Annotated in this window: 52 protein-coding genes and 1 pseudogene (2 of these 53 only partly in view); 30 read left to right on the top strand and 23 right to left on the bottom strand. The window is 59.6% G+C overall.

Annotated features, from left to right (window positions below):
* Positions 1-55, top strand: partial view of a substrate-binding domain-containing protein gene (locus QRN38_RS13920; RefSeq protein WP_054091005.1) — the 3' end only. 866 nt of this gene lie to the left of the window's left edge; only the last 55 of its 921 coding nucleotides appear in the window; the start codon falls outside the window, past its left edge; the stop codon is at positions 53-55.
* A 392-nt stretch (positions 56-447) separates the two neighbouring features.
* Here QRN38_RS13920 and QRN38_RS13915 read toward each other — a convergent pair whose 3' ends face one another.
* Complete coding sequence (locus QRN38_RS13915) at positions 448-1,398, bottom strand: DNA/RNA non-specific endonuclease (protein WP_024666681.1); 951 nt, start codon at positions 1,396-1,398, stop codon at positions 448-450.
* 151 nt (positions 1,399-1,549) lie between these two features.
* Here QRN38_RS13915 and QRN38_RS13910 point away from each other — a divergent pair, with 151 nt between their 5' ends.
* Together QRN38_RS13910 and QRN38_RS13905 are read left to right on the top strand one after the other, a co-directional pair.
* Positions 1,550-3,346, top strand: coding sequence for a methyl-accepting chemotaxis protein (locus QRN38_RS13910; protein ID WP_057419232.1), 1,797 nt, complete (start codon positions 1,550-1,552; stop codon positions 3,344-3,346).
* Between the two features lie 108 nt (positions 3,347-3,454).
* Positions 3,455-3,766, top strand: coding sequence for a DUF6482 family protein (locus tag QRN38_RS13905; RefSeq protein WP_057419231.1), 312 nt, complete (start codon positions 3,455-3,457; stop codon positions 3,764-3,766).
* Between the two features lie 8 nt (positions 3,767-3,774).
* Here the strand turns inward: QRN38_RS13905 and QRN38_RS13900 are convergent, their stop codons facing one another.
* From QRN38_RS13900 to QRN38_RS13890, 3 genes are all read right to left on the bottom strand, one after another.
* Positions 3,775-4,173, bottom strand: a complete 399-nt coding sequence (locus QRN38_RS13900; protein WP_003381829.1) for a RidA family protein — start codon at positions 4,171-4,173, stop codon at positions 3,775-3,777.
* 65 nt (positions 4,174-4,238) lie between these two features.
* Positions 4,239-6,227 (bottom strand): DNA topoisomerase III, encoded by a 1,989-nt coding sequence (locus QRN38_RS13895; protein WP_057419230.1) that lies wholly within the window; start codon positions 6,225-6,227, stop codon positions 4,239-4,241.
* Between the two features lie 176 nt (positions 6,228-6,403).
* Entirely contained in the window at positions 6,404-7,231 is an 828-nt protein-coding gene (locus QRN38_RS13890; protein WP_057419229.1) for an HDOD domain-containing protein, read from the bottom strand.
* Positions 7,232-7,511: 280 nt separating this feature from the next.
* Between QRN38_RS13890 and QRN38_RS28290 the strand changes: the two are divergent.
* The 6 genes and pseudogenes from QRN38_RS28290 to QRN38_RS13865 all read left to right on the top strand — a co-directional run.
* Positions 7,512-8,543: pseudogene (locus tag QRN38_RS28290) on the top strand (HAMP domain-containing protein); the annotation flags it as partial.
* A gap of 93 nt (positions 8,544-8,636) precedes the next feature.
* Positions 8,637-9,401: a methyl-accepting chemotaxis protein gene (locus QRN38_RS28285; protein ID WP_370464045.1), complete on the top strand. Its 765-nt coding sequence runs from the start codon at positions 8,637-8,639 to the stop codon at positions 9,399-9,401.
* 277 nt (positions 9,402-9,678) lie between these two features.
* The gene (locus QRN38_RS13880; RefSeq protein WP_057419228.1) at positions 9,679-10,491 is read left to right on the top strand and encodes an energy transducer TonB; all 813 of its coding nucleotides are present in this window, start codon (positions 9,679-9,681) and stop codon (positions 10,489-10,491) included.
* 134 nt (positions 10,492-10,625) lie between these two features.
* Entirely contained in the window at positions 10,626-11,354 is a 729-nt protein-coding gene (locus QRN38_RS13875; protein ID WP_010203861.1) for a MotA/TolQ/ExbB proton channel family protein, read from the top strand.
* A gap of 1 nt (position 11,355) precedes the next feature.
* Positions 11,356-11,757 (top strand): ExbD/TolR family protein, encoded by a 402-nt coding sequence (locus tag QRN38_RS13870; RefSeq protein ID WP_007246691.1) that lies wholly within the window; start codon positions 11,356-11,358, stop codon positions 11,755-11,757.
* Between the two features lie 282 nt (positions 11,758-12,039).
* Positions 12,040-14,442 carry a TonB-dependent receptor plug domain-containing protein gene (locus tag QRN38_RS13865; RefSeq protein ID WP_057419227.1) on the top strand — a complete coding sequence of 801 codons (2,403 nt, stop codon included), beginning with the start codon at positions 12,040-12,042 and terminating at the stop codon, positions 14,440-14,442.
* A 158-nt stretch (positions 14,443-14,600) separates the two neighbouring features.
* On the opposite strand, the gene QRN38_RS13860 is transcribed toward QRN38_RS13865, so the two are convergent.
* Positions 14,601-15,638, bottom strand: coding sequence for an ABC transporter substrate-binding protein (locus tag QRN38_RS13860; protein WP_122223128.1), 1,038 nt, complete (start codon positions 15,636-15,638; stop codon positions 14,601-14,603).
* A 232-nt stretch (positions 15,639-15,870) separates the two neighbouring features.
* On the opposite strand from QRN38_RS13860, the gene QRN38_RS13855 reads away from it, so the two are divergent.
* From QRN38_RS13855 to QRN38_RS13825, 7 genes are all read left to right on the top strand, one after another.
* Complete coding sequence (locus QRN38_RS13855) at positions 15,871-16,686, top strand: class II aldolase/adducin family protein (RefSeq protein ID WP_007246688.1); 816 nt, start codon at positions 15,871-15,873, stop codon at positions 16,684-16,686.
* 70 nt (positions 16,687-16,756) lie between these two features.
* The gene (gene glsB, locus QRN38_RS13850; RefSeq protein ID WP_003381839.1) at positions 16,757-17,665 is read left to right on the top strand and encodes a glutaminase B; all 909 of its coding nucleotides are present in this window, start codon (positions 16,757-16,759) and stop codon (positions 17,663-17,665) included.
* Between the two features lie 103 nt (positions 17,666-17,768).
* On the top strand, positions 17,769-18,845 hold the full coding sequence (locus tag QRN38_RS13845; protein ID WP_057418817.1) for a DUF1615 domain-containing protein: 1,077 nt from the start codon (positions 17,769-17,771) through the stop codon (positions 18,843-18,845).
* 141 nt (positions 18,846-18,986) lie between these two features.
* Entirely contained in the window at positions 18,987-20,798 is a 1,812-nt protein-coding gene (locus tag QRN38_RS13840) for an ABC transporter ATP-binding protein (protein ID WP_007246686.1), read from the top strand.
* Between the two features lie 87 nt (positions 20,799-20,885).
* Positions 20,886-21,923 carry an NADP(H)-dependent aldo-keto reductase gene (locus QRN38_RS13835; RefSeq protein ID WP_011104034.1) on the top strand — a complete coding sequence of 346 codons (1,038 nt, stop codon included), beginning with the start codon at positions 20,886-20,888 and terminating at the stop codon, positions 21,921-21,923.
* Between the two features lie 83 nt (positions 21,924-22,006).
* Complete coding sequence (locus QRN38_RS13830; RefSeq protein ID WP_054091009.1) at positions 22,007-22,807, top strand: SDR family oxidoreductase; 801 nt, start codon at positions 22,007-22,009, stop codon at positions 22,805-22,807.
* The gene (locus QRN38_RS13825) at positions 22,800-24,626 is read left to right on the top strand and encodes a glycoside hydrolase family 15 protein (RefSeq protein WP_011104036.1); all 1,827 of its coding nucleotides are present in this window, start codon (positions 22,800-22,802) and stop codon (positions 24,624-24,626) included. Before QRN38_RS13830 ends, QRN38_RS13825 begins: the two co-directional genes overlap by 8 nt.
* A gap of 44 nt (positions 24,627-24,670) precedes the next feature.
* Here the strand turns inward: QRN38_RS13825 and QRN38_RS13820 are convergent, their stop codons facing one another.
* Complete coding sequence (locus QRN38_RS13820) at positions 24,671-25,579, bottom strand: LysR family transcriptional regulator (RefSeq protein ID WP_011104037.1); 909 nt, start codon at positions 25,577-25,579, stop codon at positions 24,671-24,673.
* 302 nt (positions 25,580-25,881) lie between these two features.
* Between QRN38_RS13820 and QRN38_RS13815 the strand changes: the two genes are divergently transcribed.
* Both QRN38_RS13815 and QRN38_RS13810 read left to right on the top strand, forming a co-directional pair.
* Entirely contained in the window at positions 25,882-26,763 is an 882-nt protein-coding gene (locus QRN38_RS13815; protein ID WP_057416721.1) for an alpha/beta fold hydrolase, read from the top strand.
* A 382-nt stretch (positions 26,764-27,145) separates the two neighbouring features.
* Positions 27,146-27,370 (top strand): DUF6555 family protein, encoded by a 225-nt coding sequence (locus tag QRN38_RS13810; protein WP_003381855.1) that lies wholly within the window; start codon positions 27,146-27,148, stop codon positions 27,368-27,370.
* 30 nt (positions 27,371-27,400) lie between these two features.
* Here QRN38_RS13810 and QRN38_RS13805 read toward each other — a convergent pair whose 3' ends face one another.
* A complete protein-coding gene (locus QRN38_RS13805) occupies positions 27,401-28,819 on the bottom strand; it encodes an MFS transporter (protein WP_007246679.1) in 1,419 nt (472 codons plus the stop codon).
* A gap of 404 nt (positions 28,820-29,223) precedes the next feature.
* On the opposite strand from QRN38_RS13805, the gene QRN38_RS13800 reads away from it, so the two are divergent.
* Positions 29,224-30,531, top strand: a complete 1,308-nt coding sequence (locus tag QRN38_RS13800; protein ID WP_161952766.1) for an Nramp family divalent metal transporter — start codon at positions 29,224-29,226, stop codon at positions 30,529-30,531.
* Between the two features lie 61 nt (positions 30,532-30,592).
* The gene (locus QRN38_RS13795; protein WP_057418818.1) at positions 30,593-32,044 is read left to right on the top strand and encodes an MFS transporter; all 1,452 of its coding nucleotides are present in this window, start codon (positions 30,593-30,595) and stop codon (positions 32,042-32,044) included.
* 4 nt (positions 32,045-32,048) lie between these two features.
* On the opposite strand, the gene QRN38_RS13790 is transcribed toward QRN38_RS13795, so the two are convergent.
* From QRN38_RS13790 to QRN38_RS13780, 3 genes are all read right to left on the bottom strand, one after another.
* Positions 32,049-32,249: a hypothetical protein gene (locus tag QRN38_RS13790; protein WP_010205561.1), complete on the bottom strand. Its 201-nt coding sequence runs from the start codon at positions 32,247-32,249 to the stop codon at positions 32,049-32,051.
* Between the two features lie 136 nt (positions 32,250-32,385).
* Positions 32,386-32,589, bottom strand: coding sequence for a hypothetical protein (locus tag QRN38_RS13785; RefSeq protein ID WP_005617589.1), 204 nt, complete (start codon positions 32,587-32,589; stop codon positions 32,386-32,388).
* Between the two features lie 63 nt (positions 32,590-32,652).
* Entirely contained in the window at positions 32,653-33,141 is a 489-nt protein-coding gene (locus QRN38_RS13780; RefSeq protein ID WP_010205558.1) for a DUF3828 domain-containing protein, read from the bottom strand.
* A gap of 210 nt (positions 33,142-33,351) precedes the next feature.
* On the opposite strand from QRN38_RS13780, the gene QRN38_RS13775 reads away from it, so the two are divergent.
* A complete protein-coding gene (locus QRN38_RS13775) occupies positions 33,352-33,936 on the top strand; it encodes a LysE family translocator (RefSeq protein WP_010205556.1) in 585 nt (194 codons plus the stop codon).
* Positions 33,937-33,945: 9 nt separating this feature from the next.
* Here QRN38_RS13775 and QRN38_RS13770 read toward each other — a convergent pair whose 3' ends face one another.
* The 3 genes from QRN38_RS13770 to QRN38_RS13760 form a co-directional block, all read right to left on the bottom strand.
* Positions 33,946-34,779: an AraC family transcriptional regulator gene (locus tag QRN38_RS13770; RefSeq protein ID WP_057418819.1), complete on the bottom strand. Its 834-nt coding sequence runs from the start codon at positions 34,777-34,779 to the stop codon at positions 33,946-33,948.
* A gap of 111 nt (positions 34,780-34,890) precedes the next feature.
* A complete protein-coding gene (locus QRN38_RS13765; protein WP_081025468.1) occupies positions 34,891-35,199 on the bottom strand; it encodes an RcnB family protein in 309 nt (102 codons plus the stop codon).
* Positions 35,200-35,291: 92 nt separating this feature from the next.
* Entirely contained in the window at positions 35,292-36,149 is an 858-nt protein-coding gene (locus tag QRN38_RS13760; RefSeq protein ID WP_057418821.1) for an SDR family oxidoreductase, read from the bottom strand.
* A gap of 87 nt (positions 36,150-36,236) precedes the next feature.
* On the opposite strand from QRN38_RS13760, the gene QRN38_RS13755 reads away from it, so the two are divergent.
* The 7 genes from QRN38_RS13755 (at position 36,237) to QRN38_RS13725 (ending at position 45,114) form a co-directional block, all read left to right on the top strand.
* Positions 36,237-36,665, top strand: coding sequence for a winged helix-turn-helix transcriptional regulator (locus QRN38_RS13755; RefSeq protein WP_057418822.1), 429 nt, complete (start codon positions 36,237-36,239; stop codon positions 36,663-36,665).
* A gap of 138 nt (positions 36,666-36,803) precedes the next feature.
* Entirely contained in the window at positions 36,804-38,693 is a 1,890-nt protein-coding gene (gene mrdA / locus QRN38_RS13750; protein WP_007246667.1) for a penicillin-binding protein 2, read from the top strand.
* 164 nt (positions 38,694-38,857) lie between these two features.
* Complete coding sequence (gene poxB, locus QRN38_RS13745) at positions 38,858-40,576, top strand: ubiquinone-dependent pyruvate dehydrogenase (protein ID WP_011104047.1); 1,719 nt, start codon at positions 38,858-38,860, stop codon at positions 40,574-40,576.
* A gap of 304 nt (positions 40,577-40,880) precedes the next feature.
* Positions 40,881-42,797 (top strand): methyl-accepting chemotaxis protein, encoded by a 1,917-nt coding sequence (locus QRN38_RS13740; RefSeq protein WP_010205538.1) that lies wholly within the window; start codon positions 40,881-40,883, stop codon positions 42,795-42,797.
* 705 nt (positions 42,798-43,502) lie between these two features.
* A complete protein-coding gene (locus QRN38_RS13735) occupies positions 43,503-43,823 on the top strand; it encodes a hypothetical protein (protein WP_057418823.1) in 321 nt (106 codons plus the stop codon).
* A 221-nt stretch (positions 43,824-44,044) separates the two neighbouring features.
* Positions 44,045-44,563, top strand: coding sequence for a chalcone isomerase family protein (locus QRN38_RS13730; RefSeq protein WP_057418824.1), 519 nt, complete (start codon positions 44,045-44,047; stop codon positions 44,561-44,563).
* 17 nt (positions 44,564-44,580) lie between these two features.
* The gene (locus tag QRN38_RS13725) at positions 44,581-45,114 is read left to right on the top strand and encodes a DUF3833 domain-containing protein (RefSeq protein ID WP_007246661.1); all 534 of its coding nucleotides are present in this window, start codon (positions 44,581-44,583) and stop codon (positions 45,112-45,114) included.
* Positions 45,115-45,140: 26 nt separating this feature from the next.
* Here QRN38_RS13725 and moaA read toward each other — a convergent pair whose 3' ends face one another.
* The 9 genes from moaA to QRN38_RS13680 form a co-directional block, all read right to left on the bottom strand.
* Positions 45,141-46,139 carry a GTP 3',8-cyclase MoaA gene (gene moaA, locus QRN38_RS13720; RefSeq protein WP_007246660.1) on the bottom strand — a complete coding sequence of 333 codons (999 nt, stop codon included), beginning with the start codon at positions 46,137-46,139 and terminating at the stop codon, positions 45,141-45,143.
* 262 nt (positions 46,140-46,401) lie between these two features.
* Positions 46,402-47,751 (bottom strand): cation:proton antiporter, encoded by a 1,350-nt coding sequence (locus tag QRN38_RS13715; RefSeq protein WP_057418825.1) that lies wholly within the window; start codon positions 47,749-47,751, stop codon positions 46,402-46,404.
* Positions 47,752-47,863: 112 nt separating this feature from the next.
* Entirely contained in the window at positions 47,864-48,916 is a 1,053-nt protein-coding gene (locus QRN38_RS13710) for an ABC transporter substrate-binding protein (protein ID WP_057418826.1), read from the bottom strand.
* Positions 48,913-50,097 carry an NAD(P)/FAD-dependent oxidoreductase gene (locus QRN38_RS13705; protein WP_057418827.1) on the bottom strand — a complete coding sequence of 395 codons (1,185 nt, stop codon included), beginning with the start codon at positions 50,095-50,097 and terminating at the stop codon, positions 48,913-48,915. Before QRN38_RS13705 ends, QRN38_RS13710 begins: the two co-directional genes overlap by 4 nt.
* The gene (locus QRN38_RS13700; RefSeq protein WP_057418828.1) at positions 50,094-51,485 is read right to left on the bottom strand and encodes an FAD/NAD(P)-dependent oxidoreductase; all 1,392 of its coding nucleotides are present in this window, start codon (positions 51,483-51,485) and stop codon (positions 50,094-50,096) included. Before QRN38_RS13700 ends, QRN38_RS13705 begins: the two co-directional genes overlap by 4 nt.
* Complete coding sequence (locus tag QRN38_RS13695) at positions 51,482-51,772, bottom strand: (2Fe-2S)-binding protein (RefSeq protein ID WP_007246655.1); 291 nt, start codon at positions 51,770-51,772, stop codon at positions 51,482-51,484. The genes QRN38_RS13700 and QRN38_RS13695 overlap by 4 nt, the downstream gene beginning before the upstream one ends.
* A 14-nt stretch (positions 51,773-51,786) precedes the next feature.
* Complete coding sequence (locus tag QRN38_RS13690) at positions 51,787-52,581, bottom strand: ABC transporter permease (RefSeq protein WP_003383453.1); 795 nt, start codon at positions 52,579-52,581, stop codon at positions 51,787-51,789.
* A gap of 3 nt (positions 52,582-52,584) precedes the next feature.
* Entirely contained in the window at positions 52,585-53,457 is an 873-nt protein-coding gene (locus QRN38_RS13685; RefSeq protein ID WP_057418829.1) for an ABC transporter permease, read from the bottom strand.
* Positions 53,454-54,482, bottom strand: coding sequence for an ABC transporter ATP-binding protein (locus QRN38_RS13680; RefSeq protein ID WP_024668359.1), 1,029 nt, complete (start codon positions 54,480-54,482; stop codon positions 53,454-53,456). Before QRN38_RS13680 ends, QRN38_RS13685 begins: the two co-directional genes overlap by 4 nt.
* Positions 54,483-54,723: 241 nt before the next feature.
* Here QRN38_RS13680 and QRN38_RS13675 point away from each other — a divergent pair, with 241 nt between their 5' ends.
* The gene (locus QRN38_RS13675) at positions 54,724-55,563 is read left to right on the top strand and encodes an IclR family transcriptional regulator (protein ID WP_054080284.1); all 840 of its coding nucleotides are present in this window, start codon (positions 54,724-54,726) and stop codon (positions 55,561-55,563) included.
* A 203-nt stretch (positions 55,564-55,766) separates the two neighbouring features.
* Positions 55,767-57,386, top strand: coding sequence for a methyl-accepting chemotaxis protein (locus tag QRN38_RS13670; RefSeq protein ID WP_054091138.1), 1,620 nt, complete (start codon positions 55,767-55,769; stop codon positions 57,384-57,386).
* Positions 57,387-57,454: 68 nt separating this feature from the next.
* Here the strand turns inward: QRN38_RS13670 and QRN38_RS13665 are convergent, their stop codons facing one another.
* On the bottom strand, positions 57,455-57,671 hold the 3' portion of the coding sequence (locus QRN38_RS13665; protein ID WP_057418830.1) for a class I SAM-dependent methyltransferase. 746 nt of this gene lie beyond the right edge of the window; only the last 217 of its 963 coding nucleotides appear in the window; its start codon lies off the right edge, out of view — the gene reads right to left on this strand; the stop codon is at positions 57,455-57,457.

The raw sequence follows: 57,671 nt of genomic DNA, 5'->3' as shown, positions 1-57,671 counted from the left end.
GATTTGGGTGCCGTTCAGACTCATTACCCCGGAGAACCGGCAGGAATTCGAGTAAGGTTGAGTGGAAGACGTTTCTGGCTTGTGACTGTTGCACAATGCCATGCCTTGCTTGTATTCACCGGATGTAAAAGCGCTTTTTAGATCAGTGTTTGTTGAAGCGGACGGGCGACGCTTCGCTTGTCCGCGAACTGCCGGGAACCGGCAGCAAAAACGGCCGTCTCGGTTTACCAGACACAGCCGAGGTGGCATGTTCCAGGGCCGCTTCGCAACCCATCGCGGGCAAGCGAATAGGTCTGTACATTCACAAATGCTCTACCGCCCGAAACATAGCCTTCGCGAACAAGCGAAGCGTCGCCCGGTACGCTCCCACGCCCTCCGGGCAGAAGCACGTTATTTGGCGCTTCGACAAAAGCCCCGCTCTTCGGGCTCGTCGGCGTAGGCAGTGCCCTAGACGCGAATATCCTGCGGCCCGCGTATCCGTGCTTCGATTCGCGTGCCGGTCAGGCGTTCTTCGTTGGAGAAACCGTCGTAGCCAGCCAGCGCTCCGAAATGTATGCCGGTGAGCTGCTCGATCTGCAAGACGCTGCGTTGCCAGGTTTTGAGCTGGCCGAACATGATGTCCAACTGACCCAGCTCGCGGCTCTGGTCGATCATGTAGGCGCTGGCCGAAGGCTTACCGTCGTCGCCGACAAACGCCACGACCTTCCAGAATGCCGAGGGCACCCTGATGTTCCGGTAACTGCGGTCGTCGTCGCGCAGCACCGGCCCGCTGAACACCGTTACCCGGGATTTCCAGCGACGGGTGTTGTCGAGAATGTAATCCTCAAGCTCCAGCCAGGTTTTTTGATTGAACGCCGCCATCTGCGGCGAACAGTTGGTGAAATGAAACGTGTCGCTGTTGGCCACTTCGGCTTCCTTGCCCCAGTTGGGGTCTTGGCGCCTGACCAGATGGCCGCGATCCAGCAAGTTGTCGGCGTAGACGCTTTCACCGATTTGCGCCTCGGCGGGCAATCTACCGTCGAAAGACCACGCATCCTTGCCCCGCTTGACCTCAACACTGCTGGCGCCATCGATATTGACGCCGACGTACAGCGCCAGGCGTCGACTGCGCGACATGGTGATGGAAAAGTGCGTGTAATCAAGGCGATTGCCGGTGTTGTCCAGCGGATAGACATCGGCTGCCAGCTCGGCGTCGACCGCAGGCCAGGGCACCACGAAATCGCCGAGGAAGTTTTCGGCGTAACCCTGACGCTTTTTCAGTTCGCTCGCAGGGGTGGTACGTGGTGCAGCCAGTGTCTGTGGTTGCTGCGCAAGCAATGCGGCCGGCACGTTTAAAGGCTTGAGGTCGGCGAGGCGGGGGCGGTAGGCAAGGTCGATTTTGAGTTTCTTGTCAGGCACGGTGATTGCTCCTGCAGTGGGCGTGAGTTTTGTTACAGTTGACCATAGACGCGTTACAGGTCGACGTCAGGCCAGACACATGCGCTAAAGCTTTGGCCTCGACGGGCGTTAACCATCGCAAGGGAACAACCTTCCACCCCAGGAGCGCTGCATGCAAACGTTAAAGGCCTTATACGAGTCAGTCGAAAAGCAGTTCTTCGACACACTGACCAAAAAGCTCTCAAGCCTTTTTCTGCTGGTGCTGGTCAGCGCTCTGCTTTACTGGGTGGCCTTGAACATTCGCGCCGACATCATGCTGCAATTACACGGCTCATCACTGGACGCCGCCGCGCTGGGCCAGATTCAGGGCCGGCTTGATGTCCTCAGCAACGCCATCCTGCTAAGCACGCTGTTTACGCTGGCCATGGTCAGCTTCATGGTCTGGTATTTCCGCCATCTGATCGTGCGCCCTGTCATGTTCATGACGCGTGCTCTCGAAGAGGTCGCCAGTGGCGAGGGCGATCTGTCCCGAGACCTGCCCTTGCTGACCCACGACGAAATTCGCGTGCTGGCCAGCACCTGCAATCGCTTTCTGGCCAAGCAGCGCGAGGTCATCAGCAGTATTCAGGGGCTGACTGTGCAGATCGCAGTCGAATCGGCACGCTCGCTGAAAAACATCAGTGATTCCAGTGACAGCGCCACCGATCAGGCGCGTTTTGCCAGGGAAGTCATGGACCAGAGCAACATGGCCGTGGGCAGCATCGAAGATGTTTCGCAACAGACTCAGGGTATCTCCAGCACCACTGCGCAGAACCTGAGCATGGCACGCGACTCGTACGCCGAACTGCTGGAAGTGACCGGTAACATCAGTCAGATATCCAGCAACCTCAATGAGTTCGGTACGCTGGTGTCGGGGTTGAACGAGCGTTCATCGAGCATCAAATCCATCGTCGGGCTGATCCAGCAGATTTCTTCGCAAACCAACCTGCTGGCGCTCAATGCCGCCATCGAAGCGGCGCGAGCCGGGGAGAGCGGGCGCGGGTTTGCCGTAGTGGCGGACGAGGTGCGCACCCTGGCGCAGAACGTCAGTAAAGCGACTGACGATATTTCCCGGAACATCGATGCGATGCTTCAGGAAGTCAGTTCCACTCACGAACAGACCATCCAGATCAGCCACAGCGCTCGGGAAACCCAACGGGTGGTAGAGCGTGCATCCGGCCATTTCGAGAGCATGATCGGTGATTTCGAGTCGACCAATGACAAGCTGGCCGACATTGCCACGCATATCCAGCAATTTGCGATGACCAACACCGGCATCAACGAGCGGGTAACGCGCATCTACTCCGACAGCCAGGCGATCGATCAGCGCATGCAGCACTCCGCGACCGCAACCCGTGACCTGTCCGGTGTCGCCGAGCAGGTTCAGGCCCTGCTGGGGCGTTTCGTGCTTGGGCATGGCGAACTGGACGCTGCGATCACTCGCGCCAGCCAGTGCCGGGATATTTTGCAGGTACGCCTGGCGGAACTGCACAAACAAGGCGTCAACCTGTTCGATCAGAGCTACAAGCTGATTCCCGGCACCGACCCCAAACAATACACGACCAGCTACACCGACCGTTTCGCGCAGATCTGCCAGGAAGAATGCGACAAGCTGACCAAAGGCACGCGGGGCGGCAAGGTCACGTTTATCGTCGACAGCAAAGGTTATTGCCCGGTCAACAACAGTTGGGTGTCACTGAAGCCGACCGGCGACCGCGCCATCGACCTGCCCGTGTGCCGCAACAAACGGATGTTCTCCGACCCCATAGGTTTGCGTGCCGCCAGTAACAAACAACGCTTCCTGCTACAGACCTACTTGCGTGACACCGGCGAGATCATGACCGAAATCGACGTGCCGTTTTTCTTTGAAGGACGCCACTGGGGCAACTTGCGGATGGGTTTCGATGCGGCGCTGCTGTTGGGCAAATAGTACGAACGTTGGTTGAGCCAGAACGCAGGCTTGTAATACGAAGGAACGTTCGGCCATCTCAAGGCTCAACTTCTACAAGGCGCTGACTTCCAGAACGCCCACGGAGGTGTGACTTTGAACATTCAAGACCTGACAAAACACGTAAAGGACAAGAAGGTTGATGAACTCGATCTGATCTCCATGGAAGGCGGTTCCTACGTGCTCCACGCACTGGTGGAAGGCAAGTTTGTGCCGGTACAGGGTTCGACCGGCGAGCCCCTGCACGTTGCTTCGCTGGAAGAGGCGCGCAAGGTGCTTTCGGCGGTGCCTGACGTAAAACTGTTCATGACCCAGGCGGTGGCGCATGACGAGATGGTTGGCCTCGACAGTGTTCAGCCTGAATCATCACGCCATGAAATACCGCTGCGCTCCAGCCTTTGATCGCGGTGTCAGGCGTTGCGCCTGACCGCGATGCATTTGATTTCAAGCAACAGGCCGGGGTGTGCCAGCTCCGCAACGCCGATGCAGGTCCAGGCACACTGACCGCGCGGGAAGATGCGATTCTTCACGTCGCGGAACACCGGCATATGTTCGCTCATGGCAACGTGATAGGTGGTCATGTCAACGATATCGTCGAACGTGCAGCCGCCTTCGGCCAGCACCGTGCGCAGGTTCTCCCAACAGGCAATGAACTGTGCCTCCGGGTTGAGGATGACTTCCATGTCCCGGGTGCGTCCTACCTGGCCGGCACAGTACAGCGTGTCACCCACCCTGACTGCCGGTGCGTAACCGGCGCGGTCCATGATTGACTGCAGGGTAGGTGGGACGATGATTTCGCGATCTGACATGTGTAACACCTGTTTGTAACGTCTGAATGTGTAGAGCTCAAGCTGATTGGGAATCATCCTGCCGCTCAGCCCTTGACCGTCGGTTTGGCGGCGCGCCGAGGCTTTTTCGCTGCGGTGCCTGTGGCAGCGTTCGCTGCCTTGGTCGAGGTCGCAGCCCCGCGCTTGGCGGTCTTGCGTTTTTTCTTCCACGGCGGCGCAACGCCTGCCGGGCTGGCCGGGCCGCTGATGGTCATGCGCATGCCGACACAGCGGCTGACCTGCTTGCTCATCCACGCTGCCTGCTTGGCGACGAACTCTTCAAGGCTCATTTCGCCGCTCTGGACCATGTCCAGTGCCTGCTCCCATATGGCCGTGGTGCCGGGGTCGGCAATAGCGCGCGGGACGGCGTCGATCAGGCTGAAGGCTGCCGGCGTGGCGCACAACGCCTTGCCTTGTTTGGTCAGATAGCCGCGGTCCAGCAGCCCCTGAATGATCCCCGCTCGAGTGGCTTCGGTGCCGATGCCGGTGGTGTCCTTGAGTTTTTGCTTGAGCAGCGGGTCTTCTACCAGCTTGGCGACGTTTTTCATGGCCTTGATCAGGTCGCCTTCGGTGAAGGGCTTGGATGGCTGGGTCCAGAGATCTTTGAGGATGACGTCGGCGACGGCGCATTCGCAGCCCTGAAACAACGCAGGCAAGGGCTGCGGCGCAGGCGCTTCGCGACCTTTGGCCGGGGCCAGGGCTTCGGGCATGGCGCGTTTCCAGCCGGGCTCGACGATCTGTTTGCCCACCGCTCGCAGCGCCTGGCCTGCGCAGTCGAAGTCAGCCTGGGTGCGGTCATATTCGTGGTTGGGCAGAAACTGCGCCAGATAGCGCGCCCTGATCAGGGTGTAGACCGCGCGCGGCTTGCCGATCAGGCGCTCGACGCCGCGCACCGCCGCGGTGGGGATAATGCCGTGGTGAGCAGTGACTTTTGCGTCGTTCCAGGCGCGGGAGCGGCGTTGCGGATCTAGGTGCGGCAGCAGGCCGGCCAGCGCGGGATCGGCCTTGCCCAGCGCAGTGATGATACCCGCCGCTTCGCCATGCTGACTGTTCGGCAGGTAGCCGCAATCGCTGCGCGGATACGTGATGACCTTGTGGGTTTCATACAGCGACTGGGCGATATCAAGGGTTTCCTGCGCGCCGAGGCCGAGTTTTTTCGAGCATATTTCCTGCAGGGTGCCGAGGTCGAAAGGCAAGGGGGCGGCTTCGCGCATCCGCTCGGTGCGCAGCTTGACCAGCCGTGCGCTGGCAGCATGGCGCATGTCGTCGGCAGCCTGTTGCGCAAGTGGCTGATTCAGGCAGCGATCCTGATCGTCACAGGCGTCCGACGGAGCGCGCCATTGAGCGATGAACGCCTGATTGTCGTGCCGCAGTTTGACGTCGATGGCCCAGAAGGGCGCGGGCACGAAATCTGCGATGCTGCGATCCCGGTCCACTACCAGGCGCAGGGTCGGGGTTTGCACGCGGCCGACTGGCAATACGCCCTGGTAGCCCGATTGGCGACCCAACAACGTGAACAGACGACTCATGTTCATGCCGATCAGCCAGTCTGCGCGGGACCGGCCCAATGCCGAGTGATACAGGCTGAAGGTGTCGGCGCCGGGCTTGAGCGCTGCCAGCGCCTTGCGAATGGAGGCGTCATCCAGCGCCGACAGCCACAAACGCTGAATCGGTCCGCGATAGCGGCAATGCTCGACCAGTTCGCGGGCGATCATTTCGCCTTCACGGTCAGCGTCGGTGGCGATTACCAGCTCGTTCGCTTCGCCCAGCAACCGCTTGACGGCCTTGAACTGGCTGGCCGTTCTGGGTTTGACCAGCATCTTCCACTTCTCGGGCACGATGGGCAGGTCTTCCAGCACCCAGCGTTTGTAGCGCGCATCGTAGGCATCGGGCGGAGCGGTTTCGAGCAAATGGCCGATGCACCAGGTGACGGTTGCGCTGGCACCGACCCAGCAGCCATCGCCACGGCGGGTTGCGCCAAGCGCAGCCGCAATGTCCTTGGCCTGGGAAGGTTTTTCGCAAAGAAACAGCCGCATGACTACCGTCGTCGATTACCGGTGTGAGGCGGCAAGGATGGACGTTGAACGAACGAGGGGCAAGTTTTATCTGTATGGATATACAGATAAAGGCGTTTTGGCGCTGTCATGCCGGTGGTTCCGAACAGTGCAGCGCCGTTGTTTGAAGAGAGCGTTTACGAGCCAGTGACGTGGGTTCAGCTCAGCAGTTCCGAAAACGCCTTGTCGGCTTCCAGCACGGCGGGCAGCCCGGCAAACAGTGCGTTCAGGTCGATGCCTTCCATCAGCGGGCCGTCTGAAGCTTTTTGCGCGTCGGGCGTGGCACCGCCATTAGTTTCCAGCGCATCCGAGATGATCACGGCCTGCGCCACGATACGCGGCAACGGTGCGTCGTCTGGCGCCTCCAGCGGCTTGGCCTGATAGGCGATGGCTTGCTGGATTACCTGCGGCAAATGCCAGCGGTGGGCCAACTCGGCACCCACTTGCGGGTAGCCGAAACCCAGTTGCAGCGTTTCATTGGCTGCACGCCCCGGCGTGCCGGCCTTGGCTGCGTTGTTCAGGCGCTCGGCAACATCCGGGGCGCCGGTCTGGATCAACAGTTCGCCAATGTTGTGCATGACCCCGCAGGTGAAGGCAATTTCCGGGTCGACACCGGTCTGTTTGGCCAGCATTCGGCAGATCCCGGCAACCTGAAAGCTTTTCAGCCAGAACCCCTTGAGATCGAAACTCGGCCCGGCTTTGAACGCACCCGTCACTGCCGAGGCCATGACCAGGGTGCGCGAGGTGTTGAAGCCCAGACGCATGGCGGCGTCTTCGATACTTGAGGAGTCCCGTGAGCCGCGAAACCTTGCCGAGTTGGCCAAACGCAGCACCTTGGCCGCGATCACCGGGTCTTTCTCGATATTGCGGGCGATGCTTTCGAGGTTGGAGGAGGGGTTATCAAACTGCAGCATCAGGTCCTGAGCCACCTTTGGAATACTCGGGAGACTGTGCAAATCGTCAAAAAGCTTTTCGATACTCAGCATGGCAAAGCCATCCTCTGCAGGGCGGGGATGACTTCAAAGATAGTCAGTTTTCAGTGCTCTGCACGTTTTGCCGCTGATTGTGGGAGGCGGGTCTCACGTGCCGAAAAAAAATAATCAAGGACTTGGCGATGCCGGCCGATACGACAGACAAGCATGCTTGAAAATTTTTGGCACTCGATCCGTTGTGGATTCTGTTGCGTGGAAAAGACGGCAAAGTTGTGAAGTTTGATCGACGATTCAAAGATCGTCCCTATTGGTTTTTGCCGTGGAAGTTAGCGCTATGAAAAATCTGGGCTTCAGCAAGAAAATCCTTCTGGCCGCCGCGCTTATCGTGGTTGTTGCGTTCAGCGTATTTATTGTCATCAATGACTATCGACAACGTCAGTCGCTCAAATCCAGTGTCAAGTCGGAGCTGCAACAACTGGGTACATTGACCACGCAGAACATTCAGACATGGCTGGAAAGCCGCATTCAGTTGCTGCAATCGATGTCCCAGCAAGTCGCCGTGGACGGCAAGGAGCTGCCGCAGTTGCAGCGTGCCATTGGCCTGCCAACGTACAGCGACAACTTCCAGCTCAGTTATTTTGGCAGCACCGAAGGCGTGATGTTTTCGGTGCCGGCCGGTAATCGCCCTGCAGATTACGACCCGCGTGCACGGGGCTGGTACAAGGCCGCACAAAATGCGCCGGGCACCATCGTTACCGAACCGTATATTGCAGCGTCGTCCGGCAAACTGGTCATGACCATTGCCACGCCGGTCAAGATTCAGAACCAGCTTGCCGGTGTCGCCGGTGCTGACATCTCGCTGGACAGCGTTTCCAAAATCATCAACTCGCTGAACTTCGATGGTCACGGTTATGCGTTTCTGGTCAGCGCCGAAGGCAAGATTCTGGTGCATCCGGACAGCAAGCTGGTGCTCAAGAACATCAATGAAGCCTACCCGGTAAACACACCGAAAATCGCCACGGGCGTGACTGAAATCGATTCTGGCAAACAGCCCGAGATCATCTCGTTCACGCCGGTTCAGGGCGTGGCGACCGCCAACTGGTACGTGGCGCTGGTGCTGGAGCAGGATTCTGCCTACGCCATGCTCACCGAGTTCCGCACCTCGGCCATCACGGCAATGGTCGTTGTGGTGATGGTGATCATTTTGCTGCTGGGCCTGTTGATCCGTGTGCTGATGCAGCCGCTGCACCAGATGGGCCGTGCGATGCGCGATATTGCTGACGGTGAGGGCGATCTGACCAAGCGTCTGGCCATCACTTCGCACGATGAGTTCGGCGCATTGGCAGAGTCGTTCAACCACTTTGTCGAGCGTATTCACACCTCGATTCGCGAAGTGGCCTCCACCGCAGCGCAACTGGGCGAAGTCGCCACGCGCGTGGTCAAGGTCTCCAACGCCTCGATGAGCAACTCCGACCAGCAGGCCAATCGCACCGAAAGCGTGGCCGCTGCAATCAACGAACTGGGTGCCGCCGCACAGGAAATCGCCCAGAACGCGGCACGCACCTCGCAACAGTCCAGCGATGCCAGCGGGCTGGCCAGCGACGGCCAGGGCGTGGTGCAGCAGACCATCAAGGCGATGAACGAGCTGTCCGGCAAGATCAGCGAGTCGTGTGTGAACATCGAGAGCCTGAATGGCAAGACTGCTAACATCGGGCAGATTCTCGAAGTGATCACCAGCATTTCCCAGCAAACCAATCTGTTGGCGCTTAACGCTGCTATTGAGGCCGCACGCGCCGGTGAGGCGGGTCGCGGTTTCGCCGTGGTGGCTGACGAGGTGCGCAACCTGGCACACCGCACTCAGGACTCGGCGCAACAAGTGCAAAAGATGATTGAAGAGTTACAGGTCGGCGCTCGTGAAGCGGTGGTCAACATGACTGAAAGCCAGCGTCAGAGCGAGGACAGCGTGGGCATCGCCAACCTGGCCGGCGAGCGTCTGGGCAGCGTGACCCGCCGTATCGAAGAGATCAACGGCATGAACCAGTCTGTGGCGGCTGCAACAGAGGAACAGACCTCGGTGGTTGAGTCGATCAACGTCGACATCACCCACATCAACACCCTCAACCAACAGGGCGTCGACAACCTGCGCCAGACTCTGGAAGCCTGCAACTCCCTGGAAGAACAAGCAGCTCGTCTGCAACAACTGGTCGGCAGCTTCCGGATCTGATCCTGCTGCCCCTGCGCCGACCTGCGTAGTCAAGGTCGGACGCAGAGCATCCAGAACTGCGTGCCCACGTCCGTGGGCACGCTATTATTCTTGCGCACACTTTCTCATTGCGTCCGTACCCGTCTGGTATATTCACTATCGATCTAACCAGCGAACCAAATATTCTTTTCAGGAACAAGCCTCCTTCAGCCATCATTGCCTTGCCACATCAACTTTGGAAAGGTGACTGATACCAACAGAACCTGGATTTTTATCATGAAAATGCAGGAGTGTATCAATGGGCAATGTCCAGACCGCAGCCAGCGCACATGATGTGCTCTGGCGCCAGACGCCAGGTGGCGACCTGGTCGATCTGGGGCGTCCTTTCCGTGGGCCTTTGGCGTTGTCGAGGTTGCACAGCACCCCCAAACCGATCCTCGGGCGGCGCGAAGCCATTCTGCTCGGTGCGCTGGCGCTGGTGTTCCACGGCGCGGTCGTTTACTGGCTGAGCCAGAACCCGACGCCTGCACTGCCGGTCGTGCCGCCGGAAATCCCGCCGATGACCATCGAGTTCTCTCAGCCCGCGCCACCTGTGGTGGAAACTCCGCCGCCACCGCCAGAGCCGGTTGTACAGCCGGTGGTCGAGCCGCCGCCTCCTGTCGAGGACGAGTTGGCCGTCAAGCCGCCACCGCCCAAACCGATTCCCAAACCCAAGCCGCAGCCGCCTAAGCCGGTGGTCAAGCCTGTCGCCAAGCCGGTAGAGCAACCACCGGCGCCACCTGTGCCTGCGCCACCCGTTGCTGCGCCCGCGCCACCTGCGCCGAAACCGGTGACCCCGGCCTCGGCCAGCGCGGGCTACCTGCGCAATCCGGCACCGGAATATCCGTCGCTGGCCATGCGTCGCGGCTGGGAAGGCACCGTGCTGTTGCGCGTCCATGTACTGGCCAGCGGCAAGCCCGGCGAGATTCAGATACAGAAAAGCAGTGGCCGCGATCAACTGGATGACGCAGCGCTGGCCGCGGTGAAACGCTGGAGTTTCGTACCCGCCAAACAGGGCGACGTCGCCCAGGATGGCTGGGTCAGCGTGCCGATTGATTTCAAGATCAAATAGCTTTCAAGATCAAATAACGTTTCAAGTTCCAGCAACCACGACATTCGATTGACCCGGCGAGCTACCTGAACCAAAGGCGCATCGCGACACACCCAATGCCTTGTTCAGACTTCGTTCATAAAGAGAGCTGCGCCATGAACCTACTTGCTTCGCCTTTTGAATCCATCGAACACGCGGTCATCTGGCTGCTGGTGATTTTCTCCGTTGCCACCTGGGGTCTTGCGTTGCTCAAGGGCGTGCAGTTCTCCCGCTTGAAAGCCCAGGACCGCAAGTTCCATAAGCAATTCTGGGCTGCATCGAGCCTGGATTCCGCCGCGCAATTGGCCCAGGAGCAACCGGGCGCTGCTGCCCGCGTCGCGCTCGCCGGTTATGCGGCCATTCAGGTGCCGGACGGCGCGCAGGCCAACGACCTCAGCCAGTCGATCAATCATCAGGACCGTCTTGAACGTGCCCTGCGCCAACAGATCGTCCGTGAGCGCCGTTCGCTGGAAACCGGTCTGGCAATTCTTGCGAGTATTGGCAGCACGTCGCCCTTCATCGGTCTGTTCGGGACGGTCTGGGGCATCATGTCGGCTCTCAAGGGGATCAGCGCTGCAGGCTCTGCGAGCCTTGAAACCGTCGCCGGCCCGATTGGTGCGGCGCTGGTGGCAACCGGCGTCGGTATTGCCGTCGCGGTGCCTGCGGTGCTGGTCTACAACTACTTTCTGCGTCGTTTGAAACTGACCGCTGCCGACCTGGATGACTTTGCCCACGACTTCTACAGCCTGGCGCAGAAGAGTGCGTTCCGCGTGCTGCTTCATCCGGTCCTCAAGTCCGGCGCTGGCGCCGGGCAGGCCGCGCAGAAAGTGAAGGAGGCGTCCTGAGATGGCTTTTTCCACGCAAGACACCGATGAAGTGCTGAGCGAGATCAACGTCACACCGCTGGTGGACGTGATGCTGGTGCTGCTGGTGGTGTTCATTGTCACCGCGCCGCTGCTGACCAACTCGATTCCGATCAACCTGCCCAAGACCGAATCGGTTGCACCGGTAGAGCAGAAAGACCCGCTGGTGGTGAGTATCGACGGGCAGGGCAAGCTGTTCATCAACAAGGATGAAATCCAGCCGGACTTACTGGAAACCAATCTCAAGGCCGCCAGGGAAAAGGCCCCGGAGGTGCGCGTGCAGTTGCAGGCCGACAATGGCGTGAACTACGGCGAAGTGGCGCGGGCAATGGCCTCCATCGAGCGTGCCGGGATTACCAAACTGTCGGTGATCACCGCTAAATAACCGGCCTTTCCCTCATACAGTTTCAACCGTTTTGGGCCGCATCCTCAGGCAGGTGCGGCCTTTTTTTGGGTGTTTTTCAAGGATGTTTCCAGCGTGACACAAATGTAGATGCTTATGCATTAATGATATTTAAAACTTTCGATCAATGTCATTAAGCTATAAAGCATCGGGCCACCGGACTATCAATCAAACACTGTAATGATCGCCACCGTCCGCCGCACGGATCGCTCGTTGTAACCAGAACGCACGTTTCTGGATCAGGGATTTTCAAGGGGTAGTGGTATGGGGAACTTCAAACGCAACGTGCTGGCCACGGCGATTTTTTCAGCCAATTTGCTGAGTGTCGCCGGTATCAGCGCAAACGCTTACGCCGCAGAAACAACAGATGAACAAAACAATCAGGGCGCGTCCACGCTGGGCACGGTAATTGTCACCGGCACCCGCGCGCAGGAGCGTACCGCCAGTGCGTCGCTGTCGCCCATCGACGTGATCTCCGGTGATAGCCTGCGCAGTTCCGGCTCCAGCGAACTGGGCACCGTGCTGGCGCGCTTGATTCCGTCGATCAACTTTCCGAGGCCAAGCCTGGTGGACGGTGCGGAGCTGACCCGTCCGGCGCAACTTCGCGGCCTGTCGCCGGATCAAGTGCTGGTGCTGGTCAACGGCAAGCGCCGCCACACGTCGGCCTTCGTCAACCTGGGTGGCGCGGTCGGACGCGGCTCGGCACCTGCCGATCTCAACGCTATTCCGCTGTCGGCCATCGACCACATCGAAGTACTGCGCGACGGTGCTTCGGCGCGCTACGGGTCGGATGCGATTGCCGGGGTGATCAACATCATCCTCAAGAGCGCTGATCACGGCGGTTCGATTTCAAGCAAATACGGCCAGTACAAGAAGGGCGACGGTATCCAGCGTCAGGTCTCCGGCAATACCGGTTTTGCGCTGGGCGACAACGGTACGCTGAACCTCTCGGGTGAAGGCGCCAACAACGACTACACCAACCGCGCGGGCGATGATTTGCGCGCATCGAGCATCGGCTCTACCACGTATGGTCAGCAGGTATTCCGTCAGGGCGAGCCGGAAACCCACGAAGGCAAACTGCAGTACAACGCCGAATACAGCTTCAACGATGCGGCGGAATTCTACAGCTTCGGGGGCTACAGCAAGCGCCGCGGCGAAACGGCTGCGTTCTATCGACCGAGCAATGCCTCGAACAACATTGCGGCGATTTATCCAAACGGTTATTTGCCGCTGATTCACGGCACGCTGGAAGACACCACGTTTGTCACCGGCTTGCGCGGTGAGCTGGCGGATGACTGGCATTACGACCTGTCTGCCAACTATGGCAAAAATTCTTATGAGCTGCGCACCAAAACCATCAACACGTCACTGGGCCTGAACACGCCGCGCTCGTTCGATAACGGCACGCTGACCAACGACCAGAAACAGCTGAGCCTGGACCTGTCGCGGGAGTTCAACGCAACGTGGCTGCCTTATCCGGTGTCGGTCGCCTTTGGTGCGGAATACCTGCGTCAGGGTTATCAGATCGAGGCGGGGCAGGCGGAGTCGTATTTCCAGACCGGCAGTTCCGGGCTGGGTGGCTTTCGCGCTGCCGATGCGGGCAGTTACTCGCGACACAACTTCGCCCAGTATCTGGACGTTGAGACCAACCTGACCGAAAAACTGGGTGTGTCGGCCGCCGTTCGCCATGAGGGCTACAGCGATTTCGGCTCCAACGTCAGTGGCTCGCTCTCGGCCCGCTACGATTTCACCCCGCAGGTGGCCCTGCGTGGCAGCGTATCGACGGGCTTCCGTGCGCCATCGCTGGCCCAGCAGAACTTCACGTTTACCTCGTCACAGTTGATCGGCAGCACCATTCAGGAAGCGGGTACGTTCCCGGCCGGCAGCAACGTTGCGCAGTTGTTGGGCGCAGAAGACCTGAAACCCGAAAAGTCGCGCAACTACAGCCTGGGCCTGGTACTGCAACCGCTGGATAGCCTGACCGTGACGGCCGACGTCTACCGCATCGACATTCAGGACCGCATCTCGCTGTCGTCCAACCTGGTGCTCAACAACACCGCGATCAACTACCTGCGCGCCAATGGCGTGGGCGATATCAACTACACCAGCGCGCGTTACTTCACCAACGCCACCGATACCAGCACCGACGGCGTGGATCTGGTGGCCAATTATCGCTACCAGTTCGACAACGGCGTGCGCTGGAACAGCACGGTGGGCTACAACTACAACCACACCAAAGTCACGGATGTGAAAGACAACCCGGCGGTCCTCAATCAGTTGGGCGTGAACCTGGTTCGGGTGGACCGCAGGGAACGTATCGGTCTGCTCGGCGACACCACACCTCAGCATAAACTGACGCTGGGTAACGACCTCACGTTCGGCAACTGGGCGCTGCACTCCAATCTGGTGCGCTACGGCGAGTTCACCAGCTACCAGGCCGACAAAGTCAACGACCAGACCTTCAGCGCTGCCTGGTTGCTGGACCTCGCTGCCGACTACAAACTCAAGAACTGGGTCTTCACACTGGGCGGCGACAACGTCACCGACAAGTACCCCGAGAAACTCAACGACTTCTCGTCCAGCGGCGGCAACCTGGCCTACAGCACCTTCTCGCCTTACGGGTACAGCGGGGCGTTTTACTACGGGAAGGTGACGTATAACTGGTAATTTGATTGGCCGCTGATTGTCGTCCCAATGCTTCGCGTTATACACAAGTCCGCTCTTGATTCTGGCCGAAGGCCGTGGGAGCGGACCGGGCAGAAGCCCGTCATCTGGACTTGTCTATACGCTGAACGACTGTTGCGTATGAGGATAAGTGCGCTAGCTCAACTGCCCTGCAACGGCGTGGCATCCTGAAAGAAGTAATCCTTCCACGACGCTGGCTTGTTCTTGATCGCGCCCACGCGGTACAGGAACTCGGCCAAGGGGTAGGTGTTCTTCGGCGTGATGGTGAACTGGAACTCCGGCTGGTCAATGATCTTGAGCAGCTCGGCGCGATCAATCTTCGCTTTGGTGACGCGCAGGTAGGTATCGGCTGCTGCACCAATGTCCTTGTTGACGAAGGCTTCGGCTTCGCTCAGCGCTTCAATGAATGCCTTGTAGGTCTTCGGATTCTCGTTACGGAATTTCTCGGTGGCGAACAGCACCGTGGGCGAGTTCGGGCCTAACAGGTCATAGGTATTGAGTACGACATGCACGTTAGGGTTTTTCAGTTCCTGATCCTGATACGGCGGATTGGAAAAGTGCCCGGTCAGCTCGGTCCCGCCCGCAATCAGGCTGGCGGCGGCGTCAGGGTAGGGCAGGCTCAGAGTGTACTTGTCCAGCCGTGCGTATTCCTTGTCGCCCCAGAGTCTGGCAGCGGCGAATTGCAGGTAGCGTGACTGCACTGAAACACTGACTGCCGGTACGGCGATGCGGTCCTTTTCGGTGAAGTCGGCAATGGTTTTGACGTTGGGGTTATTGCTCACCAGGTAATACGGGAAGTTACCCAGCGAAGCGACCGCCTTGACGTTCTGTTTGCCATGGGTACGGTCCCAGATGGTCAGCAACGGGCCAACACCGGCACCGGCAATGTCGATGGAGCCTGACAGCAGCGCATCGTTGACCGCCGAGCCACCGGACAACTGAGTCCAGTCCACCTTGATCTCCAGACCGTCTTGCTTGCCGTGCTTCTCGATCAGTTGTTGATCGCGCACCACGTTGAGTAGCAGGTAGACGATACCGAACTGCTCGGCAATGCGAATTTCGCCTTCAGCCTGTGCGCTGGCAGGGGCGATCAGCGAGCCAGTCAACAGTGCGGCACCCAGACCGATGGCGGCTGCCAGGCGACTCAAGCGGGGAAGAAACAGGACGGTTTTTGACATGCGCAGCTCCAACACGTAAATGAGATTTTTTGCAGCATATTGCTATATAAAATATTTTTTAAATAACTTTATAGCATAAACATAGCTCGCATATTCAGACAGCCTTGCCACCAGAGTCACGCTTTCTAATATTCTTTTTTTTTATAATTAGCTTAGAAGTAAATGTAATTTTTAATTGATTTGTGATGCGCCTAGTCTTGTTGATCGTTTGCAGTCTTTCAGGAGCAATACCATGAGCAACGTCAGCGCTTTGCCGATCCAGCCAGAGACCACGCCGTCAGGTGGCGGCAGTGTGCGCGATCGGGTGTCGCCACAGGAATGGGAGGTCCGGGTCAAGCTGGCGGCGGCGTATCGTCTGGCGGCGCTCAAGCGCTGGACCGATCACATCTACACGCATTTCTCGGCGCGGGTGCCGGGGCCGGACGAGCACTTTCTGATCAACGCCTTCGGCCTGCTGTTCGATGAAATCACAGCGTCCAATCTGGTCAAGGTCGATATCGACGGCACGATTGTCGATGACCCGACCGGATTGGGCATCAACTACGCCGGTTACGTGATCCACAGCGCCATTCACGCGGCACGTCATGACCTGCAAGCGGTGTTGCACACCCACACCCGCGACGGTATTGCGGTGTCGGCGCAGAAAGGCGGGCTGCTGCCGATTTCCCAGCACTCGATTGCCTTTTCCGGGCGCGTGGCCTATCACGGCTACGAAGGTATTGCGCTGGACTTGAGCGAGCGCGAACGGCTGGTCGCCGATCTGGGTGACAAGAGCGTGATGATCCTGCGTAACCACGGGTTACTGACCGGTGGCGTGAGCGTCGAACATGCCTTTCAGCAGCTTCATGCTCTGGAGTACGCCTGCAACATTCAGATCGCCGCGCAGTCGGCGGGTAATGACGAACTGGTGTTCCCTCCGCAGGAAGTCATCGCCAGGGTTGAAGAGCAGGCCAAGGTCATCAAGGACGGGCATGGGCCGGGGGTTGCACGGCACTGGAATGCATTGATTCGCGAGCTGGAGCGCAGCGGCACCGATTACAGGGAGTGAGCCTGCAATGCAGTGATGCGAGGCGCCGAGGGTTGGTGTAGTGTGCGCACCCAAAACAAGGGGCGCACACATGCACGACCTGCTGAACGAAATCCTCGATGAAGTAAGACCCTTGCTCGGTCAGGGCAAGGTGGCCGATTACATTCCGGCGCTGGGCGGGGTGCGGCCTGATCAGTTGGGCATCGCGGTATATGGCAACGACGGCCAGGTGTTCAGCGCCGGTGACGCCGAGACGCTGTTTTCGATTCAAAGCATTTCCAAGGTATTCAGCCTGGTGCAGGCCATCGGCCATTCCGGCGAGGACATCTGGCAGCGCCTTGGCCACGAGCCATCCGGCCAGCCGTTCAACTCGCTGGTGCAGCTGGAGTTCGAGCAGGGCAGGCCGCGCAACCCGTTCATCAATGCCGGTGCACTGGTGATCTGCGACATCAATCAGGCGCGTTTTGCCGCCCCGTCGTTGTCGATGCGCGATTTCGTGCGTCGCCTGTGCGGCAACCGCTCGATCACTTCCGATTCCAAGGTGGCCGAATCCGAATACCAGCACCGTTCGCGCAACGCGGCGGCGGCTTATCTGATGAAATCCTTCGACAATTTCCACGGCGATGTAGAAGACGTGTTGCGCAGCTATTTTCACCATTGTGCGCTGAGCATGAATTGCATCGATCTGGCGAAAGCGTTCGGTTTTCTGGCCAATCAGGGTTTTTGCGCCCACAGTGGCGTGCAGATCCTCACCGCACGCCAGGCCACTCAGGTCAATTCGATCATGGCCACCAGCGGTCTTTACGACGAAGCCGGCAACTTTGCTTATCGCGTCGGTCTGCCCGGCAAGAGCGGAGTTGGCGGCGGGATTGTGGCGATTGTGCCGGAGCGCGCTTCGGTCTGTGTGTGGTCTCCTGCGTTGAACGCAGCGGGCAATTCCCTTGTCGGTATGGCTGCGCTGGAAAAACTCAGCGCGAGGGTCGACTGGTCGGTTTTTTGAAGTAAAAGCCTTTTAAGGTAAAACGTCTTCTGAAGTGAACAGTGCGTTGAAGCGCGAATCTGCCAGGAGTCATGGATTGAATAGAAGGCTATGCAAATCGCTCATGCTGAGCGCCGGGCTGTTGGTGCTGGCCGGTTGCGGCACCCAGCGTGTTCAGGAACCTGAGCTGAGCCCGGAACAGGCGCGCGCGAAGATCGTGCGGCTGATACCTGCCACTGTCACGGATCGACAGGCCTGGGCGACGGATATCCAGGCCGCGTTTGCCGCGCAGAAAATTCCGCTGAGCACTGAAAACCTGTGTTCGGTGCTGGCCGTGACCGAGCAGGAGTCGACCTTTCAGGTTGATCCGGCCGTGCCGAACATGGGCCGCATCGCGCGTGCCGAAATCGACCGGCGCGCCGCGCGGCTGCATATCCCCAATGCCTTGATCGCTACCGCGCTGCGCGTGCGCTCGCCGGATGGCAAGACCTACGGCAAGCGGCTCGATTCGGCTCATACCGAAAAAGACCTCAGCGCCATTTTTGATGACTTCATCGGCATGGTGCCGCTGGGCGAGGCGTTGTTCGGCAACTTCAACCCGGTCAAGACCGGCGGCCCGATGCAGGTCAGCATCGCCTTTGCTGAAAAGCACGCCGAGGATTATCCATACGCGGTTGATGGTTCTATTCGGCGCGAGGTGTTCACTCGTCGTGGCGGTATGTATTTCGGCGTGGCCCACTTGCTCGGTTACCCGGTGAGCTACACCCAGTCGCTGTATCGCTTCGCCGACTTCAATGCGGGCTGGTACGCCAGCCGCAATGCAGCATTTCAGAATGCGGTCAGCCGCGCGACCGGCATAGAACTGGCGCTCGATGGCGACCTGATCCGTTTCGACTCCACCTCACCCGGTTCCACTGAGCTTGCCGTGCGTACCCTGAGTGACCGGTTGGGCATGAACAAGTCGCAGATCTGGAACCAGCTCAAGCAGGGCGATACCCTGGAATTCGAGGAGACGGACCTCTACAGCAAGGTGTTCGCGCTGGCGGACCGGGCCGCGGGCAAGCCCTTGCCAAGAGCCATCCTGCCGGGCATTACCCTGAAAAGCCCGAAAATCACCCGCAACCTGACCACCGCCTGGTTCGCCGAACGCGTGGACGACCGCCGCGAACGCTGCGTGCTGCGCGCGCCGAAGGGAGCTTGAGCCCGGAAAAGCGATCACACATCTGCGTCGCGCTGCATTATCAAGACCGGACGCTCTGCGTCCGATTTTGAGGGTGCGACTTGGCGAGAAATCTCGTGGTTTCAGCCCTTTATTCAAGGCTCTTCAGGACTTATTTGACGTATGCCCGTTTTAAAACGCTTCACGATTTTTCTGCAGCAGGCCTTGCGGGCCATGCATCTGGTCTGGACCACTTCCCGTGCGCTGTCCGTCGGCCTGATCCTCGCCACGCTGGTTGCAGGCTTGTTGCCTGCGCTGGCCGCCTGGCTGGGGCAGCGTATCGTCGATGCCGTGGTCAGCGCCATGCAATTGCACGCCAGCACGGGTGACGCGCCGTTATGGCCGGTGTTGCGCTATGTGTTACTGGAGGCGGGCGTGCTGGCGCTGCTGGCCGGTGCGCAACGCGGGCTGTCGGTACAGCAGGCGCTGTTGCGGGTGCTGCTGGGGCAGAAGGTCAATACCTTGATTCTGGAGAAAGCCCAGACCCTGTCACTGTCCCAGTTCGAGGATTCGGAGTTCTACGACAAACTCGTGCGTGTCCGGCGTGAAGCCTCGACCCGGCCGCTGGCGCTGGTGACCAAGTCGCTGGGCCTGTTGCAAAACCTTATTTCCCTGATCAGTTTCGCCGTGCTGCTGGTGCATTTTTCGCCCTGGGCGTTGTTGATTCTGGTGGTGGGTGCGCTGCCGGTCTTCTTTGCTGAGGCGCATTTTTCCGGCGATGCATTTCGGCTGTTTACCCGCCGTGCCCCCGAAACCCGTCGGCAGAATTACATCGAAACACTGCTTTCCCACGAAGGCTATATCAAGGAGGTCAAGCTGTTCGGCTTCGCGCCGCTGCTGCTCAAGCGCTATCGCGACACCTTTGAACGGCTGTACGCCGAAGACCGCCGTTTGACCGTGCGCCGTGACGGCTGGGGCTTTCTGCTCGGCTTGCTGGGCACTGCCTCGTTCTATCTGGCGTATGCCTGGGTGGTGGTCGATGCCGTGCACGGGCGGATCACGCTGGGTCAGATGACCATGTACCTGGTGCTCTTCAAACAGGGGCAAGCCGCGGTCAGCAGTAGCCTCAGCGCAATCAGCGGCCTGTACGAAGACGGGCTGTACCTGGCTGATTTGTACATCTACCTCGGCCAGCCGGTCACCCCGCCAACAGGCAGCCTCACGCAGGGCGTGCTGCCCGGTGACGGCATGCGTTTCGAAAATGTGAGCTTCACCTACCCAGGCACCCGCCGTGCGGCACTGGAAAACATCGACCTGCACCTGGCACCGGGTCGCAGCGTGGCGCTGGTGGGCGAAAACGGTTCGGGCAAAACCACGCTGATCAAACTGCTGACGCGGCTGTATCAACCCGATCAGGGCCGCATTCTGCTGGATGGCAGCGACCTGCAGGAATGGCACGAAGACGCGCTGCGTTCGCGCATTGGGGTGATCTTCCAGGACTTCATCCGCTATCAGTTTCTGGTCGGCGAGAACCTCGGTGTCGGCGATACCCAGGCGTTTCACGATGAAACCCGCTGGCGCGAAGCCGCAGCGCAAGGCATGGCCGCGCAGTTCATCGAGCAGCTCGATAAGGGCTACGCCACCCAGCTGGGCCGCTGGTTCGCGGGCGGTCAGGAGCTGTCCGGCGGGCAGTGGCAGAAAATCGCCCTGTCGCGCGCCTACATGCGTCGCGACGCCGATATCCTGATTCTCGATGAGCCCACTGCGGCGCTGGATGCTGGCGCAGAAGCCGCAGTGTTCGAGCATTTTCGTGAATACGCCAGGGGCCGCATGACGCTGCTGATTTCCCATCGTTTTTCCAGCGTGCGCAACGCCGAGCACATCGTGGTGCTGGAACACGGTCGGGTGCTGGAACGCGGTGACCATGACAGCCTGATCGCCGCCGCAGGGCGCTACGCCGCGCTGTTTGATCTTCAGGCACAGGGTTATCGTTAGATAAAAAGTGTTGCAGTGCATGACCAGTCGGCGTTTTATGGGAGCCCTGTTTCACACCGTATTCTTCTGAACCGATCGGAGACATCGATGCAATTTCGTAAATTGGGCAAAACCGACCTGTCGGTCAGCGCCATCTGCCTGGGCACCATGACCTGGGGCGAGCAGAACACCCAGGTTGAAGCATTCGAGCAAATCCGCATGGCCAAAGAGGCCAGGGTCAACTTCCTCGACACCGCCGAAATGTACCCGGTGCCGCCGCGCAGCGAGACCTACACCAAGACCGAAAGCATCATTGGCGAGTACTTCAAGAAGTACGGCGACCGCAGTGACTGGGTGCTGGCCAGCAAGGTCGTGGGCCCCGGCCGCATGGAGCATATCCGCGATGGCAATCCACGCCTGGACCGCAAGAACATTACCACCGCGCTTGAGGCGAGCCTTAAACGCCTGAACACCGATTATCTGGACCTTTACCAGTTGCACTGGCCGGATCGCAAGACCAACTTTTTCGGCGTGCTGGGCTACACCCATGACCCGGATGACAAGGCGGTCGAGATTCAGGAGACCCTGTCGGTACTGGCGGATCTGGTCAAGGAAGGCAAGATTCGCCACTTCGGCCTGTCCAACGAAACACCATGGGGCACCCAGCGTTTTCTGCACCTGGCCGAAACCCTTGATCTGCCGCGTGCCGTGTCGATCCAGAACCCCTACAACCTGCTCAACCGTACTTTCGAGGTCGGCCTTGCAGAGATCGCCATTCGCGAACAGATCGGTCTGCTGGCTTACTCGCCACTGGCGTTCGGTGTGCTGGCGGGTAAATACCTAGATGGCGCACGCCCGGCCGATGGTCGCCTGACCCTGTTCGAGCGCTTTCAGCGTTATAACAATCCGCAGGCCGTCAGCGCCACTGCCAAGTACGTTGCGTTGGCCCGCGAACACGGTCTGGACCCTTCGCAGATGGCCCTGGCCTACGTCACCAGCCGCCCGTTCGTGACCAGCAACATCATTGGTGCCACCAAGCTGGATCAACTGGAGATCAACCTGAAGAGCATCGACGTCACGCTGTCCGATGAAGTCATTGAGGCAATCGAGGCCATTCACACCTCGCAGCCCAACCCTGCGCCGTAACCTGAACCAGGAATAACCTGCACTGAACTTACGTTCAGCCTCGTCAGTCAGCACTAGGGTGCTTACTCCGAGGCTGAATTCAGATGCATATCTCACTCAAGCAACAAGTCGCAATCGTCACCGGCGCCAGTTCCGGTCTCGGCGCGGGTGCCGCGCGAGCGCTGGCGGACGCCGGTGCAGCGGTGGTGATCAATTACAATTCCAAGGCTGAACCTGCCGAGAAGCTGGCTGAAGAGATTCGTGCAGCGGGCGGTCGTGCGCTTGCTGTCGGGGCTGATGTGTCGAAAGAGGAAGATGTCGAATGTCTGTTTGCGCAGACCATCGAGCACTTTGGCGCGCTGGACATTCTGGTCGCCAACTCGGGCCTGCAGAAAGACGCAGCCATCGTCGACATGAGCCTGGAAGACTGGAACACCGTTATCAACGTCAACCTGACCGGGCAGTTTCTTTGCGCCCGCGCTGCGTTGCGCCAGTTCATCAAGCAAGGCATGCGCCCGGAGGTGTCGCGGGCGATGGGCAAGATCATTCACATGAGCTCGGTGCACCAGTTGATCCCGTGGGCCGGGCACGTCAATTACGCCGCCTCCAAGGGCGGAGTCGACCTGCTGATGCGCAGTATTGCCCAGGAAGTCGGCGAGCTGAAAATCCGCGTCAACAGCGTTGCGCCGGGTGCCATCCGCACGCCGATCAATGCCGACGCACGCAAGGGCGACGCCGAAAAGGAAATGCTCAAGCTGATCCCTTACGGGCGCATCGGTGAGCCGGAAGACGTCGCCAATGCGGTGCTGTGGCTGGCCTCCGACGCCTCGGATTACGTGCATGGCACCACCCTGTACATCGATGGCGGCATGACCCTCTATCCGGAGTTCCGTGGCAATGGCTGATCGTCCGCAAGAAGCACAAAACCGTATCGAAGACCACGGCATTATCGGCGACATGCGCAGCGCTGCGTTGATTGCCGACACCGGCAGTATCGACTTCTGTTGCTGGCCGGACTTCGACAGCCCGTCGATCTTCACCGCGCTACTGGACACCCCCGACGCCGGGATCTTTCAACTGGCGCCTGACCTGCCGGACGCCAGAAGGCTGCAGATCTATCTGCCGGACACCAATGTGCTGCAAACCCGCTGGATTGCCGAGCAGGCAGTGGTGGAAGTCACTGATCTGATGCCGATCGGCGAGGATCAAGACGACTTGCCACGCATCGTGCGCCGGGTTCAGGTGCGTTTTGGCGAGGCCACGATACGCATGCGTTGTCGCGTGCGCATGGACTACAGCCGTGCCGACACCACCGCGCGCGTCGATGGTCAGGACATCTGTTTCGAGGCCCAAGGGCAGCCGGGCATGCGCTTGTCAGCAGCTACGCCGTTGCACCTGGAACAGCACGACGCCGTCGCCGAGTTTCACATGCACAAAGGCCAGACCATCGAGTTCATTCTGGGTGGCATCGACGACCCGAATGTTGCTGCAGGCAAGTGCTCGCGTTATTTCGATGACACCCTGAAGTTCTGGCGGCGCTGGGCCGGACAGTCGCAATACAAGGGCCGCTGGCGCGAAATGGTCACCCGTTCGGCACTGGCGCTCAAATTGCTGACTTCGCGCAAGCATGGCGGCATTGTTGCCGCTGCGACGTTCGGCCTGCCGGAAACCGAAGCTGGCGAGCGTAACTGGGATTACCGTTACACGTGGATCCGTGACGCCTCATTCACCGTGTACGCGTTCATGCGCCTGGGTTACACCGATGAGGCCAATGCCTTCATGGGCTGGGTGCGCGGGCGACTGGACGACTGCTGCGAGCAGACCGAGAAGCTCGGCATTCTGTATGCCCTTGACGGCCACGCAGAACTGCCCGAGGAGCACCTCGATCACTTGACCGGTTACGGCGGTGCGCAGCCGGTGCGGATCGGCAACGAGGCGTATAAGCAGGTTCAGCTGGATATCTACGGCGAATTGATGGACGCCGTGTACCTGGCCAACAAGTACGGCGACGCGATCTCCCATGACGGCTGGCAGCACGTTGTGCGCCAGGTCGATTATGTGTGCGAACACTGGAACGACCGCGACGTGGGTATCTGGGAAATGCGCGGTGGCGACCAGCACTTTCTGCACTCGCGGCTGATGTGCTGGGTCGCGTTGGACCGGGCACTGCGCCTGGCCTTTAAACGCTCACTGTCAGGGCCATTCGAGCGCTGGAACAAGGTCCGTGAAGATATCCAGAACGACATCTGGGACAACTTCTGGAACGAAGAACTCGGTCATTTTGTGCAGTACAAAGGCAGCCGCAATCTGGACGCCTCGATGCTGCTGATGCCGCTGGTGCGCTTCGTCGGTGCCAATGACCCGAAATGGCTGGCGACGCTGGACGCCATCGAAGCTGCGCTGGTGCGTGACGGAATGGTGTTCCGCTACCGCAATGATGACGACCATGATGATGGCCTGGCAGGTGAGGAGGGCGCGTTTGTGGCCTGTTCGTTCTGGTATGTCGAATGCCTGGCCCGCGCCGGTCGGGTAGAGCAGGCGCACCTGGAGTTCGAGCAGCTGCTGCGTTACGCCAACCCGCTGGGTTTGTATGCCGAAGAGTTCGACGGCCATGCCCGTCATCTGGGCAACACGCCGCAGGCCCTGAGTCACTTGGCGCTGATCAGTGCGGCGAGTTTCCTGGACCGTAAACTGAGCGGCGAACAGGCGCTTTGGCAACCCTGAAGGGTGTCGGTGTGGGTGAATGACCGCTGTCTGGCTGCGTTCATTCACCCTGCAGCTTCAAACTGCAGATCTTCCCTCAGGGCACTGACGCAGAAATCCACGAACGACCTTACCCTGGAAGAGCCACGGCGGCCCTCCGAGTAGACGACGTGCACCGGTTCGGGAGCGATTTCAAAATCTTCCAGTACGCAAACGAGTCTGCCGTTGTGCAGGTGCTCGCGTATCTGGTAGTGCGGCACCTGAGTGAGCCCCCAATGCTGCAACGCGGCATTGATCGACGCCTGGAAGGACGTCAGGCTGAGCCTTGAGGCGACATTCACCGAGTAGTCCTGATCATCGACTCGAAACGCCCAGTGGGGTGGCCGTTCCGGGGCCGACGTCGAGATGGTGGCGTGCTGTTGCAGATCGTCAGGGTGCCGGGGCGTGCCATGCTGCGTCAGGTAAACAGGCGATGCGCAGACCATGCGCCGCACGCTGCCGACACGGATGGCCGTCAAGGACGAATCGCGCAACGCACCGATGCGCACCGCCACATCGACTCCCTCATCGAGCATGGACACGACCCGGTCCACCAGAATGGCGCGAATATCCACTGCCGGGTACTCACTGAGAAAACGGGTCAATACCGGCGTGACATGCAACGCGCCGAACATTTGCGGTGCGGTGACCGTCAACGTGCCGGCTGGCAGCGCATGCACACCCGCCGCAGCGTTTTCCGCTTCAGACAGGTCGGCCAGCAAGCGGCGACAATCCTCCGCGAAGCGTTGCCCGGCCTTGGTGAGGCGCATGTTACGGGTGGTGCGCACCACCAGCAGAATGCCCAGCCTGCTTTCCAGGCTGGCCACTGCGCGTGTCACGGTAGCGGTAGACAGCCCAACGTGTCGGGCGACACCGGTGAAGCTGGTCTGCCCGGCCAATGCGGCAAACAGCGTCATTTCCTGAATGCGATCCATCGTGAACGTTCTTCGTACCGATATGTGGTCGAGACTCTAGCAGCTTTGCAGAAACGGAAAGAGTGAATTGAGTTTTTTGGCCATTCTCGATAGCTATTGCAACAACTAGGATTGACGTCACTTCATTCACACCAGGTTCTGACATGAGCAATTCCGATTCAGCCGGCTCCACAGGTGCGGCATCTGCCGTCAGTCGGCGCAAGGTTTTACAGGGCTCTGTCATCGGCGCGGCATCTGTTATTGGCGCTTCGCTGGTCAGCGCTGCTTCTTACCCAAACAGTCCCTCGACCCAGGAAAAGACTATGGCCTTCGATGATGCCTTCCGTGTCACGTTTCACACTCGGCAAGTCGGCGATGTAGAGGTGTTCTATCGTGAAGTCGGCCGTAAGGATGCCCCGGTGCTTCTGCTGCTCCACGGCTTCCCGACGTCCAGCCATATGTTCCGCACGCTGATGCCGTTGCTGGCGACTCAGTACCGTTTGATTGCGCCTGACTTGCCCGGTTTTGGCAACACCAAAGCGCCGCCGCGCGGGCAGTTCGAGTACAGCTTTGAAAACCTTTACAAGGTGATCGAAGGCTTTACCGAAGCGTTGCAACTGAGCCAATACGCCTTGTACATATTCGATTACGGCGCGCCAACCGGTCTGCGTCTTGCCGCAGCGAACCCGGAAAAAGTGACGGCAATCATCACCCAGAACGGCAACGCCTATCTGGAGGGCTTCAGTGATCAATGGGACCCGTGGCAGGCTTACTGGCGCGACCCCTCGGCAGCCAATCGCGAGGCCTGTCGCCCGTCGTTGTCGCCGGAGACAATCCGCGACTGGCAGTACGGCACCGGTGCCGACCCCGAGAAGCTTGCGCCCGACGGCTATAACCTGGACATCCTGTACATGGCGCGGCCAGGTGCCGAGGAGATTCAGCTTGACCTGATTCTGGACTACCGCAGCAACGTGGCGGCTTATCCTGCATTCCAGGCGTACTTGCGCAAACACCAGCCGCCTTTACTGGCCGTCTGGGGCAGGCACGATCCGGCTTTTATCCCGCCGGGCGCGCAGGCCTATCTCAGGGATGTTCCAAATGCTGAAGTGCATCTTCTGGATGCAGGTCACTTCACGCTGGAAACCCATGCGCCCGAAGTGGCCGACTACATTCGTGAATTTCTGTCGCGAAAGCTCAGCGTCTGACAGGGCGCTCAATCCAGTGACGCCTGTTGTTTGTATGTTGCGTCACTTCGACAATCGTCAGGCGATACATTGAAAGGTCACTGCAACGGCTTGATACCCGCACGCTGAGGTGGTTAGCGGCCGCCATTCGATAGGTCATTCAATTGGAGTATTTATTCAACTTCCTGCGTTGTGCCGGTGCTTTGATTCAGCGGCGCTGTAACATCCCGCTGACAGCGCTGATCATTCAAGGAACAGCGTTGCGCGAGCGCAATTGGGGCTTGCCGATATAGGGCGGGAAAATGTTCGCTGATCGCATCTAGCAAAAAAAGAATGAATTTTTTCGCATGGGTTTGGGTCACCTATACTTCAAGCCACTGCTGAAAAAAGGATCAGGCTTTCAATGGCACTTCCAAAACATTACCGCATTGATTATCTGTTAAATGGTTCGTTCAAGAGTTTTTATATACGAACCGAGAATATGGACAATGCTGAAGCATGGCATTACGCAAGTGTCGATGCCGGGCTCGCGCGAATACCCAAATATCGACTGGAGAAGGTCGCCCGGGTGTCGAAACCGTATGCCGAACACTTCGGTGTGACCGACGTGGAGTGGGCTCAGGCTTGAGCCCTTCCTTTGGGATGCGACCGTTCAGCATTAGCGATGGGTTATCTGCTCCAGCGCCAGGTTGCGTGTGCGAGGGCCGAAGCGGCCGATGGTGATCATCACGATCAGCATGCTGCTGACGATGAAGGCGAGCACCCCCGGCGTGCCGAAGTGGTCGAGAAAAATCCCGATCAACAGGCTGCTGAACACCGTAGACAGGCGGCTGAACGAGTAGCAGAAGCCCACCGCGCGGGCACGGATGTTGGTCGGGAACAGCTCGCCCTGATACGAGTGGTAACTGAAACTCAGCCACGCATTGCAGAACGTGATCATGATGCCGCACAAGACCAGGCCCGCGGCGCTGGTCTGAAACGCAAACAGGCTGCCGAAGATCATCGCCCCCAGAGCTGAACCGACAATCTGCCATTTGTTTTCAAAACGATTGGCAAACTTCACGAACAACAGCGGACCCAGCGGATAGGCCAGCGTGATGACAAACGCATAACCCAGGCTGTGCGTAACACTGAGGCCTTGCCCGGAGAGCAGGGCAGGTAGCCAGTTGCCGAAGCCGAAAAAGCCGATAGCCTGGAAGACGTGAAACACGATCAGCATCAATGCACGACGGCGGTAGGGCGGTTGCCAAATGTCGGCGAAGCGGCCTTTGCCTTCGATTGCGACGCTGTCCGGTTGTGGCTCATCCAGCGGCTTGCCGTGTTCTTTGATACAGCGAGCCTCAATGCCATCCATGATCCGTTCTGCTTCGTCGAAGCGGCCCTGCTGCGCCAGCCAGCGAGGTGATTCCGGCAGCGCCGAGCGCAGCCACCAGACAAACAGGGCGAACACGGCACTGCCGATCACCACCCAGCGCCAGCCAGAAAAACCGAACGGTGCCTGAGGCACCAGCCACCACGACATCAGCGCAACGCTGGGGACCGATAAAAACTGGATAAAAAACGCGAAGGCAAACGCCGAACTGCGTATGCGTTTGGGTACCAATTCCGACAGGTAAGTGTCGATGGTGACCAGTTCGACCCCGAGGCCAATGCCTACTATAAAACGCATACCAATCACGCCCAGCGCCGAGGTTTGCAGGCCCATGATCACCGTCGCGACGGTGTACCAGATCAACGCGAAGGTAAAGATGGCGCGGCGACCGTAACGGTCGGCAATCGGGCTGAGCAGACTGGCACCGAAAAACAGGCCGAGAAAGGTCGCCGAGGCAAACGCCGCCTGATCGGAAAAGCCAAACAGACCCTGGCTGCCCGTGGCAAAGATCCCGTCGCGAACCAGGCCGGGGCTGATGTACGCCGTCTGGAACAGATCGTAAAGCTCGAAAAAACCGGCGATTGACAGCAGGGCAACCAACCGCCAGATGGTGGCAACCGCCGGCAGCCTGTCGATGCGAGCCGAGATGAACGCAGCCCGAAGCGGCGCGGCTGTAGCGTCGTCGGTTTGAGGTGATGGATTCATCAATGGCCGTCCCGAGTGCTTGTTAGAGGGGGAATGATACTCCTTACAATTTGTAATGATTGGTCTTTTAATGCGGTTATTCACGCCTAAAAGATGAATGATTGTTTAGTCAGACATATTTCGAGCGTTTTTATCGCGTGATGCTGGCCTGGCGCAGTTTCGGGCGCCTGAGTCTGACGCGCCCAGCGTTACACACAAGTCCTGAAAAACCCGGAAAACGGTGTTTTCAGCCTTCTGCCCGCAGGCGTGGAGCGAACTTGCTCGCGAAGACGATATTTCAAACGATGAATGACCCCGCGCATGACAAAAATCATGAAGCCAACAAGGATGTATCAACATGTGTCGCAAAACCTTAGGATGAGGTTCTTCATTCTTCTGCCTGCCGGGTTCCCGTGACGTACAAACTGCCCACCACTGCCACCGCGCCGTTCTGCCCCTCGGCGACCACCGACAGCGTCGCCATCCCGCCCAACGCTTCATTGCTGCGCAAAATGATGTTGTTCGTCGGCCCCGGCCTGCTGGTGTCGATCGGCTACATGGACCCGGGTAACTGGGCGACGGCCATTGAAGCCGGCTCGCGTTTCGGCTACTCGTTGCTGTTCGTGGTGGTGCTGGCCAGCCTGTCAGGCATGGTCTTGCAAAACCTCTGCTCGCGTCTGGGCATCGCCACCGGGCGCGATCTGGCGCAGTTGTCTGCGGCTCGCTATAGCCGCAATGTCGCCAAGGGCCAGTGGTTGCTGGCGGAACTGTCGATCATTGCCACCGATCTGGCCGAAGTGCTGGGCGCGGCGTTGGCATTTCATCTGCTGCTGGGGGTTTCCATTACCACAGGCGTGGCGCTGACTGCCTTCGACACGCTGATCGTGCTGGCCCTGCAGGGCGCCAATTTCCGCCGTCTGGAAGCCATCGTGCTCGGGCTGATCGTGACTATCGCCAGTTGCTTTGCCGTCGAACTGATCCTCATCAAGCCGTTCTGGCCGGATGTGGTCGCCGGTTTGCGACCGAGCTGGGATGTACTGAGCAGCCAGGAGCCGCTGTACATCGCTATCGGCATTTTGGGTGCCACTGTCATGCCGCATAACCTTTACCTGCATTCTTCGGTGGTGCAGACGCGGGTCAACGGCACGGATGTCGCCAGCAAGGCCAGCGCCATTCGTTATGCGCGCCTGGACACCATCGGTTCGCTGAGCCTGGCGCTACTCATTAACGCAGCTATTCTGATCCTCGCCGCCGCAGCGTTTCACAAGACCGGTCACACTGACGTGGTAGAGATTCAGGACGCCTATCACCTGCTCGACCCGCTGGTCGGCGGTGCGATCGCCAGCGTGTTGTTTGGCGTGGCTTTGCTGGCAGCGGGGCAGAGCTCGACATTTACCGGCACCATCGCCGGGCAGGTGGTGCTCGAGGGCTTTTTGCAGGCGAAAATTCCCTGCTGGCAGCGGCGCTTCATTACTCGAGCGCTGGCGCTGATCCCGGCGTTGATCGGGGTGATCTGGCTGGGCGACAGTTCAGTGGGCAAGATGCTGGTGCTCAGTCAGGTGGTGTTGAGCCTGCAACTGCCGTTTGCGCTCTGGCCGCTGATCCGCTTCACCAGCGATCCGCAGTTGATGGGGCCGTTCGTCAACAGCCGGCTGGTCAAGACGGCCGCCTGGGGTCTGTTCGGCCTGATCTCGGCTGCCAACCTGACGCTGTTATGGTTCTGGGTGAGCTGAACTTGATCGGCGTGGGCGACTCTGAACCCTGACGCCCACGTCAGCCGTCAGGTAGCCGAACATGCCCATCCTGCCTAAAAACGGCACCGTCTTCGAGACCGATTTGCCGGCCCGTCTGGACCGCTTGCCCTGGGGGCGCTTTCACACGCTGCTAGTGATTGCGCTAGGCATCACCTGGTTGCTCGATGGCCTGGAAGTGACCCTCGCAGGTTCGGTAGCCGGCGCGCTCAAGGCCAGCCCGGCGCTCAACCTCACCAACAGCGACATCGGCCTGGCGGGTGCTGCATACATCGCCGGGGCTGTGCTCGGCGCGCTGCTGTTTGGCTGGCTGGCGGACCGTCTCGGTCGGCGCAAGCTGTTCTTCATCACCTTGCTGCTGTACGTCGGTGCCACCGCCGCCACGGCATTTTCGTTCAGCGTCTGGAGTTTCATGCTGTTCCGGTTCTTGACCGGCATGGGCATTGGTGGCGAGTACACGGCAATCAATTCGACCATCCAGGAGTTCACCCCGGCCCGCTACCGTGGCTGGGTCGATCTGACCATCAACGGCACATTCTGGCTGGGCGCTGCGCTGGGCGCGGTGGGTTCGATTGTCTTGCTGGACCCGCTGTGGGTGGGCGCTGAACTGGGCTGGCGTCTGTGTTTCGGGATCGGCGCGGTGTTGGGGCTGCTGGTGCTGCTGATGCGTCTGTGGCTGCCGAAAAGCCCGCGCTGGCTGTTGATTCACGGCCAGTCAGCGCAGGCGACGAAAATCGTTGAGCAGATAGAGGCCGATTTAGAGCTCCGAGGCCATGTGCTGCCTGCCGTCACGAGCAAGCCCTTACGTTTGCATGTGCGCGACCACACGCCACTGGGCGAGGTCGCCAGAACCCTGCTGGTGACGTTTCGTCAGCGCTCGCTGGTGGGCCTGACGCTGCTGACCGCACAGGCGTTCTTCTACAACGCGATCTTTTTCACCTATGCGCTGGTACTGACGGACTTCTATGACGTACCTGCCGAGCGGGTTGGCTGGTACGTGCTGCCACTGGCGCTGGGCAACTTCTGCGGTCCGCTGCTGCTGGGCAGGCTGTTTGACGTGGTCGGGCGGCGGACAATGATCAGCCTGACCTACGGCCTGTCCGGTGTGCTGCTGGCAATCAGTGGGTATCTGTTCCAGCAAGGGCTGCTGGACGTTACCCAGCAGGCCATCGCGTGGATGGTGATTTTCTTCTTTGCCTCGGCAGCGGCCAGTTCGGCCTACCTGACCGTGGCCGAAACCTTCCCGCTGGAAATTCGCGCGTTGGCGATTGCGGTTTTCTATGCGTTTGGTACCGGGCTGGGCGGCATGATCGGCCCGACGCTGTTCGGGGAACTGATCGACACCGGAGAGCGCAGCAATGTGTTTATCGGCTATCTGATCGGGGCGGGGTTGATGTTGCTGGCGGCGCTGGTGCAGTCGATCTGGGGCGCGGCTGCCGAGCGCAAGTCACTCGAAGAGGTAGCACGGCCGTTATCGCAGGCCGGGGACGTGTAAGCCATCAGTGACCGAAAACGCCGCGAAGGCCATCCACTGAGGCACGCAGGCCCATGATCCGGTCATTGACTTCCTGGGCTTCGTGCGGACGAGACGTACGTTCAAGGTACAGAAGATGCCCGGCCATATTGGCCGAGACGCGTTCGAGGTCGTCTGCGGTGCGCTTGACGTAAGCCTGAATGTCTTCAAGTTGCTCGATCTGCACGGATGGTTCCCCTGATAGGTCGCATCCGAGCGCACTAAATGAAAGGGCGGTTCCAGCGAACTCACCCAAGAGAGTTGTCGGCGATCTGAATAGATTTCTTTAATGCCTGAGTTAAATAAATTTTTCAGGCGCCGCGCTAATCCTCATCCTGCTCGTCGTGCTCTGAGTAGGAGTCCAGCAGTTCAGCCAACGCCAGCGTACGGTCCAGCCCGCTGCGGCTGGCCATGATATCGGCGACTGCCTGCGTGGCGGCAACTCTTGCGGCTTCGCGTTCGGCATCGGTGTTATTGGGCGTGGCGGCCTGCGCAGCCTCAATAATCGATTGCTCAAAGGTATTCATGGTGCTCGCTCTTCGGGTTCAGGTAGCTGTGATACCGAGAATGACGAATTGTTTCAAGCACGATCAATCACCTTCGTAGGGGAATTGTTCAAGGGTCTGCATCAGCGCGACACCTTGCGGCCCTTGCAGGTTGTCCAGCACCCAGCAACTGCTGGCATTTTTAGCCAGCAGCAGGCGTGTCGTCTGGCTGGTCACAGGCTGTTGCGGGGCGTCTTTGTAACCCAGGTTGTAGGTCATTTCGACCACCGCCTGTTTATCGGAGTTGGACACCAGCTTCCAGTCGATCGGCTTCTGCACGTCGCCATCCTGCGCGTCGGTCCACGGGTTGGCGCTGACCGCACACTGATCACCGTTCTGGCACGCCCAGTCCTTCTTGAGCAGGCTCAACAGAGGTTTGGACAGGTAGTCGGCCGCACCTTTGCCATTGAGGTAGAAATCCTGATGCTTTTCATAGATCCAGCGCGCGGTGTCGACCGGGGTCGCAGCAGGGCAGGCAGCCTGGGCCGTGGAGGAAAGCAGGCAAGCGAAGGCAATGGCAACGGTTCTGGACATGGAGCGGGCTCGCAGAGAAGGTGGCAGTGAGGTTACAGGCTGACGACACTGCATTTGTAAGCCAAGCGGACAAAAAAGCAATGGTTTTAGGCGGTATGCCGAGCGCGGCGGATGACTGAAACCGGATTAAGGGCAATTTCCTTCAATACGCCGTGAGTCGCCGTCACTACCTTGATTCGATCATTTCTGATTGTATTCGAGGGGTTTTCCATGAGTCTGCTGATTTCCATGGCAGCGTTTGCGCTGGCGTCGTCCATCACGCCGGGGCCGGTCAATATCGTAGCGTTGAGTGCCGGTGCACGCTACGGGTTCTGGCCCGGCATGCGCCATGTGCTGGGTGCAACGCTGGGTTTTACCCTGCTGTTGCTGCTTATCGGCTTCGGCCTGCACGAAACCTTGCAGCAATGGCCCTTTCTGACCCGAATCATTCAATGGGCGGGTGTGGCTTTCCTGTTGTACATGGCGTTCCGGCTGGCGACCGATAGCGGGCGATTGAGTGTGGGCGAGCAGGGCAGCGGTCCGTCGATGCTGCAGGGTGCGATCATGCAGTGGCTCAACCCCAAAGCCTGGCTGGCGTCGATCGCAGGCATGGGCGTTTTTGTCGCCAATGGCGAGGCTTTGTTGATCTGGCAGTTTGCAGCCATCTATTGCGTGGTGTGCTACCTGTCACTGGGCTGCTGGGCCTTTGCCGGGAGTTTCCTGAGCCACTACTTGCGCAGCGCGGCACGCGTGCGCGTGTTCAACCGGATCATGGCGTTGCTGCTGGTCGGTTGCGCGCTGTATCTGGTGATCTGACGCGGGTCATCACAACCGATACTGTCCTGGCGTTGCAGCCAGGTGCTTTTTGAACTCGCGTTGAAGATGCGCCTGATCGGCAAAACCTGTTTCCTGTGCAACGTCGGCAATCATCTTGCCGCTTTTCAACTGGGTTTGTGCGTGCTGGATGCGGCGATTGAGCAGGTAGGCGTGGGGCGTCAGGTGGTAGTGCTGCTCGAACGAGCGAATCAGATACGACGCCGAGAGGTTGGCTGCTGTACAGATATCGGCGAGCTTGATGGGCTGGGTGAAGTTGTCGTTGATGTAGTCGGCGGCACGGGTGACTCGCGGGGAAGGTCGGCGGGCAAGTGCTGGTGCATCGCCCAGTGTTTCCTGCATCAGCGTGAAGAACGATACGGCGGCACAGTGTTTTTGCAGGGTGTCGGCCTTGGCATCGATCAGCGTCTGATACAGCGCTGTCAATGCGCCGAACAGCACCGGGTTACTGCTGCGGGTGTGCGACAGGGGCTGAAATCCGTATTTAGCGTCCAGCCCGGCGTCGTGCTGAATATCGCTCAGCCAGTGGCTGTCCACATAAAGCATCAGGTACGACCACGGCTGGTCGTTGATCGGGTTGCAGGCGTGCACATCGCCGGGGTTCATCAGCACCACAGTGCCCGCGGCGACGCGCTGTGCAGTCTTTTCGTGCAGATAAGTGCTTTGCCCGGTGGTAATTGCACCGATGGAAAAGATCTCGTGTGAATGCGGTGCATAACAGACCCGTCGGCCGTCTTCTACCGAGCGCGCCTCAATGAACGGCAACTGCTCGTCGCGCCAGAAGAAAGGTGTCGCGGTCGAGTTTTCGGGTTGGATGCTGTTCATGCGGGTCTCCCGTCTGCGCAGTGACGAGGGTAGCTTAACGGATGAGTCAGGGTGACGCAGGTGTGATGCTCTGCGTCACCCAGGCAGGCTCATGCAGAGCGTATCCGAGCCTTATTTTTTCACCGGCACGATATCCATTATCTGGCCATTGACCTTCTGGAATCGCACATATTTGTCATTGATCTTCACCCACTCGCTTTCCTTGGCGGGCGCTTCCAGGCCCTTGCTTTTCCAGTCCTTGACCTCAAGATCGCTTCGGCGGTACTTCTCCGGCACGCGGGAGCCCACTTCCAGTTCGTGAACGTTGTCCTTGGACTCGGTCACTTTCGGGTCTTCTGTCTCTGCCGCGTGAACCGGCAGAGTGGCGGCGCAGAAGCAGCCGAGCAAGGTCATGCAGGCGATCAATGATTTGCTGTTCATGTGAAGACTCCCAGTCTTTGGTTCAGGCTTGATGCCTTTGGTCATAACTGGGACCTTCACCGTTTGAAATCATTCGATCAGGTTTACATCGCTCAGCCCCGCACTGCCTCGGCGATGGTTGCTGACAGCGGTGTGGCAGGGCGGCCGATCAGTTTGCTCAACTGACGGCTGTCATCGAACAGCGCGCCCTTGGCGGCTGCCGCATCGGAATCGGCCAGCAATCGGGCGACAAAATAGGGCAGACCTGCCTGAATCAATGCTGCTTCAAACTCGGCCTGCGGCAGGTTGACGTAGGGCAGGGTCTTGCCGGCCTGCTTTGAAAGCTCGGCCGCAAATGCTGTCAGGGTATAGGACTCGTCACCTGCCAGTTCGTACACGCGACCGCTTTGATCCTCTCCGGAGGTCAGCAGCACCGCCGCAGCTTCAGCGTAATCAAGGCGCGAAGCCGAGCTGATACGGCCCTCATCGGCGCAGCCCATCACGGCGCCATGTGCCAGCGCCCCAGGCACCCCGGCGGTGTAGTTCTCGGTGTACCAGCCATTGCGCAACAGGGCGAACGGCAGGCCGCTGGCGCGCAGGTAAGCTTCGGTTTCGACATGCTCTTTGGCCAGGCCCAGCGTCGAGGCCTCGGCATGCAGAACGCTGGTGTAGGCGAGCAGTTTGACCCCGGAGCGCTTGGCCGCATCAATGACCGCTTTATGCTGAGAAAAGCGCTGGCCTATTTCGCTGGATGAAATCAGCAGCACCTTGTCGGCACCGGCAAACGCGCTGTCCAGCGTTGCAGGCTGCGAATAGTCGGCGTGACGAACCTGAACGCCTTTTGCCGAAAGGTCAGTGGCCTTTTCCGGGCTGCGGACTGCGGCAACGATCTGCTCGGCAGGGACACGCGCCAGCAGTTGTTCAATGACGAGACGGCCAAGCTGGCCAGTGGCACCGGTGACAACGATCATGGAATTACTCCTGAATCAGGTTGAAAGGAAGCGTCAGCATAGTCATGATGCTTACCTTTCGTAAGTACGTACAAAAAGGTAAGTGTCATGAGTGAGTCTGCCTCGCATCCACAGTCTGAAACGGTCGAGTCCATGCTGGCGTTCGTTCGTCAGGGGCAAGTGCTGGCCAACGATTGCCCTTCAAGAATTGTGCTCAACCACGTTTGCAGCCGTTGGGGCGTGCTGGTGCTGGTGGTTTTGCGCGGCGGCATGCATCGCTTCAGCGAGATACGGCGCAAGATCGGCGGGGTCAGCGAGAAAATGCTCGCGCAAACCCTGCAACACCTGGAACAGGACGGTTTCGTCAGTCGCAAGTCGCTGCCCGTGGTGCCGCCGCACGTGCAGTACCGGCTCACGCCGATGGGCGAAGAAGTCGCCTTGCAGGTCGAAACCCTGGCGACCTGGATCGAGACCAATCTGCCACGCATCATGCAGGCCCGCGAAGCCTCCAGCACGGCACAGACCACGCCTGCGTGAGCCGTTTCTGACAGATTTTTCATCCTGCGATTGTCGGCTCAATCGCCTGCAATCAGTCGCTTCTTGCTATGGTGCGCGCCGAAATATTCATTTACACGTTCGTTTGTGCTGTTTGCCCTTCACCGAGAAGCTGTAGAAATGCCCAATCCAATCCCCCTGAAAGACCACGAAAAAGAGACGCGGCTGGTCAACCAGCGTCTGATCGCCTGTGCGGTACTGGTCGCTGTGCTGGCTGCCTGCCTGATCGCACGGATGTACTTTCTGCAAGTCACCGAGTTTGACTACCACTCGACCATCTCTGAAAACAACCGGGTGCACGTGCTGCCGATCCCGCCCGAGCGCGGTTTGATCTTCGACCGTAACGGCGAGGTACTGGCCGACAACCGCCCCAGTTTCAACCTGACCCTGACCCGCGAGCGCGCCGGGGACTGGCACAAGGTGATTGATGAGCTGATGACCCTGCTGGAACTGCCCGACGAGGACCGGATTCTGTTCGACAAGGAACTCAAGCAAGTTCGCCACCCGTTCGAGCCCGCGACCCTGCTGTATGAACTGACCGAACAGCAGATCGCCATATTGGCGGTCAATCAATACCTGCTGCCGGGCGTAGACGTGGCGGCGCAGTTCGTTCGGCACTATCCGCTGGGCGATCATTTTGCCCATTCGATTGGCTATGTCGGGCGCATCAACGAAAAAGAGGCGTCGCACCTCGACAACGAATACCGCGGCACGCAATCCATCGGCAAGACCGGCATCGAACGCTTCTACGAGTCCGAACTGCATGGCCATGTAGGCTACGAAGAAGTTGAAACCAACGCGCAAGGCCGTGTGTTGCGGGTGCTGAAACACACTGATCCGATACCGGGCAAGAACATCACGCTGAGCCTGGATGCGCACTTGCAGGCTGCGGCGGAAAACGCGCTGGGTGACCGGCGCGGTTCGGTGGTTGCACTGGACCCGGAAACCGGCGAAGTGCTGGCGATGGTCAGCAAGCCGAGCTTCGACCCCAACCTGTTCGTCACCGGTATCAGCTTCAAGCAGTACGCCGCGCTACGTGATTCCATCGACCGGCCGCTGTTCAACCGGGTGCTGCGCGGCCTTTATGCACCGGGCTCGACAGTCAAGCCTGAAGTCGCGATTGCCGGCCTGGACAGCGGCGTGGTCAATGCATCGACCAAGGTTTTCGATCCGGGCTATTTCCAGCTGCCGGACTTCGATCACAAGTACCGCAACTGGAACCACAGTGGTGATGGCTGGGTGGACATGGACACCGCGATCATGCGCTCCAACGACACCTACTTCTACACCGTGGCGCACAAGCTGGGCATTGATCGCCTGCATGACTACATGACCATGTTCGGCATCGGCCAGAAGGTTTCGCTGGACATGTTCGAGGAGTCCGCCGGGCTGATGCCGTCCCGCGAGTGGAAGCGCGCGACGCGGCGCCAGGCGTGGTTCCCCGGCGAAACCGTGATCCTCGGTATCGGCCAGGGCTACATGCAGGTCACGCCGTTGCAACTGGCGCAGGCCACCTCATTGATCGCCAGTAAAGGTGTCTGGCACCGTCCGCACTTGGCAATGGAAGTGGGCCACGAGGTGCCTGTCGATGAGCACCCGATGCCAAACATCGTGCTGCGCGACCCCAACGAATGGAATCAGGTCAATACCGGCATGCAGATGGTCATGCACGACCCGCGCGGCATCGCCCGTGACGCCGCAAAGGGCGCGCAATACCGCATCGCCGGCAAGAGCGGTACGGCGCAGGTGGTCGCGATCAAGCAGGGCGAGCGTTACAACCGTCTGAAGACGCTGGAGCGTAACCGCGACAACGCCTTGTTCGTCGGTTTTGCCCCGGCTGATCATCCGAAAATCGTGGTGTCGGTGACCATCGAGAACGGCGAGGCGGGTGGTCGCGTTGCAGGGCCAGTGGTGCGGGAAATTCTCGACGCCTGGCTGCTCGACAGCGAGGGCAAGCTCAAGCCGCAATATGCAGTCCCCGCCAAGGCAACGGGCAACCCGCACGCCTGAGCCGTCTGCCAACCGTAGTCTGTGGCGCAGGCTGCCTGACCGAGCCCTGAACAGGGCTCAGGTTTTCTGAACTGTCGAGAAATCATCGGGTCGACCACAACAGGCGTAGCAGAGCGCTGCGCGTGTATATCTGAACCCTTTATTGCCTCGACAAGGAACCCCAAATGTCCAAGACCATCGCCGACCATCTTGCGCAAACCCTCGCAGCGGCAGGTGTTTCCCACATCTGGGGGGTGTCTGGTGACAGCCTCAACGGTTTGACCGACAGCCTGGAGCGCATCGACTCGATCAACTGGATGCACACCCGCCACGAAGAAGTTGCAGCCTTCGCTGCCGGTGCCCAGGCGGCGTCCAGTGGCAAGCTGGCGGTCTGCGCAGGCAGCTGCGGGCCGGGCAATCTGCACCTGATCAACGGCCTGTACGATTGCCATCGCAATCGCGTGCCGGTGCTGGCGATTGCAGCGCATATTCCGTCTTCGGAAATCGGCCTCGATTACTTTCAGGAAACCCACCCGCAGGAGCTGTTCAAGGAATGCAGCCACTTTGTTGAACTGGTCAGCAACCCCGAACAGTTCCCTCGGGTGCTGGAGCGTGCCATGCGTGCGGCGATCAGCCAGAAGGGCGTTGCCGTGATCGTGCTACCCGGTGATGTAGCGCTCAGCGAATCACCTGATGTACCCGCGAAATGGGTCGAGGCCACGCCGCCTGTTGTTGTCCCGGCGGACACCGACTTGCAGTCGATGGCCAACATGCTCAATGACTCAAAGGCCGTAACCTTGCTGTGCGGCGCAGGCTGCGCGGGCGCTCACGAGCAGATCCTCGCGTTGGCCGACACGCTGGGCGCACCCATTGTTCATGCCTTGCGCGGCAAGCAGCACGTCGAATACGACAACCCGTTCGATGTCGGCATGACCGGCCTGATCGGTTTCAGCTCCGGTTACCATGCCATGTTGTCCTGCGACACGCTGGTGATCCTCGGCAGCAGCTTTCCGTATCGCAATTTCTACCCTGAGAAAGCCAACATCATTCAGATCGACCTCGACCCGACCCAGTTGGGCCGCCGCACGCCTGTGGCGCTCGGTCTGGTCGGCGGCGTGCGGGAAACCCTCGACGCTCTCCAACCAAAACTCAAGCCGCACACCGACCGCCGTTTCCTCGACAAAGCCCTCAAACACTACGCCAAGGCCCGTGAAGACCTCGACGAACTGGCCACGCCCACCCCCAATGGCACACCGATTCACCCGCAATACCTCACGCGCCTGGTCGACGAACAGGCCGACGCCGACGCAATCTTTACCGTCGATGTCGGCACGCCAACCCTGTGGGCTGCGCGCTACCTGCACATGAACGGCAAACGCAGCCTGCTGGGCTCGTTCAACCACGGTTCGATGGCCAACGCCTTGCCCCAGGCGCTGGGCGCCAAAGCAGAGCACCCGGACCGCCAAGTGGTCGCGCTGTGCGGCGATGGCGGCCTGTCGATGCTGCTGGGCGATCTGCTGAGCATTCGCCAGTTGAATCTGCCGATCAAAATGGTGGTGTTCAACAACAGCTCGCTGGGCTTCGTCGACATGGAAATGAAAGCCAGCGGCTATGTGCCGCATGGCACTGACTTGCATGAAACCAACTTCGCGGGCATCGCCTTGGGCGCGGGGATTCTCGGCCTGCGCGTGGAAAACGCTGAAGAACTGCCCGCAGCATTGCGCAAGGCGTTTGATCATCCCGGCCCGGTGCTGATCGATGTTGTTACCGCCAAGCAAGAGCTGGGCATCCCGCCGAAAATCAAACTGGCGCAAGCCAAAGGCTTCAGCCTGTACATGATGCGCGCGATCATGAGCGGGCGCGGCAGTGAAGTGCTGGAGTTGGCGAAGACCAACTTGCGTTAATGGACCACAAACGATGAGGGGCCGGGCTCAGGTATCGGTCCCTCATCAAAAGCATTCATACCGTCCCGCTGAGTGATAGTCATCCAGACAAATAATGGGTAAAGCTTGGCACTTCGCAGCCGACACAGTTGGACGGAAGCAATACAGGCTACGGCAGGCTAATTACTGAATCATCTCTGGCTATAAAAAACGTCGATTGATATAGAACGTTAAGTCACAGATCGTTTTTATAGAAAGTCTGCGAGTCCTGAGGTCTGTAATGCTTAGAAATGCTCCTTTGAGTATTAAATTACTGCTGATTCTAATGTTTCCCCTGCTGGGCTTTCTGGCTTTTGCAGGTATCTTCGTGGCCGACAAAAGCGAGACGTTCGGCGAGAACAGTCGCGCCGTCACCGCCACCAACGCAGCACAGAAACTGAGTGATGTCGTCACCACCCTGCAGCGCGAGCGCGGGGCCAGCGGCGTGTTTCTGGGCAGCGGCGGCAAGTCCATGCAAGACAAGCTGAAAACCTTTCGCCAGGAGACAGACAAGGCGATGGGCGAGATGCGGGCGCAATCGACCCAGGATATTCCAGGCACGGCAAACGTGCTGCGTGCACTGGATGACGTGATCGCGCTGCGCCTCAAGGTGGATGGGCTGGCGATCAACAATACCGAGTCCGGCACCCGTTTCACCGACATCATCAAAACGCTTATCGGCTATAACTATTCGCTGGAAGCCAGCATTGAAGACCCGCAAATACTGCGCGCCTTGAGTTCTCTCAACCAGTTTGTGGACATGAAAGAGCGCGCCGGGCGCGAGCGTGTACTGCTCGGCCTGGCATTCAACCAGAATCGATTCGACGCAGCGCTGTTGTCGCGCTTCAGCCGTAACCTGGGAGAGTTCTCAGGTTACTACGAAGCCTTTCAACGCTGGTCACCTGAAGCTTTCAAGACCAGGTTGAACGATGTTCTGCAACAGCCGGGATCACTTGAAGTGGCGCGCCTGCAACGCCTGGGTTTTGATACGCCGCTGGGCGATCCGCTCAATATCAAACCTGAAGACTGGTTCAACCTGTCCACCAGCCGCATAGACCTGATGGCCAAGGTTGAAGCCGAACTGGGGCAGACCGTTGTGGGCCTGGCCAGTGATGCGCGCAGCACGGCGGAAAGCAGTCTTTACGCAGCGATTGCCACGGTTATCGCGATGCTGATCGCAGTGCTTTGGCTGGCCTCGGTGATCATCCGCAACATCAAGATCGCCGTTGTCGATGTCAACCGTACGTTGATTGCGCTATCCACCCGTGACCTCACCGCCAGAACCCGTTACACCGGCAAGGACGAGTTCGGCGAGATCTCGCGCAACCTGGACAACATGGCGCAACAGATCAGCGAAGTCATCGGCGAAATCGGCAGCGCCACCGCACAGGTCGCCACCGCCGCCGAGCAGTCTTCAGCGGTCGCGTTGCAGACCAGTCAGAACGTCGCTCAGCAACGTCTGGGTACTGATCAAATGGCCACGGCCATCAGTCAGATGAGTGCCACCGTCAAAGACGTTGCACGCAGCACCACCGACGCTGCCGCGATGTCGCAGCGGGTCAACACCAGCACGGTGCAGGGCAAGGCCGAGATCGAAAACACCATCAGCCTGATTCAAGGGCTGTCGCTTCAGGCAGAGCAGACCTCGCAGATCATTGGCGAGCTCAAGGGCGAGAGCAACGCCATCTCCTCGGTGCTCGATGTGATTCGTGGTGTCGCCGACCAGACCAACCTGCTGGCACTCAACGCAGCCATCGAAGCCGCGCGCGCAGGCGAACAGGGCCGTGGTTTCGCGGTGGTTGCCGACGAAGTGCGCAACCTTGCGAAAAAGACGCAGGAGTCTACGGTCAGCATTCAGAACATGATCGCCAACCTGCAGTCCGGCTCCGAACGCGCCGCCACGTCCATGCAGGAAACCCTGGGTAAAGCGCAGGCGGGTGCCAGTAACGTAGTGCGCGCCGGCGAACTGCTGGAAGAAATCGCCGAAGGCATCGCCAGCATCAGCGACCGCAACATCCAGGTCGCCTCGGCCGCCGAAGAACAAAGCCTGGTGGCCGAAGAAATCCACCGCAACGTCAACGACATCAACTCACTGGTCATTCAAGTGAGTGCGGGTGCCGAGCAGACCGCCGTGACCAGTCGCGAACTGGCTCGATTGGCGGAGCAGCAGCAGGGGTTGGTGGGACGGTTCAGGGTGAGCTGACGATAGGGTTTTGCTTGATGTTCAAAGGCCTGGGAGCGTGAGCTTTCAGGCTTTTTTGTGTGTTCACTAAATAATGATCATGGTGGGAGTGAGCTTGCTCGCGAAAGCTACATTTCAGCCGAATGATCTTGACGTTCCATCAGGCTTTTCGTGAGCAGATCCACTGCCAAAGTCTCGAAATGTCGTCCTGTGATCGTGACCCTCCAGTCACCTTTTCACCTAACCCCCAGCCCCGCATACGATTATGTAGTGACTAAAAATAATCACTACATAATCGTTGACGCGCTGCATTTGCCCTTGCATTATGCAGCTGTATCCCTGATCGGGAGCGCTGCAAAGAGGTACTGAACAGGCTCGGCAAGCCGTCGAGATGTTCCCGGATGTAGGCTGCCCACAAGGCAGATTGATGGAGCTGAACTGGCATTTGTCGTCGATAGGGGCGAGAAGCTGGCGAAATGTCCTCATGATGCTTGTAATGGATCGATTAATGATCCTGGGCCAGGTCTTTGGGTTTCGTGATGTCTTCTCGCTGTTTCTCTCTACACTGATGCCGTTGTGTAGCGGCTTTTCATCAAGGCTACCTGCATGTCCTTGAGGGCTGGAACTGTCTTCGAAGAACACTCAATCGTGTTGTGTGGATAAGCGTCTGGCATGTGAACTTGATGTATCAATTATTGAACAGCCTACGAGCGAAGGAGCATCAACATGAATATCAACAAACAACCGACTATTGCTGAACTGGCTCGTCTGTTTGCCGCGCGCAAGGATACGCTGGACAACCACATTGTATGGATTGCCGATTTGGGTGAAGTTCATGTCGACGCCATGTCGCCATTCACTCAGGAAAGTGAATTCCGTGACGCTCACCCGCAGATGCGCACTGCGTTGAAGATGTTCCGTCGCGGTCAGGGTTATGTTGGCAAGAAAGCCGCCGCTGATCGCACGTTCATGGAAAACACGCTGCAGGCGCTGCAAGGCGAATGGCAGAAGACCCGGCGTCATGCGCCGTCCCATCAGGTCGCTTGAGCCATTTGGGTTTAAATCGAACTGAGTTTGAATCTTCAGGCCCGTTCCCGACTCTGATCGGGAACGGGTTTTTTCGTTTTTCAGCGTCGAGAAGGGCCGCCGCCATGCCGGTTGCACAAAGTGATTTTGCTGGTATAGATTCCGGCCATGAGTCAGCGCGTCTGGCTTCCCGTTCCCTGCCTGCCATTGATGTCATGGCAGCGCCTGTAGAGAGGTTGCCGATGCGTGCGCCACGATGGTTATGGTTGGTGATACTGCTCAGCGGCAGCGCTGCGGCGGACTGGCGTGAGGTGTTGCCCAATGCCCAGGTTGTCGGTGGCGGCGAGCTGACCCTGTTCGGCTTTCGTGTGTACACCGCCAGGCTGCTCAGCCCGGCCAAACCTTTCGTGGCAGATGCCCCGATGGCGCTTGAACTGACCTACCATCGCAACATTGACCGGGAAGATCTGGTCGATGCCAGTATCGATGAAATCAAGCGTATTTCCGGGTCGCGTGTGACTACCGAGCAACTGGCGGCATGGCGTGAGCAAATGAATCAGTCATTTGTCGACGTTCAGCCGGGCATGAAGATCATCGGTGTTTATCTGCCAGGCCGCGAAGCGCGGTTCTATGTCGGCGACAAACTCCAGCATGTGGTGCCCGACAGCCAGTTCGCCAAGGCGTTCTTTTCTATCTGGCTTGACCCCAAAACCCGTAACCCCGAACTGCGCGAGCAGTTGCTCGGCAGTACCGGCTCATGACCCATCAAGGAGGGCGCATGCTTAAAAAGTGGATGTTGATGCTGTGTATGGGCTTTGTGCTGAGCGGCTGTGGTGGTGTGCCGGTTAGTCATTACAGCCAGGAAACGCCGAAGCTGGACCTGCGCAAATACTTTACCGGGCGTGTCGAAGCATGGGGCATGTTCCAGAAACGCTCCGGCGAAGTGACCAAGCGCTTCACCGTGGTGATCGACGGGCACAGTGAAGGCGAAGTGCTGGTCATGCACGAGGCGTTCAGCTACAGCGATGGCACTAAACAGGTTCGCGAATGGCGCTTGCGACCTGACGGTCCGGGACGCTGGAAGGGTACGGCGGGCGATGTTGTCGGTGAGGCGTATGGCGAGGTGGCGGGCAACAGCTTCCACTGGAATTATGTGCTCCGGCTGCCGGTGGACGGCACCGTGTACGACGTCAGCCTGGACGACTGGATGTACATGATCGACGAACAGACCCTGGCCAATCGTTCATCGATGACCAAGCTGGGTGTGGAAGTCGGGCAGATCACGCTGTTCTTTCGCAAGACCGGCAAATAACCGGACATACAGGCAGGGCGCGCTGATCAGCCGCCCGTCATGTTCATGAAACGCACCACCTGTACGCCGTCGTCATGGGTGAAGTTGTGGCTCCAAGGCTTCAACTGCATGGCGTCGATGATGGCTTTCTCAAGCTTCTGCGGCTGACCGGGGTTGGCGCGCAGTACCGACTTCAAGTCCACCGAATGCTCGTTGCCCAGGCACAACAGCAGCCGACCTTCGACGGTCAGTCGCACGCGGTTGCAGGTGCCGCAGAAGTTGTGGCTGTGCGGCGAGATAAACCCGATGCGTATGCCCGGCGCTTGCGCCAGACGCCAGTAGCGCGATGGCCCCTGAGTCGAGTCGGTTGACGGGACGAGCGTATAGCGCTCGGCGATGCGCTCGCGAACCTGATCGCTTGAATAGAAAGACTCGGCACGGCTGTGCTCGCTGATGATGCCCAGCGGCATTTCTTCGATGAACGAGACATCCAGATTGCGATCGATGGCAAAGGCCAGCAAGTCGTTGATCTCGTGGTCATTGCGCCCGTGCATGACCACGCAGTTGAGCTTGGTGTGCACGAAGCCCGCTGCGTTGGCGGCATCGATCCCGGCAATGACCTTGTGCAGATCACCCGTGCGGGTCAGCTCACGAAAGCGCTGCGGGTCCAGGCTGTCCAGGCTGATGTTCAGTCGGGTGACGCCCGCCTTGAACAGCGGCGCGGCCAGTTTGTCCAGTTGCGAACCGTTGGTGGTCATGCACAGTTCGCGCAGGCCGGGCAGGGCGGCGATTTTCTCGCAAAGCCCGACCACGCCGGCACGCACCAGCGGTTCCCCGCCAGTGAGGCGAATCTTGCGCGTGCCCAGCGCCACGAAGCGCTCGGCCACCTGATGGATTTCTTCCAGCGAGAGGATCTGTTGCCGAGGCAGAAACGTCATCTCTTCGGCCATGCAGTACACGCAGCGAAAATCGCACCGGTCGGTCACCGACATGCGCAGATAATCGACCTTGCGTGCAAAGCGGTCCATCAGGACGGGTTCTGACATTTCACCTTCTAATCGTTGGGGGGCTGCGTTCGGGGTTTGGAGGCCAGCGCGCTACAAGGGTTCAGCTCTTTTGCCTGGCGCTGCTCGAGTTGGCTGGCAGAATGCCTCGATTGATCAATATATTAGCTGCACGTCTCATGTTTGCACAGGCAGCATGTACTCGCAGCATGCCGCCACGCTAACCGAGTCGAAATGTCGCAGTCCAATTGCTTGTTCCAATACGCTCATCGATCTGCTCTATGGCACTTCGCTTCAGCGGCGTTCATGTGTCCAGCTTGGCCGCTGTGCTGCGCTCGTAACGCTCCAGCAGCGGCTGAATACTGATGCCGTGCAACAGAATACTCAGCGCCACCACCGACAGCGTCATGCCGATCACAACGTCACCGACATCGTCTGCCAGGCCATGTGACAAGGCAAAACACAGGTAATACAGGCTGCCGATGCCGCGAATGCCGAACCAGCCCACCAGCGCCTTTTGTCTGGCATTGAGCAAGTTGCGACTGACAAGCAGCCACACACTCGCCGGGCGAATAACGCAGAACAGCGCCAGCCCAAGGCCGATGGCGCGCCAGTCCCAGTAAGATGCCAAGGCCGCGCCCAGCAAGGTAATCAGCAACACTTCCATTGCGCGCTCCACCAGGCTGCCGAACGCCAGCATATCGCCCATCATCACCCCGGCGGCCAGTTGCGAATCGCTCAGGTCATCGGCCTTGGCCACCGTGCCTTGGTCCAACGCGGCGGTCATGTGGCCGAGCACAGGCTGGGCGACGTGCTCCGAAGGCAACTCGGAGCGGGTGACGCGCATTTCGGCCTGGCGCAAGCCGAAGCCTGCGGCAAACACCGAGAGAAAGCCAAAGGCACCGAAGCCCTCGGCAACCACATAGGCCAGTGCGATGAGCGCCAGGGCCAGAAAGTCATTGGGCGAGGTGGTGCTGTCGGCATTTTTGATGCGCAGGAAAATCATCAGATGCCCGACGCCGCGACCCATGCCAAAACCAATCAGCAATCCGGCCGGAACCGCCCAGATCAGGTCCTTGAGCAACCAGTGCTGCGCCCAGTCGCCCGTCACGCCGCCTGAACTCAGGTACAGCAGGGCAAAGATCACGAACGGAAATGCTGTGCCATCGTTGAGACCCGCTTCGCCGGACAAGCCAAAGCGCAAGCGGTCCTGATCCTGCGCGCTGTTGACCTGTACCATCCCGGCCAGCACCGGGTCGGTCGGCGACAGCATCGCGCCGAGCAGCAACGCCACGCCCCAATCAATAGCGAAAATGTAATGTGCCGCAACGCTGACGCCGGCAATGGTCGCCAGCATCACCGGGCCAGCCAGCCAATATGCCGAGTGCCAGGCTTTGCAGTTCAGCGGCAGGCGCAACTTGATGCCGGTGCCGAACAGCGAAAACAGCACCGCGACTTCGGTCAGGCATTCCAGCCACTCGCGGGATTGCTTGAAGTCCAGGTTGATGATATCCAGCCCCAGCGGGCCGATACCGAAGCCGAAGGCCAGGCACACCGCCGAGGTGGTAACCGGCATCCAGCGCAGATAGGACGAGGTGAGCGCCAGCAGCATCAACAGGACGCCGAGCACGCTCATGCAGACAATAAAACTCATAGAGAAAGAACCATCGTTGAATGCGCCTTGAGAAGAGGGCGTAACGGTGGGACTCCCCTATGCGGTAATAAGTTGAAATAATTTGCCGAGCGGCGCTCAGGTCAGCAACCTCCTATCGCTCGATGCTGCGGCTCCAGCGCGCATTCCACTCCGGACGGATCTGATTGACCTGATCCCAGTCGATGGTCACCGCCGTTTCCAGGTACTTTTCCATCGCCTCGACCTGAGGGCGGGTCTTGTCGGTGGTCGGGGTTTTCGGGTTGGAAGGGATCTGGTCGCCGAATTCCAGCGCCGGTGCCTGCGCTTGCGGGGTCAGCAGATACGCCGCGAGCTTTTGCGCGAGCTCAGGCTGATTGTTGTTGGCGATTGCGCATTCAGCCACGTTCAAGACCACGCCGCCCTCCTTGGGAGAGGCGTACTCCACTGGCACGCCCTTGATCTTCAAAGCGGTCACCTGAGTGGGCGTCAACGGGAACAGCGCGGCTTCGTCGGTCTGCACCATCTCGGAGATCTTCGCCGAACTGGCAATGTATTCCAGCACGTTCGGGCCGACGGTCTTTGGCCAGGCCTTGAAACCCGGCTCGACGTCTTTCTCGCTGCCGCCCTGAATGCGGTTGAACATCAGAAAACCGTGCAGGCCGAAGGTCGACGAGGCCAGCGACTGGAACACCACCTTGTCCTTGAAGCGTTTATCCGCCAGGTCCATCCACGAGGTCGGCGCGCTCCAGCCCTTTTCCTTGAACAAGCGCGTGTTGTAGGCCAGGCCGGTCACGCCCAGGCTGACGGCCGCGGCCTGTTCCTTGATTTTGGCTTTTGCCGGCAGGTCGGCAAGGCTGCCGCTGGGTTGCAGGGTGTCGCACAGCCCCATGGAAATGGCCCGATACATGATGCCGTCGTCGAGAAAGATCACATGCATCTGCGGGTTGTCCTTGCTGGCCTGGACCTTGGCGAGGATGTCGGCCGAGGTGCCGGGCACGATGACCACCTTGACGTTGTTGGCTTTCTCGAAAGCGGGCAGCACCTGATCGGCATACAGCCGCTCCATGGTCCCGCCGTTCATGCCCAGGTACAACGTGGTTTCGGCCTGAGCAGGCATACAGAACAGGGCGGCTGCCAATGGCAGGCAAGACACGCCGGTGAGGGCGAGACGTTTGGTGCTTTTCATAGGGACGACCTTCCTCTGTGCAATGGGATGACGTTCGAAACGGGTTCATTAGCGGTGAGTGGAATGGGTGGTTGCCGGAACCGGCCAATCGAAAAAGTCTCAAGCGAGATCAGCGACGCGCCCGTGCAGACCCATTCGGCCAGCGCTTCGCCTGCCGCCGGGCCGATCTGGAAACCTGCTCCGGCAAAACCGAAACCGTGCAACAGACCGGGCTGGGTCAGGCTTGGCCCAAGTACCGGTTCGCGATCCGGCAAGTAGCCTTCGGTGCCGCTCCAGGTGCGGATGGCCTGGGCACCGGCCAGCGGCGGGTAAAGCTCGACGGCATTGCGCAGGATGTCGAGCACCGCTGCCTGGCCGGGTCTGGCGCGTGCCGGGTCAATCGCGAAGCCCTGACCACCGCCGAGCACGCAATTGCCGCGCGCCACTTGCCGGGCGTAGATGCCGCCGCCTTCGACCCCGGTGCTGACGTCCATGAACATTGGCAGCGGTTCGGTGACCAGCATTGCTGGATGCCCCGAATACATTGGCACCGGTTCGTTGAACTGCGCCGCCAGCGCGCCAGCCCAGGCACCTGCGCAGTTGAGCAGCCAGGGTGCCCGCACCTTCAGGCCATCGGCAGTACTGACGATAAAAGCGCTGCCGTCATGGCTGACCTCGCTCACCGCTGCTTGCTCGAACACTTGCGCTCCTGCCTGGCGAGCGGCGCGGGCAAAGGCGGGCGATACCAGACGCGGATTGGCGTGTCCGTCGTCAGCACACAGCGACGCACCGACGGCTACATCGCCCGCCCAGGGGTAACGGGCGCGTAGTTGCTCGCGATCCAGCAATTGCAGGTCCAGGCCAAAACCCTGACTGGCTTGCGCATAGGCACGCAAGGCATTCATGTCGTGTTCGCTGCGCGCCAGCTTGAGATGGCCGGAGCGCTGGTATTCACCGTCGATGCCGATCAACTCACGCAGGCCGCCCCAGATCTGGTGCGCCCGTTGAGACAGGGGCAACTGCGACAGGGGCCGACCCTGACGGCGCACGCCGCCGTAGTTGACGCCGCTGGAGTGCGAGCCACAGAAATCACGCTCCAGCAGGGCAACGCGCTGGCCTTTGAGTGTGAGGCTCAGGGCTGCCGACGAGCCGACAATGCCGCCGCCGATGACAATCACATCGGTTTCAATCAGCGCGCTCATGGTTGCCTCTCCACGGACTGCCTGTCCACTGACTGCACCTCCACGCCGAACGGCAGCGGTTTGATGGGGGCCTGGCCGCGCAAGCGACCGACCTGCTGTACCGGGCGTCCGCTCTCTCGCGCAATAATCTCGGCCGCTGCCAGGCCACACATGCGCCCCTGACAGCGGCCCATGCCGACCCGGCACATGGCCTTGACCCGATTGATCTGCCAGTGACCGTCCTGCACGGTGCTGCGAATCTCGCCTGCAGTCACTTCTTCACAGCGACACACTACGGTTTCATCCGTCACCTTGGCGGCCCAGTCTTCGGGAAACGGAAACGCTGTTTCCAGGCCATGACGAAAGCGTTCGATGCGCCGCAATCCGGCTTTCAGCTCACTGACACGCAGGCCGTCCACCTCGACACCGCAGTCCTGCAGCAGGCCAAGAGCGGCCAGCTCTCCGGCCATTTCCGCCGCATCGGCGCCCATGATTCCGGCGCCATCGCCTGCCAGGTACACGCGTGCCACGCTGCTGCGCCCGCAGTCATCGCGGGTAGGCAGCCAGGCACGGTTCAAAGGGCTCCAACTGAATTCGCAACCCAGCAGATCGGCCAGTTGGGTCTCGCTGCGCAGCGCATGGGCAAACGCCACCGCATCGCAGGTCAGGTGGCCTGGCGTGCCGTTGCGCGCCCAGTGGATGCCGTTTACGCGCTGTTCGCCCTCTATGCGCGTCAATTGCGCATTCTGATGAACCGGGATGCCCCGGGCGCTCAGCCAAGCGCGGTAATACACGCCCTTGGCCAGCGTCGCCGGTTGGCCCAGCAGCGCAGGCAGCGCCTTGCACTGGGCCGAAAACGGCGCGCTGTCGAGCACCGCCACAACGTTCGCGCCAGCCTTTGCGTATTGATAGGCCACCAGATACAACAGCGGGCCGCTGCCGCAGAACACCACGCTTTCGCCAATCGCGCAGCCCTGATATTTCAAGGCGATCTGCGCCGCTCCCAGGCTGTAAACACCGGGCAGGGTCCAGCCTGGCACCGGCAGAATGCGGTCGGTGGCACCGGTGGCGACGATCAACCGGCTGAAATCAATGCTGTCGGCCATGCCGTTGCGCAGCGTATCGAGTCGGTGGTCTTCAACGTTCCAGACCAGCGTTTGCGGGCGGTAGTCAATCTGCTCTGCCAGCGCATCGAGGGTCTGGTGGAGCGCGACGGCCTTGGCGCTTTCAAGGCCGTAAAGTGCCTTGGCCGAGCGCTGGAAGTTTTCCGGCTGGCGGCGATAGATCTGCCCGCCGCCGCGCAGGCCTTCATCGATCAGGCACGCCTTGATGCCATGAGCCAGCAGCGTTTGCGCGGCGCGAATGCCTGCCGGACCTGCGCCTATGATCGCAACGTTGCCGGCGCTCATGCCCGTCGCCCCGGTTCGCGAATCACTGCCTGACCGGCCTCCAGCAACGTCGAGCAGGCACGTACCCGCTGGCCATCACCCAGCCGCACCCAGCAGTCCTGGCAGGCACCCATCATGCAGAAGCCAGCGCGCGGTTCAGCGCTGAAATCACTGCCACGCAGGTGCTCGCTGGCGGTAAGCACTGCCGTTAGCAAGGTGTCACCCAGCAGGCCACTGGCAGGCATCCCATCGAGGGTGAAAGAGAGGGCCGGGCGGTCGCGTTCGACCAGTCGCTTGAGCAATGCCATAACCGAGCTCCGGGTTAGTGTTTGCCGACCAGCACACGATCCAGCCCATAGACCCGATCAAGCAGGATCATGGTGGCGGCGGTGAGGGCGATGACCAGCGCCGACACGGCGGCCATCATCGGGTCGATGGATTCGGTGGCGTAGACGTACATGCGCACCGGCAGGGTCTGCGTCGCAGGTGAGGTGACGAAGATCGACAACGTGACTTCATCGAAACTGTTGATGAACGCCAGCAACCAGCCGCCAGCCACGCCGGGCAGGATCATCGGCAGGGTGATCTGCCGAAACAGCGTGAAGCGGCTTGCACCCAGCGACTCGGCAGCCTGTTCGGCGCTGCGGTCGATGCCGATTGCCGCCGCCAGCACCAGGCGCAACACGTAGGGCGTGATCACCAGCACGTGGGCGAAGATCAGCCAGGTAAAGCTGCCGTTCACGCCCATCAGCGCGAACAGGCGCAGCATTGCCACGCCCAGCACCAGGTGCGGAATGATGATTGGCGAAAGAAACAGGGCATTGAAGAAGTTACGCCCCGGAAATGTATGCCGGGTGATTGCCAGCGCAGCGGGCACGGCGATCAGCGTGGCCAGGGTCGCCGACACGAACGCCAGCAACAGGCTGTTGTAGAACGAGTCGATAAAGTCGGCCCGCTCGAACACTGCCTTGAACCAGCGCAGCGAGAAGTCGGTGGTGGGCAGGCTCAGGGTGTTTTCCGGGGTAAACGCCACCAGGCACACCACGACCAGCGGGGCCATCATGAAGATCACCACCAAGGCATGAAACGACAGGGCCAACGGACCGTTCTTGGACATGGATCATTCCCCCAGGGTTTTCTTGTAACGGCCTTCGAGCATGCGGTTCCAGGACAGCATCACCAGCAGATTGACCAGCAGCAGCGCCACCGCCAGGGTCGCGCCCATCGGCCAGTTGAGTTCCGAGAGGTATTGGTCGTAGATCACCGTGGCGACCATCTTCAGGCGTCGACCGCCGAGCAGGCCGGGAATAGCAAACGAACTGGCCGCCAGGCCGAAGACAATCAACGAGCCGGACAACACACCCGGCATGACCTGTGGCAGGACGATCAGGCGCATCACCTTGGCCTGACTGGCCCCCAGTGACAGCGCGGCCTGCTCGGCGGTGGGGTCGAGCTTCTGCAGCGAGGTCCAGACCGGAATGATCATGAACGGCAGCATCACATGCACCAGCGCGATGATCACCGCGAAAGGCGTGTAAAGCAGTTTCACCGGGCGACCGCCCATGAACTGGATGGCCTGATTGATCAGACCGTCAGCGCCCAGCAACAGGCTCCAGCCAAAGGCCCGGACCACCACTGAAATCAATAATGGCGTGAGGATCAGAATCAGGAAAAACGAGCGCCACGGGGCGCCCATGCGGCTCAGAATGTAGGCTTCCGGTACGCCTATCAGCACGCACAGCAGCGTGACCAGCGCACTTATCCAAAAGGTGCGCAGGAAGATTTCATAAAAATACGAATCGGTAAGCACCGCCGTGTAATTGGCCAGTGTATAGGCGTCGCTTTTCACCCCGACCTGATAGTCGAACACGTTGAATGACAGCAGCAGGGTCAGGCCCAGCGGCAATACCAGCAGGCCGATGTACAGCGCCAGTGCCGGGGCTGACAGCCAGTAGCCGCGACCGCCCTGACGCATTTCGGTCAACAGGCTCATGCACGCACCTCGTCGGCATCCAGCACACGCAGCAACTCGGCCGGCCAGTCCATGCCGACTGCTGCGCCTTGCTCCAGTGGGGCTTGCCCGTCGTTGCGACGCACCACGGTTATTTCACCGATGCCGGTCTGAATGCGATACAGCCATTGGCTGCCGAGGAAGTAGCGCGTGGTGATACGGCCTGACAGACGCCCGCAACCGGGTGCGACCAGGTCGATTTTCTCCGGGCGCAGGCTCAGGGTCAGCGCGCCGTCACCGGGCAACTGGCGAATCTGCGGGGTGCCGCTGCTGTCCAGATCGCCTTGCACCATGTTGGCCTTGCCGACAAAGCCCGAGATGAAGCGCGTGCGCGGGTGCTCGTAAAGCGTGTAAGGCGCGTCGATCTGAGTGATGCGCCCGGCCTGCATGACTACCACCCGGTCGCTGATCGACAGGGCTTCGGCCTGATCGTGGGTGACCATCAGCGTGGTAATGCCCACTTCGTTCTGAATACGGCGAATCTCGAACTGCATTTCTTCGCGCAGGTTGGCATCCAGGTTCGACAGTGGCTCATCCAGCAGCAACACCGGCGGCTCGATCACCAACGCCCGGGCCAGCGCGACCCGCTGCCGTTGTCCGCCTGACAGCTCGCGGGGGTAGCGCTCGGCGTGCTGATCAAGACGCACCAGCGCGAGTACCTTGCTGACCCGTTGTTGCAATTCTGCTTTGGCGACCTTGCGCATACGCAGGCCGAACGCCACGTTGTCGGCCACGGTCATGTGCGGGAACAGCGCATAACTCTGAAACACCACGCCAAGCCCTCTGCTGCTCGGTTTGGCATGAGTGATGTCACGGCCGTCGAGCACGATGCGCCCGTCACTGACCTCAACGAAGCCTGCGATCATTTGCAACGTGGTGGTTTTGCCACAGCCGGAAGGGCCGAGCAGTGAAACGAATTCGCCCTTGTCCACACTCAGGTGGGCGGCAACCACAGCGTCTATAGAGCCATAGCGTTTGGAGAGACCTTCGAGCTGCAGAAATGCCATGCCTGCTTCCACCTTTGTGCATGCGCGCCGAAGCACGCGTTTGTCATGGGCAGATGCGAAATGAAGTCATGCAGTTCTGTGGACGTTGGTGCTCGCTCTGAGTCGGCTACCGATGATTGTTCAAATCGCCCCTGTGGACTGAGAGTAGGACGAAGGCTAAGGTGGGCTCAACAAGGAATTTCACTGAATAACATCTTTCTTTTAATTAATTCTATGAGTGGAAAGTTAATGAGGTATAACCATGAATAATTCCACTGATCGGAATAGTGCGCCTGCAGAGGTGGGTGTCGGGGCTGTTTCGCGCCTGTTTGCCGTACTGCGCTGCCTGGGCGAGTGCGACGAAGGTGGCGAGCGGGTTACGCAACTGGCCCAGCGGGTCGGTCTGTCACAACCCACCACACATCGTTTGCTGCGCAGCCTCATGGACGAAGGCATGGTCGAGCAGGACCTGCTCAGCAAGCGCTATCGCTTGAGCATCGAGTTCTTCGCTTTGGCGGCGCGCGCGGGCAATACCGGCAACCTGCGCGACGTGGTGCGGCCCAGCCTGTTGCGTCTGTCGGCATCGCTGGGCGACTCGCTGTTTCTGCTCGCGCGCAGTGGTTTTGATGCCATTTGCCTGGACCGCAGCGAAGGCCCATACCCGATCCGCACCTTTACCGGCGACATCGGTGGCCGAGTCGCACTGGGTGTGGGGCAGGGCAGCCTGGCGATTCTTGCGTTTCTGCCAGAGGACGAACGCGAAACGGTCATCGCTTACAACCTGCCACGGCTCAAGGATTTTCATCTGTATGACGAGGTGTTTCTGCGCTCTGAGGTCGAGAATGTGCGACGTCTCGGTTATGCGGGGCGCAACACCGGCGCGCTGCCAGGCATGGCCGGGCTGGCGGTGCCGATCCTTGACCGCAACGGTCGTGCCGTGGCGGCGCTCAGCGTCGCGACCATCACCGACCGGTTAGGGTCTGACCGCCTGATGACCGTGGTAGAACTGCTCAAGCGCGAGGCAACGGCGATCGGAGCGAAGATCAACCCGTTTGATCCGTTGCTGCGAAGGCCCAGCCAGGTGTTCGGGCAGGCGGGCTAGGGGCTTTACTCTTTCTTTGGCGTTTTTTTGACGTATCTCTGACATCTCTACCGATCGTCGCTGTTCTTAAAGAAAAATTGGCGGAAGCCGATGATGATCTCATAGAGCCATACATGCCGAGCTGTCTAGCTCGGTCGTAAGAGATGAGGCTTGTCATATTCTGCGCGCTGGCGCAGACCCGTTTTTCTCCAGAGATCATCACGATGTCCAAATCCCTGAGGCTTCAAATCCTGGGCTTGCTCGGCGGCAGCCTCGTGCTGGTGCTGATTATTGCGCTGGCCTGCTTCAACTTTCTTTCCGGCAACGTGCAGTCCTATCGCAGCCTCATTGAAGGTCCGGTCCGTGCATCGCAGTTGATCGATGAAGCCAACCTGGAGTTCAAGGTTCAGGTTCAGGAGTGGAAAAACGTTCTGCTGCGCGGCAAGGCCCCGGCGGATCGGGACACGTTCTGGGCGAAGTTCGAGGAGCAGGAGCGCAAGGTCCAAGGCACGTTGGGCCTTTTGGCCGATCTGGAAGGCGCCGACGCATCGCTGAAAAATGAAGTACAGGCTTTGCAACAGGCACACCGCACGCTGGGCACGGCCTATCGCAGCGGCCGTGATGTGTTCATCGCGGAGGGCAACGATGCCACCGTTGGTGATGCCGCGGTCAAAGGGGTAGACCGGCCAACCAGCGAGCAGATGGCCAGGCTGGTCGGTGAGTTGCACAGGGCCAGCGATGCTCAGTCGATTGCGATCAGCCAGCAAGCGGACCGGACGATCCTGACTGGCACCGTGGTGATGCTGGTCTCCGCGCTGCTGGTCGGCTTGTTGGCGCTGTGGATTGTCAACCGCAACCTGGTTGCGCCGATTCGCATGCTTATCGAATACGTCGCCCAGTTAAGTGAAGGCAAGTTTGCTGCGCGGGTCGACGTGACGCGCCAAGACGAACTTGGCCGCCTGGCCGTTGCAGCGAACACGCTGCGTGACTTTCTCGCCGATACCTTCAGCCGCCTGAAGCGCAGCACCACCGACCTCGACACCGCCGGCGGCGAGTTGAATGCCATTGCCGAATTGATGGCCCAAGGCACTCACGAGCAATTCGAGCGTACCGATCAGGTGGCTACCGCCATGACCGAGATGTCCGCCACGGCTCAGGAAGTGGCTCGCCATGCTGCACACGCCGCACGCGCTGCGGATGAAGCAGACCAAAGCGCGCAGGATGGCGAGAGGGTCATGCAGTCGACCATCGACACCATCACCCGGATGCGCAGCGAAATTTCCTCTACCGCCAACGTCATTCAACGCCTGGAAACAGACAGCGGTCGCATCGGCAAGGTGCTGGAAGTGATTCGCGGTATCGCTGATCAGACCAACCTGTTGGCGCTCAACGCTGCCATCGAAGCTGCACGAGCAGGTGATGCCGGGCGCGGTTTTGCTGTGGTGGCGGATGAAGTCCGCACATTGGCACAGCGTACTGCGGTGTCCACGGCCGAGATCAATCAGATCATCAATTCAGTGCAGACCGGTGCCAGCGATGCGGTGCAGGCCATTCAGGGCGGTCAGGCGCGCAGCGAAGAAAGTGTCGAGCAGGTCACCCATGCAGGCGCAACGCTGCAGCGCATTACCGTGGCAGTGGAAAACATCCGCGACATGAATCGCCAGATCGCCACGGCTGCCGAAGAGCAGACCTCTGTGGCAGAAGACATCTCGCGCAACCTGACTGAAATCACCGCCATTGCCGTGACCAATCAGGACAACGTCAAACGCACGCAGAACGCCAGCCATGAACTGAAAGGGCTTTCAGCGGGCCTCAACGATGTGATCTCGCGCCTGAGTGCGTGATCTGCTAAATACGCACAGGTTGTCGCATGATCAGAGCCGGCTTGAAGGCTTGAACATTGCTACGGGGCTTACGCCCAGCCGGTGCGACTCAAGCCTTCAGCCTTGAACACCAGCGCCTTCAAGCCGCCGTCGACTCGTGCATCCGGGAATTCCGGCGGGTTTTCGAGGCGTTGCTCAAAGCGCAGGCAGGGCGCTTCGATTGCGGTGTGCTGAATCAGAAAGTCCGGCCCCAGCGCGGGGTCGTTCATGCACGCCAGCACCTGCCCGTCCTCTTCAAGCAATTCG

It is taken from the genome of Pseudomonas sp. CFBP2511, from assembly GCF_030209255.1.
Taxonomy (GTDB): Bacteria; Pseudomonadota; Gammaproteobacteria; order Pseudomonadales; family Pseudomonadaceae; genus Aquipseudomonas; species Aquipseudomonas avellanae.
The sequence above is the reverse complement of the archived record's forward strand: the minus strand, read 5'-3'. Positions and strand labels throughout refer to the sequence as shown.

Coding starts and splice junctions, on each gene's coding strand:
- QRN38_RS13765 (WP_081025468.1), bottom strand. CDS start 35,199: ATGAACAGCAAATCATTGATCGCCTGCATGACCTTGCTCGGCTGCTTC.
- QRN38_RS13725 (WP_007246661.1), top strand. CDS start 44,581: ATGCTTAAAAAGTGGATGTTGATGCTGTGTATGGGCTTTGTGCTGAGC.
- QRN38_RS13875 (WP_010203861.1), top strand. CDS start 10,626: ATGAACCTACTTGCTTCGCCTTTTGAATCCATCGAACACGCGGTCATC.
- QRN38_RS13755 (WP_057418822.1), top strand. CDS start 36,237: ATGAGTGAGTCTGCCTCGCATCCACAGTCTGAAACGGTCGAGTCCATG.
- QRN38_RS13815 (WP_057416721.1), top strand. CDS start 25,882: ATGGCCTTCGATGATGCCTTCCGTGTCACGTTTCACACTCGGCAAGTC.
- QRN38_RS13845 (WP_057418817.1), top strand. CDS start 17,769: ATGCTGAGCGCCGGGCTGTTGGTGCTGGCCGGTTGCGGCACCCAGCGT.
- QRN38_RS13730 (WP_057418824.1), top strand. CDS start 44,045: ATGCGTGCGCCACGATGGTTATGGTTGGTGATACTGCTCAGCGGCAGC.
- QRN38_RS13835 (WP_011104034.1), top strand. CDS start 20,886: ATGCAATTTCGTAAATTGGGCAAAACCGACCTGTCGGTCAGCGCCATC.
- QRN38_RS13810 (WP_003381855.1), top strand. CDS start 27,146: ATGGCACTTCCAAAACATTACCGCATTGATTATCTGTTAAATGGTTCG.
- QRN38_RS13760 (WP_057418821.1), bottom strand. CDS start 36,149: ATGATCGTTGTCACCGGTGCCACTGGCCAGCTTGGCCGTCTCGTCATT.
- QRN38_RS13680 (WP_024668359.1), bottom strand. CDS start 54,482: ATGGCATTTCTGCAGCTCGAAGGTCTCTCCAAACGCTATGGCTCTATA.
- QRN38_RS13865 (WP_057419227.1), top strand. CDS start 12,040: ATGGGGAACTTCAAACGCAACGTGCTGGCCACGGCGATTTTTTCAGCC.
- QRN38_RS13780 (WP_010205558.1), bottom strand. CDS start 33,141: ATGTCCAGAACCGTTGCCATTGCCTTCGCTTGCCTGCTTTCCTCCACG.
- mrdA (WP_007246667.1), top strand. CDS start 36,804: ATGCCCAATCCAATCCCCCTGAAAGACCACGAAAAAGAGACGCGGCTG.
- QRN38_RS13670 (WP_054091138.1), top strand. CDS start 55,767: ATGTCCAAATCCCTGAGGCTTCAAATCCTGGGCTTGCTCGGCGGCAGC.
- QRN38_RS13685 (WP_057418829.1), bottom strand. CDS start 53,457: ATGAGCCTGTTGACCGAAATGCGTCAGGGCGGTCGCGGCTACTGGCTG.
- QRN38_RS13825 (WP_011104036.1), top strand. CDS start 22,800: ATGGCTGATCGTCCGCAAGAAGCACAAAACCGTATCGAAGACCACGGC.
- QRN38_RS13860 (WP_122223128.1), bottom strand. CDS start 15,638: ATGTCAAAAACCGTCCTGTTTCTTCCCCGCTTGAGTCGCCTGGCAGCC.
- QRN38_RS13705 (WP_057418827.1), bottom strand. CDS start 50,097: ATGAGCGCGCTGATTGAAACCGATGTGATTGTCATCGGCGGCGGCATT.
- QRN38_RS13695 (WP_007246655.1), bottom strand. CDS start 51,772: ATGGCATTGCTCAAGCGACTGGTCGAACGCGACCGCCCGGCCCTCTCT.
- QRN38_RS13895 (WP_057419230.1), bottom strand. CDS start 6,227: ATGCGGCTGTTTCTTTGCGAAAAACCTTCCCAGGCCAAGGACATTGCG.
- QRN38_RS13675 (WP_054080284.1), top strand. CDS start 54,724: ATGAATAATTCCACTGATCGGAATAGTGCGCCTGCAGAGGTGGGTGTC.
- QRN38_RS13700 (WP_057418828.1), bottom strand. CDS start 51,485: ATGAGCGCCGGCAACGTTGCGATCATAGGCGCAGGTCCGGCAGGCATT.
- QRN38_RS13785 (WP_005617589.1), bottom strand. CDS start 32,589: ATGAATACCTTTGAGCAATCGATTATTGAGGCTGCGCAGGCCGCCACG.
- glsB (WP_003381839.1), top strand. CDS start 16,757: ATGCACGACCTGCTGAACGAAATCCTCGATGAAGTAAGACCCTTGCTC.
- QRN38_RS13715 (WP_057418825.1), bottom strand. CDS start 47,751: ATGAGTTTTATTGTCTGCATGAGCGTGCTCGGCGTCCTGTTGATGCTG.
- QRN38_RS28285 (WP_370464045.1), top strand. CDS start 8,637: ATGAGCAACTCCGACCAGCAGGCCAATCGCACCGAAAGCGTGGCCGCT.
- QRN38_RS13870 (WP_007246691.1), top strand. CDS start 11,356: ATGGCTTTTTCCACGCAAGACACCGATGAAGTGCTGAGCGAGATCAAC.
- QRN38_RS13775 (WP_010205556.1), top strand. CDS start 33,352: ATGAGTCTGCTGATTTCCATGGCAGCGTTTGCGCTGGCGTCGTCCATC.
- QRN38_RS13770 (WP_057418819.1), bottom strand. CDS start 34,779: ATGAACAGCATCCAACCCGAAAACTCGACCGCGACACCTTTCTTCTGG.
- QRN38_RS13840 (WP_007246686.1), top strand. CDS start 18,987: ATGCCCGTTTTAAAACGCTTCACGATTTTTCTGCAGCAGGCCTTGCGG.
- QRN38_RS13795 (WP_057418818.1), top strand. CDS start 30,593: ATGCCCATCCTGCCTAAAAACGGCACCGTCTTCGAGACCGATTTGCCG.
- poxB (WP_011104047.1), top strand. CDS start 38,858: ATGTCCAAGACCATCGCCGACCATCTTGCGCAAACCCTCGCAGCGGCA.
- QRN38_RS13900 (WP_003381829.1), bottom strand. CDS start 4,173: ATGTCAGATCGCGAAATCATCGTCCCACCTACCCTGCAGTCAATCATG.
- QRN38_RS13740 (WP_010205538.1), top strand. CDS start 40,881: ATGTTTCCCCTGCTGGGCTTTCTGGCTTTTGCAGGTATCTTCGTGGCC.
- QRN38_RS13690 (WP_003383453.1), bottom strand. CDS start 52,581: ATGTCCAAGAACGGTCCGTTGGCCCTGTCGTTTCATGCCTTGGTGGTG.
- QRN38_RS13805 (WP_007246679.1), bottom strand. CDS start 28,819: ATGAATCCATCACCTCAAACCGACGACGCTACAGCCGCGCCGCTTCGG.
- QRN38_RS13820 (WP_011104037.1), bottom strand. CDS start 25,579: ATGGATCGCATTCAGGAAATGACGCTGTTTGCCGCATTGGCCGGGCAG.
- QRN38_RS13890 (WP_057419229.1), bottom strand. CDS start 7,231: ATGCTGAGTATCGAAAAGCTTTTTGACGATTTGCACAGTCTCCCGAGT.
- QRN38_RS13710 (WP_057418826.1), bottom strand. CDS start 48,916: ATGAAAAGCACCAAACGTCTCGCCCTCACCGGCGTGTCTTGCCTGCCA.
- moaA (WP_007246660.1), bottom strand. CDS start 46,139: ATGTCAGAACCCGTCCTGATGGACCGCTTTGCACGCAAGGTCGATTAT.
- QRN38_RS13855 (WP_007246688.1), top strand. CDS start 15,871: ATGAGCAACGTCAGCGCTTTGCCGATCCAGCCAGAGACCACGCCGTCA.
- QRN38_RS13880 (WP_057419228.1), top strand. CDS start 9,679: ATGGGCAATGTCCAGACCGCAGCCAGCGCACATGATGTGCTCTGGCGC.
- QRN38_RS13910 (WP_057419232.1), top strand. CDS start 1,550: ATGCAAACGTTAAAGGCCTTATACGAGTCAGTCGAAAAGCAGTTCTTC.
- QRN38_RS13830 (WP_054091009.1), top strand. CDS start 22,007: ATGCATATCTCACTCAAGCAACAAGTCGCAATCGTCACCGGCGCCAGT.
- QRN38_RS13735 (WP_057418823.1), top strand. CDS start 43,503: ATGAATATCAACAAACAACCGACTATTGCTGAACTGGCTCGTCTGTTT.